Source organism: Vibrio sp. 10N.222.51.C5, from assembly GCF_041474575.1.
GTDB classification, from domain to species: domain Bacteria; phylum Pseudomonadota; class Gammaproteobacteria; order Enterobacterales; family Vibrionaceae; genus Vibrio; species Vibrio crassostreae_C.
On the sequence record NZ_JBFRUJ010000017.1, the window covers coordinates 1 to 57,671 of the forward strand.

Consider the following 57,671-nt stretch of genomic DNA (forward strand, 5'->3'; position numbering starts at 1 on the left):
ATTTTCCGGATTGGTATTAGCTAAAGTAATTTATACAACTAAAGAAAAAGCCCCGAAGATAATGTCTTTGGGGCTTTCTAGTCTCAATACGAGCCGACTAATATGTCGATAAGAGCATTGTTGGTGTGTTTTACAAAGGCATGACTCGGTTACGGCCAAGTGATTTCGCTTCATAAAGTAGCTTATCAGCACGTTCAATCAGCGATTGAGCTGATTCGCCGGGTTCAAGTTCAGCGACACCAAACGATGCAGTGATACTGCCGACTTGTTGACCACTGCGGCGATCTTTAATCGACAGCTTTTCTAGAGAGCGACGATTGGTATCAGCGAGTTGACGAGCAATACGCAAAGACTTGTTAGGCACAATCAGCGCGAACTCTTCACCACCAAATCGATAGGCAGAAATACCTTCACGGCAACTTAACTTCAGCTTGCGAGCGATCGCTTTAAGCACCATATCGCCAAACAAGTGGCCATAGGTGTCGTTGAAATTTTTAAAGTGGTCGATATCGAGAAGAATCAGACACAAAGATTGTTGTGCTTCACACAGGGTTTCTATGTCACGGTCGAAAGAGCGACGGTTATAGAGTGTGGTTGTACTATCGAAAAGCGCATCTTTCTGAACTTCTACTAACTGGGTTTTTAGCTTGGTGATCTCTGAGGTTGCAGAGTTTAGCTGAGAGTTTAAAAACTGAGTAGAGTGACGAATATGACGGGATTCAGACACCAGCTGTCGAACTAAGGACATGACTTCATCAATAGATAGGCTTTCATTATCAACACGAGCCAAGTCCTCGAAGCTTTTATCGATCATGTCAGAAAAAGCGGAGGTGTCGGTCAGGGTGTCATTCATTGAATTGGAAACTTCAGAAACTAACAGTTCCAAATTAGCGCGAAGGTCATTGATATTGGTTTCGGATTTGCTGGCAACATAATTGTTGTATAGCTGCTCACCAACGGCAGGAGGACAAATACCGTAGTGTTCTAAAACACCATCCATGTCTTGAGTTAGCTGGGGAATAGCGTTATCGACATAGGTGTACCAAAGTGCGTAATTTGCAGGTGTCGTTGACACCCTGTTCTTCATCATAAGAGGCACCGCTTTTTTTAGATTTGCGGTGGATTTCTGAAATTCGTCTTTGTTCATTATTTTTACTGCAGATACCAAAACAACTAAGCCACTTGCGAACAAGGTTAGCGGATTTCGAAGGTCTTTGCTTTAAAAATTATATAATTAGTGGATGAGGATTGGATAAATAACTCATTTTTATTATGAATATCGATTGCGTATTCATAAGTACAATCTAATGGATTGTTCTTTAACCATATTTGGGCTTATCAAACTTTCGGCGTAGCGTGAGTTAGTATCAAAAGATTGCTGAGAAATGAGTGTTGTTGTCTCTGGAAGTGCATACAAAAAGTGAAGTTATTTGGGCGTCGAGCTTTAACTGAGAGTGGTTAGATTGGGAGGCTTGGCTGGTGATTTGTATTTGTTCAGAGTTAACGGGTGAAGCTTGCATCAAGAGGGGAAATGTTTATGAGCAGGCATAAAAAAGCGCCGATAAAAATCAGCGCTTTAAAATTCTTTTTAGCTATAAGAGCTAATTATTGAGCAACAACGTTTGCTGCTTGTAGGCCTTTTTGACCGTTTTCAACTTCGAAAGAAACCTTTTGGCCTTCTTTCAGAGTTTTGAAGCCTTCAGAAACGATTGCACGGAAGTGTACGAATACGTCAGCGCCGCCGTTGTCTTGAGAAATGAAGCCGAAACCTTTCTCTTCGTTAAACCATTTTACAGTGCCAGTATTTGTGTTAGACATAATTTGTCCCTTATTCATAAATTTTCTAAGTTGTTGATTGCATTTAATGCAATGCGCTGATAATTGAATTATTTAATATTGCTAAGAAATAAGGAAAAACTACTTACAAAAACGGGTAACGATTTTACATGTCAATTTTTTACTATTCATCTAACTTAAATAACTCCGGCTAACAGAGCGAGAGCATGTTAACACAGTCTTTTGAGATGTACACGCATTGCTTAAGAAATTTGTGCTTTTTTTGTCATACCGTGCGAATGTACAAGATTTACACTGATTTAGTGATAGTTTTGTCGCTTCGTCCAACACAACAAAAGGAAGCATCTCAGCTTCCTTTTGATCATTAGTATAGACGATATTAACGCTTAAAGTTGATATCTTCAGTTTGATCTAAATTTATTTTTGTTTTCGCTGGTTGAGTCTCTGCAATCACCTTACCGTGTCGTATTGAGTACTGCACTGGTACTTGGCGGCGCACTGCATCAAAGCCATTGTCAGCAGGAAGAATCAGTAAGCTACCTGGCTTACCTTCTTCGATGCCGAAGTTGTCTTGTATGTTTAATGTGCGAGCAGAGTTCTTGCTGATCAAATCAAGTGAGTTGTTGATTTGATCGTAGCCCATAACCTGTGTCACATGCAGTCCCATGTGCAGAACTTGAAGCATGTTCGCTGTGCCCAGTGGGTACCATGGGTCAAACACATCATCGTGGCCAAAACAAACGTTGATGTTTGCTGCTAGCATCTCTTTAACGCGCGTTACACCGCGGCGTTTCGGGTAATCGTCGAAACGGCCCTGTAAGTGAATGTTCACTAACGGGTTTGCCACGAAGTTGATACCAGACATCTTCAATAGACGGAATAGGCGAGATGCGTAAGCACCGTTGTAAGAGCCCATTGCAGTCGTGTGGCTAGCGGTTACTTTCTCGCCCATTTCAAACTTATGAGCAAGAGCTGCTAATGTTTCCACAAAGCGAGACTGTTCGTCGTCGATTTCATCACAGTGAACGTCGATCAGACAGTCGTACTTACGTGCAAGCTCGAACACGTAATGCAGAGATTCAACACCGTATTCACGAGTGAATTCGAAGTGAGGGATAGCACCGATAACGTCAGCGCCGATCTTCACTGCTTCTTCAAGCAACTCTTTGCCGTTAGGGTATGAAAGGATGCCTTCTTGAGGGAATGCAACGATCTGGATGTCGACCCACTCTTTCATCTCTTCACGAACTTCAACCATCGCTCTTAACGCAACGAGTGTTGGGTCTGACACATCAACGTGCGTACGAACGTGTTGAACACCGTTAGCTATCTGCCATTTCAGTGTTTGCTTGGCACGAGACTTTACGTCTTCGATTGATAGCAGTTCTTTACGCTCAGCCCAACGCTCAATACCTTCAAACAAAGTGCCAGAGATGTTCCAGTTAGGCTCACCAGCAGTTTGAGTAGTATCTAGGTGGATGTGCGGTTCACAGAAAGGAGTAACTGCAATGCCACCTTCAGCATCAAGGATGTCGCCTTGATGATTGATTTGCGCGCCATTATCGAGAATGCGAGAAAATTGACCATTTTCAATCAGAATCTGTTTCAAGCCTTCTTGGTCTTGAAGTTTCGCGTTCTTGATTAATAAGGTTGTCATAGTGTGTCCTTAAGCGGCCTGAGATTTCAGAGCTTTTTTGTTCAATAGAGGATTAAGCACGAGGTAACTGATTGCACCACCTAACACTGCGTTCAAAGGAACAACGCCAGGTAGGAAGTGACCAGCGGCTACGCCTGTTGCTACCGCGATAATGCCAGCCCAGTTAACGGTTTGGAACTCTGCATTTGCAAAATCTTTGTAACGTTTACGGTTCGCGAAGAAGTCGGCGATGATTACGCCACCAATTGGTGGAATCGCCAGCGAAAGGAAGGTTAACCAACCAACGAAGTTGTTGTATAACCAAAGTGCGAAAATCGTACCGATAATGCCGTTAATGATTGACATTGTAGTACTTGAGCGACCAGTGATGTTAGATAAACCCAAACCGGATGCATAAAGTGCATTTTCATTGGTTGTCCAGATATTCAAGCCAAGCACGATGATGGCTGGAAGCAGCAGACCTTGCGCGATCATCACATCTGAAATATCAGCCTGACCGGTTGCTGCTGCTCCTGCTGCGCCGAAGATAAACATCAGCGAGTTACCGATGAAGAACGCAACCATAGTAATTAATACTGCGCTTGCTGGCTTTTTACCAAAGCGAACGAAATCGGCCGTTAACGTACCCGCACTTACGAACGAACCTACAACCATTGCAAGAGCCATTGAAAAGTCCATTGGCGTCTCTGGTTTAATAAGTTGCAATTGCTCTAGTCCACCAACACTGTCTACCGCAGTCAGTACTGAGTAACCACCCAGAATCGCAATCGCAGGCACTGCAATCGCTGAAAGCACCATTAGCGCTTGAATGCCGAAGTACACTGTACCCGTCATCAATAAGCCAGATACGATAATCAAGGTGTTGGTATCAATGCCCGTTGCTTTTTGTACTGGAATAGCAAACATCGCAACACCCACACCAAACCAACCGACTTGTGTACCACCAAGTAAAGCAGAAGGAAGCCATGAGCCTTTAGTACCGAAAGAGAAACGAGCAAGGAGGTGGGTAGAGAGGCCAGTAGATGAGCCGATGTAGCCAAGAAAAGAAGTGTAAATACCGAGGATTAGGTTACCGATGAGAACGGCGAGGAAGAAATCGTTGAATGAAAGACCTGTCCCGAGTGAACCACCTGTCCACATACTTGCAGAGAAGAAAGTGAGTCCAAGCATTACCATGGTGAGTGAAGCGACTCCTTTCCTAGCCGATGTAGGAACCGGCCCTAGACTGTAGTTATTATCAGCAGCCATTTTTTACCTCCGCAAATGATCAAAATTAAAATTAACGGTCGCCGTATTGCAGGCAAACTTGCGCATTATGGTGATATAAATCACATAGTCAATGCTAATTTTGTCAATAATTGCCCATAAAAACCAGTTATTGCAGTAATTATCTTGTAAAACATATGGTTATTTTCTGTCTTTATTTAAAAAAAACAAATAGAAAACGTTTTCTATAATGCGTTGGTTATCTGCTGTTCTTGGTTGGCTATGAATGCTTATTATTATACGTCTGAATGGGTGTCTGTATCGAAAAAGAGGGCGGTTGGCCAAACTGCAGGCAAAAAAATAGCCAATCGCAATAATCGCAATTGGCCTATATATTTTGTGAACAAGAATAGGTTCACTAACAACGTCAGTTGGCTAGGTGACCCTCGGCTTAAGAAGGGTCAATATATACATTGCAGTTAGTGTGCCAACTTTTAAAACCACGTAAAACGGCAGTTTTATAGCAATCTGGTGCGTATTTGAGCGTTTAATTTGCGTTTTTGAAATACCCAATTGCAAAATGCAATTGCGATTTGCAACTTTAGAGTGTTTATTCGTTTTTCGGGTTTGTGTTCTTTCTGGCGACGAATGGTGAAATAAACAAAAAGCCCGTGCGATCTAAGAGCGCACGGGCTTGGGTATTGTTTCACCAATAGGAAGTATTAGATGGAGTAGAAGAAGTACAGTTGAGACTTCATTCTAATGATGATCCCGCGTATTACGTCTAGGAACGCCATAAAGCTGATAGGCTTCTCACCGCTTACCCACGCTAATCCGACAGAGCCAACAGGAATATCGTAACCCTCTGCCTCATCAATTTTTAAACGAACAAAGTGGTGCTTGTTCTGAAGGTTTTTTCCTGTGGTAACACGAACCTGCTCATCGATACCCAGCAAACTTGCTTGCGCTTCACCAGTGGCTTCTACAATGCCTTCTACGGTTGCAGAGAACACTTTTCCTGGGTATACCGCTGTCGCAAATTCCGCAGGTTGACCGACCTTAATATTACGAATCGCTTGGTGGTTAACTCGCATCAGCACGTACTTCTCTTCGGTATACATCTGGATACGAGGCATCATTGAAACACGCTGACCTTCACGAAGAATAAAGTTCGTTACAAAGCCGTCAGTCGGTGCCGTGACTTTGGTGCTGTTCAAGTCCCATTGTGCTTGTGCCAGTGTTGCCTTTGCTGAATCGACCTCAGTTTGCTTCTTGCTCACATTGGTTTCAGCTTTGTGGATGTTCAACTTCGCATTCTCGGCATCGACTTCTTTCTTGCTAAGCTGAGATTCCAATGTCGTAACGTTATACGTCGCTAAGTCTACCTTTGCTGTTTGTTGGTCGATGTCAGTTTCAGTGATCGTATGTTCTACCACTTTGTTTTGCTTCTGGTAACGATCAAGCGTCTTTGACTGCAGTACTAAGTCTGTTTTAGCCGAATCTATTTGTGCGACTGAAGCTTTGATGTCTTCAAGCGCCGATTGATAGCTGACTTTTGCAATGCTCACTTCTTGACGAGCTGTGTCTAAAGCGACCTCTGCAGACTCAAGTTGAACGCTGGCTTTGTCTCTTGCGATGACATATTTAGTGTCATCAATTTCGTAAATTAGCTGTCCTTCAGTCACATCCTGGTTTGGGTCGATGTGGACTTTGGAAGTTTTTCCCGACACATTAGTTGAATCGGGACGCAGCTGAATATGTGGAGACTGAACCACTGAGCCTCCCGATAGATCCATCGGAGTAAAATTGAGTAGGCCAACCCATACAAACAGCAACCAAGATGTACCCCCTAGGTACGCAAACGCCTTGGTGCCTTTGTTCCAAGGCATACCAACAAGTCTGAGTAAGTAAATGAACAGTGCCCAAATTGCCAAGCCTTCTAACATGTTTGGCTCTCCTCATCTTGCTTGTCGGAAGTTGTTTGCTCCTTGGTTGTGGTCGGTGACTTCCATGTGTCTCTTAGATTGATGATGGCTTTTTCCATATCAACGAAGGCCAAAATTACTGCTAGTACCCATACCCAGTGCCATACAAAACCAATCCATGTTAATGCGGTGATCAAACCGAGTTGTTGATGCTCTTTACTGTGAGCCTTGTTGATTGGTAATTCATGCACACGCCAGAAGCCGTAACATGCAGCAGCGATGGTTGCGACTAACACTACGCCTGCAACTACGTGTAGTGCGGTATCTGCGCCTGTTCCGACAAATGGGACACTAACTAAACTCATTGATATACCCTAGGTTAAATTGAGCACCGAGTGTTATTGATATCAGATTTAGAAGTTGATAATTTACCAATTACTTTAATAATGATGTCATTATGATTTGATCTGTAATAGTGACTTCTAAGTATGGTGGCTAATGAACAATTGTAACTTCTTAAGAGCATTGGGTATTTTGGGTATTTACCAATACGCAACGACTAATAAGGCTGTGAATACTGAGCAATTAGGTATTCCTAAATCGGTGTTTAATAACCCGATGAACCTTATCCCCGTAAGTGAAGTGGACAAATGGTATGGCTTACTTGAACAACAAACCGGTGATTCCGATATTATCTTGAAGCTGGCTGATAGAGTGGATATTGAAAGGCTAGGTCCTCTCTCTAACTGGTTTTTCTCGGGGCACGATCTGGCGTCGTCTATACGCCGAGTTAACATCGGGTTGCACTGTTTGCAGTCCGGGGCTTTTCTATATGGCGCTCAAGTCGGTAATTTCATCAAATGGTGCTACGACAATCCTGCTTATACTGAGGTGGGTAAAGTTCATGACTCAATTCGAGTTGCCATCTTTATGATGAAGATATTAAGGCGTTACTTGGGAGACGACTTTACTCCCGCAGCCGTCTCTATCGCAGGTTATCGCGAGAACACTCAACTCTATCAAGAGTATTTTGGGTGCAATATTCAGTGGGGCCAGCCACGAACTGAAATCTGGATACCAAGCCAGTCGAGGTTATCGAGCAATCAAGCCCCTTCTAGCGGCAAGATGAGCTTGGCAATGAACTTTCATGACTTAGATAATTACCTCAACATGCCTGATGCCGCGGATGAGCATAAGGTGACCTATGAGATGATCAATTACAGTCGCCATTTCGGCCTGCCAACACTGCATAAAGTGTCGAGTTTGCTTGGGTTATCTGAACAGCAATTTCAACGTCGATTGCATAACTTAGGCATCAACTTTTCTACCATTATGGGCTATGCGTTAAGTAATGTGGCGGTGGAGTTGTTGATGTATTCAGTGCCAATAGATAAAGTCGCGACGAGGCTCGGCTATACCAATGTCGCGAGCTTTAATCGGATGTTTAAGAAACATCGAGGTTTGACACCCAAGCAATATGTTGAGCGCCTAAAAACTGGCCTGTAACTATTCAGAGCTAACTTATGGTTCGTTTATGGATCAGGCTGGACAAGTAAACCATCCCCCAAGTACTCAAAATGAAAGGGGTGGTGAGTGGTAACAGTGACAGTTCATGAAAACCAAGTGTGATGAGACAGCTTAACAGCATGCCTAATAGGATTAACGGCCAACGGATTCGCGGATAGGGCACAAGTGCTAAAGTGGCAAGAATGGCGTTGTACCCGTAAAGACCTTGGGCTACCAGTTCGTTAGAAGCGCCAATCAACCCGCTAAATACGGTGCTAATTATTACTGCGAGCATAACCCAAATGGCATGCTTGATATTGTTGAGTGCGATGGCGACTAAGATAACGAGCCCCGACAACGCATTTTCGATGAAGCTGACTTGGCTTATCCCTTTTAACAACGGGATCACCACTGTCGGCAGGTTGAACCACGAGTTAGCCTCAATACTGATGAGTGGCATCAGTGCGGAATCAGGTGCAGAAAACGCTGACAGCTCAAAGGTTGATTGGATAATATAAATCAGCCAAGTGGTGAGGATAAAGGCGCTAGTGTAACCGCGATATTTCTCAAAACTGAATACGATGTGGGCAATCGGCACCGTGAGTAATGCACCTAACGCAGTCACTAAAGCCAATAATGGTGTCACACCAAAAAAGTTACCGATAAATAAACCAATCAAAGCGCCATTTAGCGCGTACATTCCACTATCAATGTCGTCAACTGACTTGTTGGTGTTGGTGTTGGTGTTGGTGTTGGTGTACATATAACCATAGAAGGCCAATGCAAAGCTGCAACTGGCGCCAAGCAAAGTAAGAAAAGCCAGTGCAAGTGACTCAATAGAAATGGCAAGCAACAGCAAAGTCGACGTCATAACAGACGGTGTGAAATAGACTTGCCCAATGCCATTGAGCAAGCCTTGAAATGGCAAAATATCCTTGTTCGTTTTCATCGTCTGATTACATTATTGAGTCATGTTAAATTTTTGTAAGTCAGATTGTATACAATTTTATCAAGTTCACCATCTTCGAGTGTTAATTCTGATACCAGCGTTCACCATAAGCTTGTTGGTAATCTGGTGTTTCAATGATGCCTTCTTGTTCTGGAACGGTTTCTAATGGCCCAACAACCGTTCGATAAGGTAATACGCCAGCCCATACTGGAATGTCCATATCGGCTTTATCATCATTCACTCCATGTTTACCAATCTTCACGGAAGCTTCTGTTAAAGGTATAGCTAACAACTCGGTCGCGGTGAGTTCTTTTTCATTACTGAGCCTGACTTCATCGGTTCTGCCCGGCGCGATTTGCTCAATAAAGATATTCAACAAGCGATCCTTTTCTTGATTGTCATCGATGACTGAAAATGACCCCAATACCACAGCAGAACGATAATGCGCACTATGATGAAATGCCGAACGAGCCAACACCCAACCATCGAATAAGGTGAACGTTAAACAGGTTGGTTCTCCCTTTTTTAGCCCTTTTAGTAGGCGACTGTTTTTAGCCCCATGAATGTAGACCATATCATCCACTCGCCACGCGAGCATCGGGATAACCATTGGGCCTTGTTCGCCTTGCAATGCAATGTGTGCGATTAAGCTCTCATCAATAATTTGGTGCAGTTTCTCTTGTTCAAATACGGCTTTGTGAGCCCCTTTTTTAATCGTGGTTCTTTTCGTGTTAGATAACATAATCGCTCCTTAATCATTGCCTTTTGATTAATGTAGCGATTAACTGGTCTATTAAATAGAGCCACTTTTAAACACTATTTGGATCCAGTTATGCAGCCTATCGATGTCGGTGACCTACAGTTAGACGAACAACACGACACGCGTCAAACCGCCTTGTTCCACGCGATAAGAGAGAAAATCGTTCAAGATTTATGGAGCAAGGGCAGTAAGTTACCTTCAACACGTAAGTTGGCCGTCGAGTTATCAGTGAGTCGAAATACGGTGATTTACGCGTACGAACAACTGGTCACGGAAGGCTATATCGAGAGTAAGCAAGGCTCAGGGTTTTATGTCTCGGTTGAACAACCAGAACACTTTCTAAGTTTGTCTAAGCCAAACAGTATTCAGGATCCGAAGGTCAAACAAACAGTCAGTAAACCGAGTGCAAACATAGCGACACCGAACGACATTAACCGTAGCTTTGCCCCCGGAGTCCCTGACTTAGATGCGTTCCCTTTTGCAAAATGGCAGAGGCTGCTGCAACGCCACTCTACACGTCAGAACATTGCGGGCAATCAAGAGGTTCAGGGAAGCTCAGCCTTGAGGGAAGCGTTGAGTGGGTATCTTGCAAGCAGTCGTTCGGTTCATTGCAGTGCCGACAGAATCATCATCACCGCAGGTGCGCAGCAAGCCATCTCAATCGGATTAATGGCAACGTTAGCGATGGACGACAAAATCCTTGTAGAGGAACCCGGTTATCGACAAGTGCATAAAATTATCGATCTGTTGAGACTAGAGCTGGATGGTGTGAGTGTGCGTGAAAAGGTGGGGCTAGATATTGAAAAAGTGTTGTCCAGCAACGCTAAGGCTCTCTATGTCACACCGAGTAACCAATACCCAATGGGCACGACTTTAAATACTGAGCAGCGCCTTAAATTGATCGACTGGGCCAATCAACATCAGTCATGGATCATTGAAGATGACTATGACAGTGAGTTCCAGTTTGCTCATCGCCCTTACACCAGTATGCAAGGCTTAGCGGGTAAACTCGGGTTTGATAAACGAATCATTTATGTTGGTTCGCTGAGTAAAGTCATGTTCAACGGACTCCGCTTAGGTTACTTAGTGGTGCCAGAAAGTCTGGTGGCGAAGTGTCTTGAGATCAAAGACGCGCTCACTGGAGACACGGCGTCCCACACACAGGAAGCTTTGGCGGATTTTGTTCGAGAAGGCGACTTGCTGCGTCATATTAGAAAGATGCGTCGGTCATACAAACTCAAGTATGAAGCGATAATAGAAGCGATTGAAAGCGAGTTTAACGGTGATCTTGAAGTGATCAGTCAGGCGGCAGGGCTACATGTGACCGTGAAGTGGTATCAAGGTATATCTGAACATGAGTGGAGCCGACGAGCTGATCTTCAAAATATCATCATTCGTCCGTTTGATTTTTATGAGTACGGTTCGAGTGATGCTCGTGATTGGAGTGGGGCGGTGCTAGGGTTTGGAAATATCCGTCTGGCTGAGATAAAGCCGAAGATCAAACAGATCGCTCGGCTTTTTTATCAGTGATATTGGTAGGTATCGTTTACAGCTTGTCGATTCATCATTTATCGAGTTACAACTTGTCGATAGAGACGGTGGGTTTACCTTTACCTAGCCACTTCCGCCAAGGGAGTGACAATGTCACAAAAACAGTCACAGCATAGAGCATCGACCAACTTAAACAGATAAACACCAAGGTACAGATGACCAATGAAAGCATGGCAGTGTATCTAGATGCGCCTGTTAGTAATCGGCAAGCGGCTAACATTGCGAGCAGATAAACCAGAACAAAAATACCGTTGGCGAGCTTGAGAAAGAACTCAAGGTCTAAATTAGACAGCTCACCAATCACACACGAAATAAGCACGACAAAGCCAATTGCTAACGTTGGGTAGAGCGGTACGCCGCGGCTGTTCAGTTGAGCCATTCGACTTGCAGGGCTGTGTTGGCGGGCCTGAGCCCAGATCATCCGAGACAGGCTTTGTGTGTAAAGGTTTAGGCTGGCAAAGCAAGCAAAGAACCCCAGCACGCTGATGACGGTTTTGAAGCCATTACCAAACAGTTGTTCTGTTACCCAAGGGATGGATGCGGCATCGAATTCAGATGAACCGAAAGCACCCAGCTTAAGAATCACTACTGAACAAGCCCAATACACTAGCCCCGCAACAAAACAGCCTGCAATGATGGCGATTGGGAAGTCACGTTGTGGATTTTTGAATTCCTCTCCCATGTGAGCAAAAGCTTCTATTCCGACAAAGCACCAAAACATGACAGCTAAAGCAGCGCCGATAGACCACATTGAATTGGATGAGATGGCAGGAAGAGCAACATCGGTTGCCGTGATGTCGGCTTTCCAAACAAAAGCGCTGACTAAGGCAAAAATCGACAATGCGATCACGGTTTGCAGTCGGCCAGAAGATTTACTGCCCATCAAATTGACGGCAATAAGCAGGGCGACGGTAAAGGATTGAGCACCAAGTGGTGTATCGAGAGGTGCGGGTAACAATTGTTGAGCAAAACCACCAGCCAGTGCAATGGCCGCTGGAATACCGACAGGAATAACACTCACAAACAACCACGCCACGCTTGTTTCTAATCGCTCGCTAAACGCCTGGCGCACAAAATAGGCAGTGCCACCTGCATTCGGGTAGCGTTTTCCTAGTGCTGCGAAGGTCAGTGCAATCGGGCAAATAGCGATAAACAGGATTAACCAAGCGAGAAGAGACAACTGTCCTGCAATGCCTGCTGCGATCGCAGGGATCATAAATAATCCAGTGCCTAGCAAGGTCGTCGAGAGTTGTCCGATTCCTGAAATAAGCGTGATTTCTTGTTTGAGTTGTGTCATTCGCTCTCCTAGCTATTTGATTCTGGTTACGGTCTTCCAGTAACTTTCTTCTGGTGTGTGAGAAGTTATGATTGAGAGCATACATTGTTGACATCAATAATACAGCTAGCGAAACGTCGTAAGACACCGTCATTTTAACGGTATTAATCCGATTCAGTGTGAAAGTGTCGGCTGTCAGAATGGCTGTTATAAGTAGGAAAGTTGTGTCAAATTAGGCGTTATAAATAGAACAATAAATGAAAAGAATCAGAAGCATGGATAAATTTGATCGCCAGATTTTGGATATTCTCAAAACCAATGCACGATGCTCAGTGAGCGATATCGCCCGAGATGTCAGCCTCTCGCGCTCAGCGGTGAACGCCAGAATCAAGAAACTGGAAAGCGACAAAGTGATTACGGGCTACTGCGCTCAAGTGGCAGAACCCAACCAAACGAAGAATGTGTGCGCTTATATCTTGTTGAAGTTCGACATGTCGAGTAGTGACCATAGTTGTGAGTCTTACGCGAAACAAATCCAGAGTATTGATGAGGTGCAATGGTGCCACTCTATTAGCGGTGAGACAGATATGATGTTGTACGTGGAAGTGGAAAGCATGGAGAGCTTGAACCGAGTTCGCGATCAGCTGCAAAGTTACCCGGATCTTCGCCACTTAATGACTCATACGGTTTTGACCGAGTTTTTCAACAAACAGAATGCGACGGTGCATTCATGTTAGGCAATATCAACTTAAACCTACTGCGTTCACTGCATGTACTTCTTGAAGAGTGTCATGTGAGCCGTGCCGCCCAACGTTTGCATATCACACAATCCGCGGTGAGCCGTCAGCTCAGCCAGTTACGTGATTTGTGTGGCGACCCTTTGCTGGTCCGTGACGGCAACAAACTGGTGCCGACCAACCGTGCATTGCTACTCAAAGGTAAACTCGACGACCTGCTTGGCGAGTTTGACCACCTGTTAGATGATAAACCCTTCGAGCCGCAAGACTGGCAGGGTGAATTGGTGTTGTCTTCGAGTGATTATGTCGCTCAGCATATTCTTCCTGTGATTGTGGCAGAGGTGTCTGCTGAAGCGCCGAACATTAATTTGGCTTATCGATTGTGGCAGCCAAACTACCTTGAAGCACTGAACGAGTCGGGGATTCACTTGGCTTCCAGTATGTTTCCCACAAAGCCTGAACATGTCTCAAGTATCAAACTTGGTGAAGATAAGTCGGTGTGTTTGATGCGCAAGTCGCACCCAATAGCTCAACAAGCGGTTTTGAGTGCAGAAGATATTGTTCACTACTCTCACATCAAAGTGACGGGTGGTGGAGATAAAGACAGTTACGCGGACATAGCATTGAAGAAGCAAGGGCTGAAGCGAAGAGTGGCTTTACAGGTTCCGTTCTTTTCATCTGCTGGTACTGTGTTATTGCAAGACGACTATCTGATGATCGTGCCAGAACATATTGCCTATAACCTAGGTCGACACCTCGATACTACCTACTTTTCGTTGCCATTTGATACGGAAATGCATACCTATTGGTTAATGTGGCATCCTAAATATGACAACGACTCTGCCCACAAATGGGCGCGAGAAAAAGCATTCCAAGCCATGCAAAAGTCGAGTTACAATATCAGTATGACTTGAAATCATAGGTGTGATGATAATCTTTGATTTCAAATAATACCTCCTGCGAATTATGGTAAGTGCCAAGTATTGAGTATTAAGCGTAGAGCGTTCAGCTGGAACGCTTTATTTTATTAGGAATGGAATGATGACAGTAACAATTTGGTTTTCTTTATTAGCGATTTGCTTGTTGGGTGCAATGTCTCCGGGCCCAAGCTTGGCGATGATCGCTAAACACAGTTTGGCTGGTGGCCGTATGAACGGGCTTATCGCAGCTTGGTCACACGCTGCTGGTATCGGTATTTATGCGTTCGCAACCATTGTTGGTTTAGCCGTTGTGCTTGAGCAATCCCCAATGTTATTTAAAGGTATTAGCTTAGCGGGGGCTGCTTATCTGCTTTATCTTGGCGTTAATGCGTTACGTTCGAAAGGTGGTGTTGCCGCGAAATTAGAAGCGGGTGAAAAGATGAGTTACATGCAGTCTGCTCGTGAGGCTTTCTTGATCTCTATCTTGAGCCCAAAGATCGCATTGTTCTTCATCGCTCTGTTTAGCCAATTTGTAGCGCTAGGTAATGAACTGACCAATCAAGTGATTATTGTCTCAACGCCGCTGATTGTCGACGGCCTTTGGTACACCTTTATCACCTTGGTACTGTCTAGCCCGTTGATTGTTGAACGTATTCGCTCGAAAGCTCAGTTGATTGATCGACTATCTGGCGTGGTGCTGATCCTGCTTGCTGTTCGCGTGGTGTGGACGATATAGCAGTAAACGATAAGAATAAGTAACTAGGGTCTGTTAACTTTTAGTGGTTAAATTTTGTTCGAGATAGAATCGTTTTAGGCGCGGCAAGGAGTATGTAGCCTAGTCATTCTAAGTTAATACTTCTTAACAAAGCATAAAACGATTCTAGCCGAACCCTTCGGGCAGCCTTTGTGGTTCATTTCTACTGCGTTATCGGCTTCTCATGTAGGCTAGCTACACTTCAAAGCCTCTGCCTTGTAGAAATTTCCCACAAAGTGCTGTAAAAATCAGCTCTAAAGGTCAACAGACCCTAGACGTTCACCAGAAACGACACTCATTAAAAAAGGCTCACTAGACGTTATCTAGTGAGCCTTTTTGATTTCTCTGGATTAGCTTTTGGAAGACTTGAGCTTATTAGCCTTCAGAGTTCAGTACGGCATCTAGCTTCGCCATCGAGTCTGAGAAGTAGGGGTTGTAGGTCAAACGCGCATGGTTCTTCCCTTCTTCACGATAGCCCCAAGCTGAGTACCAAACCTCACTGGTTGCATTGCATTGTTCTTCAAACCCTTCTGCCTGACCATTGGAGCAAATCTTCTCGCTACCATTGATTCCGTAATAAGGGTTGTTTGGTGAGAACAGTAAGCCCATGTGAGAGCCGTTCGAGATGCGTTGCTCTGGGATCTTCATGCTGTACTGAACAGCGCGAGGATCCTCGAGAGTCGTCTCTCCTTGCCAAACCAACACATTGTTTGGATTCGGCATAGATTCAGTAAAGGCTTGCTGAACGTAGTTGGTGTCAATCACGCTGTCGCCTTCACTCATCATAATAAAAACTGGTTTATCGAAGTGTTTATCTTGTAAGTCACCACGTACGACTTCTGATGTCTCGTAGTAAACCGATGCACCATTCATTGGCAACGAGTTGTAACGCAACACATTGTCTTCAGGATCTTGATCCGCCCAAGTGACAAAGTAGCTTGCTAGTCCCGCGTATTGAACGGCAGACGAGCTCGGTTGAAACGCAGGTGAGAACAGCAGTAACCCAGAGATCTTTGGATCGTTCATCGCCTGTGAAGTCACGAGGTTCGCGCCGGTTGAATAGCCGCCTAGCCAAACAGAATCATACTCTTGCTCAAGTAACTTCGTATGATGAGCCACCACACCTTGCCAATCTTCTAGGCTCGGCTGCATTAAATCACCCACGCGACTGCCGTGACCCGGAAGTAATACGGTTCTCACTAAGTAACCTTGCTCTGCCAAATGGGTAGCGATGTCTTTAAATGAGTAAGGTGAGTCGCCTAATCCATGAACCAATAATACCGCCTTGCCGTTTGGCGAGGTTGGTTGATACTCGGTTGGTGAATTGAGTTGGATCTCGAGTTGCTTGTCTTCCGTCATGAACACGCGGTTTTTCAATAACCAATCTTGTGTGTCATTGACGTAGGCATCAAAGCTGTCTTGCTGATAGCTAGGCAAGTCTGGAGATGTTTCGTAAGCGGGTATCGGTGTCTCGTTGGAACAACCAACGAGACTTAAAGTCGTTAAGGCCAGCAGTGCTAGGAGGGGCTTTCTTTGCATTATGTAATCTTGTCTCTGTTGTGCTTTCACTATGTCTGAAACTAAAGTTTAGGTTACTTTTTGCTTGAAAGGTCTTCGTATTCACCTTCAATAACACCGGCATCATTGGTTGATGACTGACGAGTGTTCATATGAGCTGCGAAACCTTGTTTCTTCATTTGATTCTGAATGCGCTTGCCAGTAATTAAAGCTGCAATAGCTAAAGGAATAGCAAGGATCAAGCTTGTGAATAACGCCAAAAGGCCAGTAAACAATGCAACAATCGTAACTAATATATTTTTCATATTCATTCCTCTTTTTCTATGTTGTTACTTTATCGCTTCTATTCTGAACGAAACATGAACGCCGTTAATAAATCTCTGAGAGTCACTATGACACGGATGTGTGCTGTTAGGGAGTTTATATGTAGTCATAATCACGCACTAAAAACATGGAATAAAACTAAGTTTAATAAAATCAATATGTTAAAAGTTGGCACGCTTGATGCTCTATAGGGGTTGGAATAAGTCACTGTAAGCAAAGTACTTACAGTTAATAAAAATTACTGGAGCCCTTATATGTTCTGTATTCAATGTGAACAAACAATTCAAACCCCAACCGTAAAAGGCTGTTCTTTCGCACAAGGTATGTGTGGTAAAACTTCGGAAGTATCCGACCTTCAAGACGTGTTGGTGCATTCTCTTCAAGGTGTTTCTTTTTGGGCCAATTTGGGCCGTGCGTGTGATGTTATTGATACTGAAATCGACGAGTGGGCGCCAAAAGCGTTTTTCGCAACATTAACCAACGTTAACTTCGACCCTGCTCGTATCATTGAATTTGCACAGCAATCTCATGAATTTAAGCAGCGCTTAGAACAACAGGTTCGTGCGGCAGCGACATTGATTGGTTTTGAGATCCCAGCGCTTTCTGCTGCTGCTCAATTCGACCTTTCAACGGACTCTTCAGAGCTATTGGCGCTTGCCCCTCAAGCGGCGGTAAACCGTGGTCACGACTCTCAACACGAAGATGTGATTGGTCTTCGCCTTCTTTGTCTTTACGGGCTAAAAGGTGCAGCAGCTTACATGGAGCACGCACGTGTTCTTGGTCAAACTGATAATGCTATTTTCGCTGAATACCATGAAATCATGGCGTTCCTAGGTACAGATCCATCAGACCTAAAACAACTGTTAGATACGTCTATGCAGATCGGCTTAATGAACTACAAGGTCATGGAAATGTTGGATAAAGGCGAGACAGATACCTTCGGTCACCCTCAACCAACAACCGTGAATGTGAAGACGAAGCGAGGTCACTGTATCCTTGTTTCTGGTCACGACCTGCATGATCTAGAAAAGATCCTTCAACAAACGGAAGGCAAGGGCATTAACGTTTACACCAACGGTGAGATGCTACCTGCACACGGCTACCCTGAACTAAACAAGTACCCACACCTTGCGGGTAACTACGGCAGCGCTTGGCAGAACCAGCAAAAAGAATTTGCGAACTTCCCAGGTGCGATCGTAATGACATCTAACTGTCTGCTTAACCCAGATGTGGGCTCGTACGCTGACCGCCTATTTACGCGTAGCATCGTAGGCTGGCCGGGTGTTGCTCACCTTGAAGGTGACGATTTCAGTGCAGTGATCGATTGTGCTCTTGCGCAAGAAGGCTTTAAGCATGACGAGATCGAGCAAATGATCACTGTCGGTTTTGGTCGTAACGCCTTGATGGAAGCAGCGCCTGCGGTTGTTGAACAAGTGAAAGAAGGCAACATCAAACACTTCTTCCTAGTGGGTGGTTGTGACGGCGACAAATCTGAACGTAGCTACTACACAGATTTCACAGCTCAAGCGCCAGAAGATTCAGTAATCCTGACATTGGCATGTGGTAAATTCCGTTTCAACAAAAACCAATTCGGCGACATTAACGGTATTCCACGTCTGCTCGATGTTGGCCAATGTAACGATGCATACTCAGCGATTCAGCTTGCTCTTGCGCTGTCTCAAGAGTTTGATTGTGGCATCAACGAACTACCACTAACACTTGTTCTTTCTTGGTTCGAGCAAAAAGCGATCGTTATCCTGCTTACTCTGTTCGCACTGGGTGTGAAAGGTATCTACACAGGCCCAACAGCGCCTGCATTCCTAACTGAAAACCTACTAAAGATTATTCAAGACGAGTTCGATATGCGTTCTATCTCAACGCCAGAGCAAGATCTTAAAACAATCTTAGCGGCTTAATCTAAGCCCACTCCCAAGCCCCGTTGTTGCTGTTCTCTAGGAACGTGCAGCGGCGGGGCTTTTTAGATTTAATTCTTTAGTATCAGTGAGGTGTGTGAACTATGTATGCATGGTCGGATAGCGATTCAATCAATTTAGTGTGTTTAAAGAAATGGCACGAGACGCCAGATACGGTCAGCTTTGAGCTTGGCAGTATTCCACAAGATTTACATTTTAATTTTAAGCCCGGTCAGTTCATCACCTTGGGTTTAGATATGCCGACGAAAACGGATTACCGTGCTTATTCCGTGGCTTCTTGCCCCGAAGATAACAGCCTGAAGTTGACGGTCAAGCGTGTGGAAGGTGGCTTGGTTTCGAACTTTATTGTTGATGAGCTTGATGAAGGTGACGAGGTTTCTGTGTTGAAGCCGGCAGGCTCGTTTAACTGTATTGATTGCATGCCAACGGCAACAAAGAAAGTAACGCTAGTGAGTGCGGGCTGTGGCATTACACCCGTAATGGCGATGGTAAAATATTGGCTGTCTCAAGACAGTGACAGTGACATTGAGATTGATTTCGTCCACATGGCACGCAACAAGCTTGAGACTATCTACTTTCAAGAACTTCATCAGCTCGATGAATCACATGCGAATTTCAACTTAAAACTGCTGTTAAAAGACAACGAAGGAACAACCGCCCCTCAAGGTCGTTTAGATAAAAACTGGTTGGTGAAACTGAGCCCAGATATCTTAGATAGAACGGTTTACCTGTGTGGGCCTGTCGGCTTCATGCAAGATATTGAGAGTTATCTGAAAGAGCTTGAGTTCAACATGGATAACTTCTATCAAGAAAGCTTTACTCCTGCTACTCAGGATGCTCAATCAGAAGCGTCAAACGCCGAAATTGCTGACGATACGAATAGTGCTGTTAAGGTATTTGTACCTGCGTTTGGCGCAGAAGTTGAAGCGGAAGCGGGCACACCATTGGCGGATTCATTAGAAAAAGCAGGCGTTCCAATTATTATCGCTTGTCGTAGTGGGATCTGTGGTTCTTGCAAATGCAAAGTGACCAAAGGGTCTGTTGAATCAAGCAGTCAAGAAACATTGACGCCAGAACAGATTGAACAGGGGTACGTGCTTGCATGTTCAAGCTCGATTCAGTCAGATGTTGAGGTTGAGTTATAACAGAAGTGAAGCTGTGCAAGAGTGATGAAGACAAGGTCTTGCAATAGCGATAAAAGCTAGGGCGCTAGATGTAAAAAGGCCACCTAGATCCGTTAGAGAGAGCAGATCTAAGTGGCAACCCTCTTGTTTATACGGGGGAGTAAAACAAAAGGGGTTGCGAAGCCCATACAGACTTCGCAGATATAGTTATTATGTTGTGGAGCTTTTTGCGATGGACGTATCTACAAGAGCGAAGTTGATTAAACTTCAGGGTATGTCTTGTAGCGTACACCCATCATCTGTTCCATACAGTGAACAACCTGACAGCTGTAGCCAAACTCGTTGTCGTACCAAATGTACAGCACGGCACGGTTGTCTTGTGCGATAGTCGCCACACCGTCAACCACACCTGGGTGACGAGAGCCAACCAAGTCCGTAGATACAATCTCAGTCGAGTCTGTGTAATCGATTTGTGCAGACAAAGCAGAAGACAGCGCCATTTCACGTAGGTACTCGTTCAACTCTTCTTTGTTTGTGCCTTTCTCAAGGTTTAGGTTAGCTACAGCCATTGAAACGTTTGGCGTAGGTACGCGAATCGCATTACCTGTTAGCTTACCTTCCATTTCTGGCATCGCTTTTGATACCGCTTTAGCTGCGCCAGTCGATGTCAGAACCATATTTAATGAAGCAGCACGACCACGACGATCACCTGAGTGGAAGTTGTCGATTAGGTTTTGATCATTGGTAAATGAGTGAACCGTTTCGATGTGACCAGACAGTACGCCAAACTTGTCGTGAACCGCTTTCAATACAGGTGTAATAGCGTTGGTTGTACAGCTTGCTGCAGAGATGATGGTGTCTTCTGGCTGAATAACATTTTCATTCACACCAAATACCACGTTCTTGATGTCGCCTTTGCCTGGCGCAGTCAGTAAAACTTTCTTCGCACCGTTACACGCAACGTGTTGGCTCAGGCCTTCCGCGTCACGCCATACGCCTGTGTTATCAACCACAAGTGCGTTTTCAATACCGTAAGTCGTGTAATCCACTTCTTCTGGTTTGTTTGCGTAGATAACTTGGATGAAGTTACCGTTAACGATGATCGCTTTGCGTTCTTGGTCTACCACGATGCTGCCGTTGAATTGGCCGTGTACAGAGTCACGACGAAGCAGGCTTGCTCGTTTTTCTAGGTCGCCATCTTTGCCGCCACGTACAACGATGGCACGCAAACGCAGTGGGTAACCCGGACCACTTTTCTCGATCAACAGGCGAGTTAGCAGTCGGCCAATACGACCAAAACCGTACAATACAACGTCACGAGGTTCTGTCATCGCATCGCCTTCAAGCGATTCGATAAGTGCAGTTTTTAGGAAATCATCCAACCCGTGTGTGTCTTCGCGATCTTGCCAGAATGAATGAGCAAGTCGGCCAACATCGATACGACATGGAGACAAGTCCATAGAAAGAAGGTGTTGAATGATGGGTTGAGTCTGTTCTGCTGTAAGAGGAGAACCAGTGTAACGTTTTGCGATGCGGTGAGCTTTGATGATGTCGATAGTTGTCGCGTTAACTAGGGTCTTACCAAAGAGGATAACTTCTACGCCTTTTTGACGGTATAACTGACCTAAAGTTGGAGCGATGGATTCAGCAATGGTTTGACTAGTTTGCCAATCTAGGAGGTGCTTTTCGGGACTCATCTTTACTCGGGACCTTTTCACGTTAAGTTTCTGCATTCATGGCGGTTGTAGGGAAGCCAATCAGCATAGGGGATTTGAGGTATCAGGCTGTGGTCTTTATTGCCACTTGAATGTGCTGATATACCTTGTGTGTAACTTGTAATTTTTATGTGGCAGGATTGTAAGGTATGACGGGTTATTCTGCTAGGAAAAATAAATGCAGACAAAATATCTGTAAATTGTCCTTATGTTAGCCATAAATCAAGATTTGAACGTCGATAAAGACTATTGACTTTAACAATCTGTAGCACTTATTTTTCGTAAAAAAATACTCAATTCAAAAGATAATATGTAATGCAGGTCATAATGAACATTAAAGGTGTGAACGATAACTCAAGTTACACGTAAACAGTAAACGATAAATAAGGGAATTAACGAGTATTGATGTTTGACCTTTGAATAAGCCTAGCTTGAGTGTGAAAAGTGCATCACGCAAACGATTGGATGTCACAATTTTAACCTAACTATCCACTTTGTTAGCACGCAGAGTCATTATTCACAGTCTAGTTGAGCCGCAGAATGTGGATGTGTACTTGTTATGCCGGTGATAATAACTGGAGAAAACGTCTTTTGTTTACATTTTGCTCACTAAAACCTCGCTTGCTTACATCTCATTTGTAGAAACCTCCTCGAGTAGACCTCTCTCACGTAACGTTCACTTGTCTAAAATCGGCTTGTCTCAATCTCACTTAGTAAAGCAGACTCCTCCGCTTTAAAGCCCTGTTTTGGATGCCTGTTGATTCTAATTTTTCGTTCTGGGCTCAGAGTATCATTTGTTCATATCCAATTTGATCAATAACCCCCTGTTAATGTCCTATTCTTAATTTGGGCTAGGTAAATTACTTTCGGGAAGGGAGTCGTTATAAAAATGATAAATATGTCAATTAGATGGCGTCTTATTTTTCTTTCCACGGTTTCTGTACTCATTATGTTCGGGTTTACAGTGAATGAAGTGCTTAAGAACGATGAGAAGATGAATCACCTTGAAACAACGCGTATTAAGGTCGAAGCGCTTCAATTTTTTAATACGGTTTCAAGTGATGCTTATCGATGGTTGGTGCTGTCTAATGATTCCCCTGAGAAAGGTCAGTTGCTTTTAACACTGCAATCAGAACTGGATAGACTGACTCAGTATGGAATGCGACTTCAACGGTTCGACAGCAATTGGAGTATTGACCCTCAGTTAGCTGAATTGAAAAAGTTGTTGATGATCCTAGCTAGTACACCTGAAACGACAGACAGCAGAAAATTGACAGAGCGCGCTTTCGACTTGTTAAAAGACGTGCTGATGGAGCTGTCCGAATATCGCATGGCTTTAGTCGATGGCAATATTGGTCAAGCGGAAGCGATGTTTATCAATCTTACGCATTATGTGTTTTGGACTCAGAGAGAAGCGTGGTTAAGCTTCAGTTTGTATCGCTCGCCCGAGCTAAGAAATCAATATTTATTGAGCTATGTAGGTGCGCTAGAGAGGCAGCAACAGTTGCTTGATACATTTTTCCGCTCTGATACTCGTTCACCTGAAATTAGGCAACTGCTAAACGCGGTCGCCAAAGATGATTTTCAAGACAAATTTATATCTCGAATCCTCAAAGGGGACTTTTCATCACCCGAAATATATCAACACTTGAAAAGCTTAGAGGTTAAAAAACGGGCTATTTCAAACGCGATTGGCGCTTACACCAATCAAATACAGTTTGAACTGACCAAGAATATCGCGTTGCAGAAAAGGCAAACTTTGGTCATGACGTTGCTTATACTCATCGCTTCTGGTGTTTTGATGTGGCTTGGGGTTGCGACATCTCTGCGCTTAAACAGAAACCTGTCGATTATCTTGAAAGGTGTGTCTGAATGCGCTGATAGCTACGGCCAGCCAAAGGTGATTTGTATCCAAGGGAACGATGAGCTTGCCGAGTTCACTGAAACCCTAAATCGAGTGATGGAACGCAACTATCTGCACAACAAAGAGTTGATAACAGCAAAAGAAGACGCGATTTCGGCTAACAAAGCCAAAAGCGCATTCTTAGCAAATATGTCACATGAAATACGCACGCCACTTAACGGGATCATTGGCATGGCTGAGATCTTATCTCAAAGCCAACTGAGCCCAAATCAACAAGAAGTACTGGGGGATATCGAATCGTCCTCTCACTCTTTACTGGTGCTGCTGAATGACATACTCGACCTGTCTAAAATCGAGTCGGGTAACTTGATGTTGTCACCACACAATGCTGATTTGCGAGAAGCGGTTTATGACTCTGTGAGTGTGATTCAGTCGAAAGCGATAAGTAAGGATATTGAGCTCGACATCAATATCGATTATCAAACGCCGTCACAACTGTTTTTCGATGAGTACCGCGTGAGACAGGTGCTGACCAATCTGCTTTCTAATGCCATCAAATTTACGTCTAAGGGCACAATTACAACTGACATTGCTTATACACCTATGTCTATGGGCAGGGGCAAGCTTGAATGCAGCGTGTCTGATACCGGGATTGGGATTGAGCCCGAGAAGTTAGAGTCCATATTTGAACCTTTCACTCAAGAAGATGGCAGCATTACCCGTCAATTTGGTGGTACGGGGTTAGGGCTTGCGATTTGTCGACAGCTTGTTGATTTGATGGGTGGTTACATTACCGCGCGTTCAGTGAAAGGAGAGGGCTCTACATTCACTTTTTGTTTGTATGTCGATGTTGTAGAAGCGCCTGTTCAAACTTTCGATAACCTGAGCCGAGCGACCATCATCTCGAACTCTTTCAATTACCTCGATCAGCTCGTTAAAGAGTGTGAGCGTTTGAATGTTCGAGCCAATGTGGTGTCATCCATTGCTGCCCTTAGTGAAAGTGTAAAAGAAAGTGACTTCATACTTTATTGTCATACCTTGCACCACTCTATGGAAAAAGATCTTGCGACGTTGAAGGTGATATATCCTCTTGCTCGCGTCATCGTTTGTCAGCATCACCTATTTAAAACCAACCTAATCAGAGAAACGGTCCACTCGACTCATACCTTGCCATTCTTGGGCCGACGTTTCTTAACCAGCTTACAATCTCTCGATGTGGGCGAAGAGCAAACGCCTCAAGTGGAAGCAAAAGATGAAGAAGTTCGCTCTCTGAATCGACGCATTTTGATCGTTGAAGACAATCTGATGAATCAAAAAATAGCGAGCTTCTTCCTTGAGCAAGCGGGTTATGAATATTTGATTGCCAGTAATGGCCAAGAAGCGGTGGATGTCATCACCCAAGGAGCTCAGTTTGATGCGGTCTTAATGGACTGCATGATGCCTGTTATGGATGGTATAACGGCGACTCGTGCGATTCGTCAGTGGGAAGCCGATCAACAAGTCACACCATTACCCATCATAGCTTTAACCGCCAGTGTTCTAGAAGAAGACATCAAAGATTGTTTTGAAGCCGGTATGAACGCCTACTTACCTAAACCCTATAAATCTCACCAGCTGTACGATCTTTTCAGTAGCCTTGATATTGTCTAGGGCTCCCGTATCAAGGCTAGCGCGGCGCTACTTAACGAACTTCCAATCCAAGGTTGTATTGTGCAAGGCAACGACCGACATAGCTGATGTTCAGCAAGGCTGCGACTAAGATGGTGCTGATATGGGCGACGATTTGAATTGGCAGTGAGAAGTGATCGGCCATTGGATAAGCAACAATAATACTGAGAAGCATAAGCAAGGTTGTGATAGCTAGACTGAAGTTTGAAACAGAAAGCAGAGTTTGAAAGCGTTGAGTCATCGTCTTCATATTGAATTCCTAATTGCTATTAATAATTATGATACTTGTTATTAATATCAATTAGCGTTCCAGTTTTAATTTACATTTAAAATCATAATCTTATGTAATTTCGCTTGTTTTTAGAGTCTAAGTGACACGTACGAATTGCAGGTCTTTATGACTTGATCGTGTTTCTTTACCATTGTCTAAACCCACAAGTATCGATGTGGAATCGAACACCTGAATATAAACCAAGCCCAACATTATTTTTTTGCCCGAATTCCGAATGAATATTTTTAAGTTTCACGTGTAGATCTTCGCGAGTAATGTCATTTGCAGGCACTAGGTCTAAGGCACAAAACTCTAAGTGCTTACTTCGCAGTGCACCACCAGCTTGTTGATTGTAGATATCGGTTCGCTCTCCAGATACTGGTATAACAACACCGATTTCAGGCTCAATATATTGTTGTATGTACTTCAGGGTATTGATCATGTTTGGCACATGTTTCTTATTTGGGAGGGTAAACAAGGTTGTATTACTCATTGCCCAATCCGTCCCTTGCAATAGAACGAGATGCAGAGGCATGCTCTGAGTAACGCCATTGTCCTTGAGTTGTTGTCCGATTGCTCTCACTTGGTCTTGAGCGTGATTGAGGAGCATCCAACCTCGAAATGCTGATCGGGTCGGAACCTTGTAGCCATGAACATCGACCACGAGATCGTCATAAGTGATTTCGGTTTGTTCGGTATAAAGTTTCTCAAATTTTTCAGGGTAAGGTTGTGTCGTTGATAACGCCAAGGTAATCAGAATACTTCCGTACATAAAGTCTCTCCATCGCTAGTGTACACTGGTTATTTAGTTTGATACTGCTGTTGAGTTTCATTCATTTTGCTTAGGTACGCTTAAGCCTAGACGGTTAGGTTTAGATGCTTAAGTATAGACGCTGGAGTTTAGGTAAAAAAAACCCACTACTAAGAGTGGGTTACTAACATTGTTACAAGTAAATTAGCGAGGTTAGATTACTTCTTACCTTGGATTTGCTTGTCTTCTTCTGTCAGTTCACGAATGCGACGGCTGATGTCACGGCGAGCTTTAGAAATCTCAGCGCTCTTGATGATGTGGTCATCAACACGGTCTTCGTAGTCAGCTTTCATATTTTTGATAATGCCTAGGATCTCGTCGTGAGTCATCTCTGGCTTGATGTAATCAAGTAGGTTATCAAGAAGGTCGACACGCTTACGGTTGTCACGAACTTTCTTTTCGTTGTCTAAAAGTTCACGCTTAAGTTTGTTCTTACGTCGTGCTTGGTTAACAATTTCAAATACGCTGCTCATAGATTCCTTTTCCTATTCGTCAAATACGTTGTCTGCTTCTGATTAAAGCACATCAATTGATGATGTAACAGTCTTTAGATCAAAGCAAAAGTAAGGTTGTTTAATTATTCGTCACTCTCGCTGATGTGTGATTGTTTTTATCTTACCGTTCAAGTTAGTATCCCATGTAGATACTGCATTGATACGAAATGTGAAATGAATCAACAACAATTGGAAAACGAAGAATTGGACGAGAATGTCACTGAATCTTCAGCAGAACAAAACAAGCTTCGTGATGCGTATGTACAAGAGCGTACTTATTTGGAAGTCGTGGAAATAGAGCTAAACCGTTCTAAGATCATAATGATTGATGAACAGGGCAGAAAGAAACGAGTACCAATTTTGTCTGAACACTAGTTACTGCATTGTTAGGTGTTGAGATGGAATTATCAAAATAATAAAAAGGAAAAACGATGAACACAGTACTTTCCCCAATTGAAGCGAGAATTATCGGTTGTTTGATCGAGAAAGAAGTCACTACTCCCGATCATTACCCACTGACACTGAACAGTTTAACCACGGCATGCAATCAAAAGAGTAACCGTGAACCTGTTCTCTCTCTTTCTGAGTCAGATGTTTTAGATGCAGTTGATGGTTTAATCGGACGTCGCATGGTGAGTGATGAGAGCAGCTTCAATAGCCGTGTTAATAAGTATCAGCATCGTTTCTGCAACACTGAGTTCGGCGATCTGCAATTTACAGAGCAAGAGCGTGCAATCATCTGCTGTATGTTACTGCGCGGTGCGCAAACACCCGGTGAACTTCGTACTCGAACGGGTCGCCTTGCAAACTTTAGTGATGTGAAAGAAGTAGAAGCAACATTAGACAAACTCGCTGCAAGAGAAGCAGGTGCCTTGGTTGTGAAGCTGCCACGCGAAGCGGGTAAACGTGAATCACGCTACCAGCATTTGTTGAGCGGTGAAGTGGACGTTGAAGCGTTTGCGATGGCATCAGTAAGCGCGGCTGCCCCCTCTGCAACGAGTGAAAAGTTTGAAGAGCTTGAGTCTGAAGTTGCAAGCCTACGAGCAGAAGTGGCAGAGCTTAAGGCTCTGGTTGAATCACTGCTTTAAATGTCAGATGCTGATAAAAATGCGGATTGGGTCGTGTACTTGATCCGCAATCGTCACAATGCCCTTTATTGTGGCGTGACGAACAATCTAGAACGTCGATTTGAACAACATCAAACCGGTAAAGGCGCCAAAGCTTTAAAAGGTAAAGGCCCACTTAAGCTGGTTTGGAGCTTTGGTGTTGGCTCAAAAAGTGAGGCGTTGAAAACCGAATACGCGATCAAGCAGTTGCCCAAATCCCGCAAAGAAAAACTGGTATCACTCAAACTGATCATTGAGTGGCAAAAAGACAAAATTCAATATATCGAAGTCTCATAATTCATAGCTAAAATGTTTGTTATTGATTAAATCTTAATAGTGTAAGGAGCTATATCGGCTCTAGCTAAGCTTATGAATTTAAATGGTAATTACTCTTACCGTGAATGGGCTGAAATCATAATTTAACTCGTTGTTCTTAATCTCCATTCCAAATTAACATATTGCTCATTTAGAATGTCGTTCTAATTAGTGTTAGACGCTATCATTTATCATCGTTGTCCTACATAATATCCATTAGCCATACAAAGAGATGGTGTCATGCTAGGTTAAAAAATGAGCCAAAGTAGCTCATATAAAACGAGAAAAATATGAAACGTTTACTGATGTTGTTTGGACTTGCCGTATTTTCTGCGTCCGCTCTTTCCCATGGTACTCATGTCCTCAATAGGTACTGGGAATACCAAGATTATCTTTCCACTTTTCCAGAACAAAGAGCATTGACCGATAAAATGGTCGAGGCTGTACAAAATCACCCTGTGCCACTGAGAAGAATCCAAGACGAACCAATTACGATTTCCGTGGTGTATCCGGGCCAACAGATCTCGGATTACTGGGTTCGTAATATTCAAGCTTTTGAGAAGCGTCTCGATAGGCTGAAGATCCGCTACCAAATAAATCAAGTATTTACCCGTATTAATGCCGATCTCGCGCAGCAGAGTATTTCGTTGCAAGAAGCGATTGAAAACAAGACGGATTATTTGATTTTCACGCTAGATACCACGCGCCACCGCAAGTTTATCGAGCACGTGTTGACCTCTACAGACACCAAACTGATTCTTCAAAATATCACGACGCCAGTGCGAGCTTGGGCAGATAGACAGCCATTTATGTATGTGGGTTTTGACCATGCGACAGGCAGCTTAAAACTGGCGGACTATTTTAAACAAGTAAGTCCGCCAGACAGTAAGTATTCTGTTTTGTATTACTCACAAGGCTATATCAGTGATGCGCGTGGAGATACTTTTATCCATGAAGTGAATACGGTTACCAACTTTACCCTTAAGTCTTCGTTTTACACAAAATCAAACAAAGACAGTGGCTACCAAGCGGCTAAAATCAGCATAGAGAACGATAAGGATCTAGACTTTATCTATGCATGTTCAACGGATGTCGCTCTCGGTGCAATGGAAGCGATTCGTGAATCGGGCCAAGACATCTTAGTGAATGGTTGGGGAGGCGGCTCTGCTGAACTTGAAGCCATTGCAAGGGGCGACCTAGATGTTACTGTCATGCGTATGAACGATGATACAGGCATTGCAATGGCAGAGGCGATCAAGTGGGATCTAGCCGGTTTGGAAGTGCCTACCGTTTACTCTGGTGAATTTGAAATTGTCACCAAGGAAGATTCCCCAGAACGTATTTCAGAACTTAAACAGCGAGCATTTAGGTACTCAGGTCACTAATGAAGAAAAGTTACGCCAGTACACCTAGAAACACTTTAGCTAGACTCATTACGCGTATCGTTATTTTGGTGATAGGCGTGATGGCACTTGGCGTGCTTATTCATAATTATGAAACCAGCAGTAATATCGTACAGCAAGAGACGAATCGAACGGTACAGCAAACCTCAAGCCTGATCCAAAACATGTTTGATTATCGTTTGTCGGTGCTGCAAATCCATCAAGACAGTAGCTCACACAGTGAAACTCTCAGAGAGTACTTTGATACGGGTAATGACGAGACTCTGAGCTACTTTTTCTTTGGTGTTGACCAACGTGAACCGGATCATGCACCAGATTTACGCTTTGTCTCAACCCACGATGGTTTGGCTTGGGAAGACGGCAACAGTCAATTTTATGGTTTGGATGAGTCCAACTTAAAGCATATTTCTGATGAGGTTTCGTTCAGCAGTAATTGGCATTTTATTAAACTGAGGACAGATATAGGTAAGCGTCACTTGTTGGCTCGCCGTACCCCTATTGTTGATAACGCTACTGGGGAAGTCCTTGGTCAACTCTATATCGCCATTGTGCTTGACAACAACTTCTCTTTGGCTGAATCAATCCAACAGGGCAGTAATAGCGAAAATATCGTGATTGAAGCGCACGGTACACCGGTGACATCGACATTCAGTGGTGATGAAAGCTACACCATTACTGACATCCTCAATTACCAAATGTACGAACAGTTGCCGCGTCATTTCGTTACCATCGCAACCATTAAGATTAATGCTGTTGAAACTCCTTTAATCATTCGAGCTGTTCAAAAAAATAATAATTTCATTGCGTTAGAAGAGAATTATCAGCGTGCGATCATCGTGGTGATTGTGGTGATCATATTGATGTCTTTTTTTGCTCGAACTTGGATTCAAAAGAGAGTCTCAGCCGAGCTTGATAAGCTAATGGACTTTACTCGTTCGGCAAGTGCTAGCGAAAAGTACAACAAGTTCGATGGCTCTAACATTTTCGAATTTCATCATATTGGTTGTACTCTTGAAGACACCTTTGAGCGCTTATCTGAACAGAATCAAAAATTCCAAGATCTCTTTAACTTTGCTCATTCGCCTATCTTAGTTTGGTCTGAAAAAGGCGATTTGATTCAGATGAACCCCGCCGCTCGCATGGCGTTGTTCGATGCTGATGACAATTATGGTCCAATTGCCCAAGAGTTTGAGCAGCGAATGCTGCCTAATATTCAAATGGTGGTTCAGGGTTCTAAACTGACGGGTATTAACGTACCCATTGGTGAAAAGGTGTTTCGTTGGAACATGTCTGCTATTCGCGTGGAACACGGCATCACAGGAGTGGTGGTACAAGGGCAAGATATTACTAAGCTAATCGAGGCGGAAAGACAGGCTGATCGAGCAAGAGAAGAAGCTGAGCATCTTGCGAATGTGCGAGCAGACTTCTTAGCTAAGATGAGTCATGAGATTCGCACGCCGCTCAACGGTATTCTCGGTGTGTCTCAGCTGCTCAAGCGCTCTATGCACAATGAAGATAATCGCGAGCAGGTGGATGTACTGTGTAATAGTGCGGAACATTTACTGGCGGTACTTAACGATATCTTGGACTTCTCAAAGATTGAGCAAGGGCAGTTTAATATTCAAAAGAAAGACTTCCGTTTAGGGGAGTTAGTTAATACCTTAGACAGCATCTATCGACCGCTGTGTGAAGATAAATCCGTCGAATTTACCATTGTGAATCACTTGGTTGATGACATTGAAATCAATACCGACCAAGTACGCCTCAATCAGATCATGTTTAATCTGTTGAGTAATGCTTTTAAATTCACTCATCAAGGCGGTATCTCCGTCAGCTTTGAGCTCGAGAGTATCTTTAACTCCGATCACGCCAGCTTGATCGTTCGAGTGAAAGATTCTGGCATTGGTATTGATGAAAGCAAAATTGATGCTGTTTTTGAACCCTTTGTTCAAGCCGAAGAGACCACCACTCGTGAATATGGTGGCACTGGTTTAGGACTTACAATTGTAAAAAATCTGGTCGATATGCTGGAAGGGGACATTCAAGTCCGCAGCGTGATAGGTCAAGGCTCAGAGTTCACGATAGAAATTCCTGTAGTCGTACACGCCAAGCCGCTATTAGTCGATGCTAAGCAACAAGCTGAGGTTGAGCCAGAGGCGTTGTTTAGTCGACCTTTGAATGTGTTGCTGGTGGAAGACAATCACACCAACGCCTTTATTGCTCAGGCTTTCTGTAAGAAATATGGCATGGTCGTCACCTGGGTAAAAGATGGCTTAGAAGCGATTGAGATGGCTAAGACGATTACCTATGACTTGATCTTGATGGATAACCAACTCCCTAATCTCGGTGGTGTTGAAACCACTCAGCAGCTAAGAGGTGAGATTGGTGTGTCAGCCCCTATTTATGCGTGTACCGCTGATGCTCAAGAGTCAACTAGAGACAGCTTTATGGCCGCAGGGGCGAATTACGTGATTGTAAAGCCGATTAAAGAAGAGTCGCTCCACCAAGCGTTTGTTCATTTCAAAAACTCATACTGGAATGACACAGAGCACTAGGCTTTAACTTAGTGCTCTTTAATGGAGTCTGTTGAAGAGAAGTAACTAATTTTCTGCCTTTATATCGAGCCAGCGACAAAGGCTTGTTCCAATAGCAGCGTTTTCAACTCATCACTCATATCTAGGTGTTCAGGGAATTGGATACCTAGCAGCCAGCCTTGTCTTTGCCTTTTCTTACTTACCACCTTGTAGACAAGATCGTCATCTAAGTACTCATTTAAGTCAGAATTAACTTTTATCTTCCAGCCGACATCAATATCTGATTGCTGGGTAAGATAGATACCGCACCCTGACGCTGAAAAGTCGACTAGTGTGGCATCCAGCGACAAGGTATCAAAAGTGACTTCACAGCTGAGACGTACTTTATACCTTTCGTGTTCACGAATAGGCTTGCTTGCAAAGTTTGAGGGTGGGCGAAGGAAGATTAGATGTGCTGGAGAGGTGATATGAGCCAGTACATTGGTTTTGAACGCGACAATGTGCCCAAGTTCGGTGTCGGTAATCGCACGAACAATAATATCAACGTTTGTGAGCTTTCTCAGCGTCAGTGCTTCTGTCGCTTTTTGCGTAAGCTCTAGGATGAGGTACTGATCTTCTTTGTGTCCGATATAAAGTGTACTGATCTGGATTGAGTCGTCTGGGCCAAATTCCAATACACCTGCTGTTTTTGTACCTGGCTTTAGGTATCTGAACAGTTCTAAGTTTTTATCTTTATGCATATTCGTTACTGAACAATGTTAATCGTTTGATAAAATAATATAACGCCCTGATAAAACTATGTCATTAGTTTCATTGAAGTAATTAGCAGCGTACAACAAAAAAGTGAATCGCTATCTCAAGTAAACAACGGCTTACTCTTGTCGTAAAACAAGATACACTGCTGACAGATATATACTTGATGGAGAAATAGTAAATGGAACTGGAAACCTTATTGAATACTCTGGCTGAAACCCCAGAGGCCGTGCAATTTGAAGATACAATGCAAGTGATCGAAGCTCACTATGATTTTTCTGAGCGCGAATTTCGCAATGGTGAGGTAGTGAACGCTGCAGGGCAGAATAATGGTTCGTGTAAGATTTTTGCTTTTGGTTTAGAGCAAGGCCTATCAGCAGAGCAAACACTTGCTTGTTTTGGTCAATTTTATCGTAACGACGTGCTAGGTTTTCCTGAGAACAGCGACCATCAAAATATTCGTAACTTTATGGTTCATGGCTGGAATGGTATCCAGTTTTCTCAGCCTGCGCTGGTTGCAAAAGCGAAGTAGACACTAACCAGGTAACGATTAGGTCGAAATTTGATCTCAGTATTTTGAAGCGAGAAAACAACCTCTCGCTTTTTTTGTCTATGTTGAACTGGCTAGTAACTTGCTATCCAGTAACTTACTAAATGGGCTCTAAACTACTGAACGGGCAGGGCAGACAAGCACTTACGACACATACAAACTCCAGCCTTTGGAATATCGCTAGTATCTCGTTTTTCTAACTCAAAACACCAACACGTCTCTTTGCCCGCACTGATATCGCATTGAGCTGGCTCATTACACTGTGGACATTGGTGAGTCGAACTCGCGCCACTAAGATTATCCATAACCGACGTTTGCTCTTCTTCAGATAAGCCTTTCCAACCTATAATTTCATCCATTGTTCGAAAGCAGCCACTACACATTCCGCCATTATTTTTACAAGCCGCTCGGCAAGGTGTTTTCATTTCTCTAACCTGTGATTCATTTGGGCTGAAATGTAGCATATTTGTTTCTTCTTGAAGAGCCGTTAAGCTAAGAAATTACTCAGTTAAATTTAGAAATGACCTCGTAATTTTTAGGCTTTTCATGTAGCATCTCGCCCCTTTTGTTGAGTGGGGGGATATTATGTTTATTGGATTTGATTATGGAACAGCGAACTGTTCTGTCGCGGCGATGGTTAATGGAGAGCCAAGCCTGTTACCGCTAGAAGGTAACAACCACTATATTCCCTCAACCGTGTTTGCGCCTACTCGTGAGAGTGTTTCTGAACATCTATTCCGCCACTTGAATATCAAGCCGAGTGATGCGATCGGTGAGCAAGTACTACGACGTGCGATTGCGCTGAACAGAGAAGAGAGTATCGACTTAGTGCCAGAAGACATGGCATTTGGTCAGGCTGCGTTGGACTTATATTTAGAAGACCCTCGCGATGTTTATTATGTTAAGTCCCCTAAATCTTTCCTTGGCGCGAGTGGACTGCATGATGTGCAGGTGAGCTTTTTCGAAGATTTAGTGTGCGCCATGATGGCAAATATCAAGAATCAAGCCGAACTCACGACTCAAGAGCAGATCAAGCAAGCTGTTATCGGCCGACCAATTAACTTCCACGGTCGAGGTGGTGAAGAGGCGAACAGACAAGCTGAAGACATACTGTCTCGCGCAGCTAAGCGTGCCGGTTTCCTTGATATCGCTTTTCAATTTGAGCCCGTAGCCGCAGGCCTTGATTACGAAAGCACATTAACTGAAAACCAAACAGTATTGGTTGTTGATATTGGCGGTGGTACCACCGATTGCTCATTATTAGAAATGGGACCAACGTGGTCTGGTAAAGCGGATCGTACCCAGAGCTTGTTGGCACACAGTGGGCAAAGGGTAGGGGGGAATGACCTCGATATCTATCTTGCATTCAAACAACTGATGTCACCTTTTGGTATGGGCAGCAAAGGCATTTCGGGTATTGATATGCCACTGACTCAATTCTGGAACCCAATTGCGATTAATAATGTTGAAGCTCAAAAGAACTTCTATTCAAGAGAAAATCTAGCGGCATTAAAATTACTTCGTAAAGAAGCGTCAGAGCCTCAAAAGCTAGAACGTTTGATGAAGGTTTATCACGACACTTTGGGTTACGGTATTGTGCGTAGAGCGGAAGAGGCCAAGATTGCGCTGGCAGAATCCCCTCAATATCGTGCTGCGATTAATGTTGCCTCTGAACTAGTCGAGGTAGATATCTCAGTCGAACAGATGGTTGAAGCGATTGAAACACCAAAGTCTAAGATGATTGAGTTGGTTAAAGAAGCGATTCAACAAGGCCAGAAAAAGCCAGACGTAATCTACATGACGGGTGGTTCCGCTCGTTCACCGATACTTCGTGAAGCCGTACAACAAGCTGTGCCGAATGTACCGATTGTGAGTGGTAATTACTTCGGTTCAGTAACTGCAGGTTTAGCTCGTTGGGCTGAGGTTTGCTTCAAATAAGAGTTCAATGATGAGTTATGAAGGGCAACCAGTCGCTGATTGGTTGCCCTTTTTTTGTTTTTCTCTAATGAACTTTCTATTGAACGATTTTTCCTAGCTCATATTGGGATTTGTTTCACAAAGCTAAATATTTCAGCTGAGCTCTACGTGTTACAAAATGTTTCAAAGGCAAAGGCGAGCCTCTCGATGGTCTGATGAGTTACCTTGGGTTTAGATTTTTAATGCTTTTTTAGTGATTATAAAATCAAAAATAATCAAAGTATTTATCTCAAAGAATGAAAGGAGGTCCCAGCAATTGTCGTGTTAATCAACTGTTTTAAAGGGTATTTTTGTTTTTTATAGTGCGATTTTTTTTATTTTATATATTTTAATGCAACTTTCTTGTCATTCGTATATTAGGGTTTGCCTACTTGTTAAATGCAGGTAACAACTTCTCCGTAAGCACGAGGTTGTTAGTGAATAACTCACCCAGTTACATAATGGACATGACAAATGAATAAGAAACTTTTAGCGCTAGCAATTTCTGGTGCAGTATTTGGTACACAGGCAGTTGCAGTAGAACTTTACAACGAAGACGGCACAACATTCTCTGTTGGCGGCCACGTTTCAGTTGCAGTTGGTGATGTAAACAGCGATGACCGCCTTAACAGCGACGACATCGGTGTAGAAACTGTTTCTCCACGTATCAACTTCGGTGCAACTCATGAACTTGGTAACGGCTTTACTGCTGATGCTAAAGGTGAATGGGCGCTAAACATGCTAGACGGTGGTGATCAGTCATTCACAACTCGTCTTGGTTACGTTGGCCTTTCTCACGACGATTATGGCCGTGCAGCAGTAGGTACTCAATGGGCACCTTACTACAACGTTGCTGGTGTTGCAGATATGCCAATCGCATTCGCGAATGACTTCATCTACGACGATCACGGTAACCTAGGTACTGGTCGTGGCGAAGAGATGGTGAGTTACGGCAATGCTATCGATTTTGGTAACGCTGGTTCTCTAAACGTAGGTGTTGCATGGCAAGGCCGCAAGACTGATAAAGTTTCAGATACAAACACAAACAAATACGGTAACCGTGCTCAAATTGCATTGAACTACGCAATTGCTGATTTCACAGCAAACTACGCATACAACACTGGTGATGTTACATTTGGTAACATTGGCGGTGGTTCTAAAACCGCTGATTCTAACGTAGTGAGTGCTACTTACGGTTCTTACGGTTCTGAAGGTCTATTCTTAGCTGGTGTTTATGCTATGAATAACTACATGAACTCAAGCGCTGGTGTTGCTTTAGAAGAGACAGTTGCAGTTGAATTACTTGCTTCTTACGCACTTTCTAACAGCCTGAACTTAAGCGTTAACTACGAAGCGGTAGAAGACGACAAGAAGAGCGAAACAGTATTCTCTACAACAGCTCTACAAGCTGAATACAACTTCACATCTCAGTTCGTAGGCTTTGCTGGTTACCAGTTCGACCTACAAGGTTCTGGCGTGTACAAAGAAAAAGCTGACGACCAGTGGCTACTTGGTGCTCGTTACTACCTATAAGTCGCAGACTAATTTAGCATAGTGTTTACTCCTTAAACTTACCTTTTAGGATACTGTCCTAGACACCATGCTAAGCCCTCTCAAGCCTTTTGGTTTGAGAGGGCTTCTTTCGTTCTATACGTATCTGTTTTAGCTTTTCCTTCATGCTCCCCAACTATTCATTTTATCTACGTAGCTATGGCTCTTGTCATCAGTTCTTATATGTCGCGATCTTCGGATAAAAGTATTTAAATCATTTAATTGAGCTAAAGATCAGAATTTAGAGATCGGTAATCATCTTGTCGAAGACTCTCATTTTATGATGCGCTAAACTCTGTTCTCTAAAAATAGTTCAGGGATAAACTATGAGCAGTGTTGTCGATCAGGAACAGCTGATGAATTCGAGACGAACAGCAACCCCAACAAAAGTACTGTGTGTTGGGCGTAACTATGTCGATCACATTGAAGAACTTAACAACGCGATCCCTGACTCTATGGTGGTGTTTAATAAACCAAGCACCAGCGTGACTTCCTCTCTTTCTTCGTTTCATCAAGAAGCGCTGCACTACGAAGCAGAGATCTGTTTTATTGTTGAAAACGGTGAATACTCTGCTGTGGGATTCGGCTTAGACCTTACCAAGCGTGAGTTGCAAAGCAGTTTAAAAGCCAAAGGTTTACCTTGGGAGCGTGCCAAAGCCTTTGATGGTTCCGCTGTCTTTAGTCGCTTTGTTCCCGTTGATAATTTTGATCTCTCTGACTTAAACCTAGAATTATTTATTAACTGTGTTCGTGTTCAGAAAGGACATGTTGAGCAGATGCTTTACTCTCCAAAAACTATCCTAGAAGAGCTGTCTTCTTATACCACCTTACTAGACGGCGATGTTGTGATGACAGGTACGCCAAAAGGTGTTGGGGCCGTACATCGAGGCGATATCTTCCTTGGTCGCCTAAAGTGTGGCGATACGACATTGATTGAGATCGAATGGTTAGCAAGTTAATTAGTCTTTTCTATTTAGTTAATAAATTGGCTTTGTCGCTTAATGTTGGTTTTTAATTCGATTAAATAAACGTCGAACAACTGATTGCATCTGGAAGGGTGTTAATAATTGATATAAAATCCGCCTCCGTTTTTATCAATGCTGACCCTCATGATCGACTTAACCATTTTACCTGTCTACCTGACTGCCGTTGTTGCACTTCTTCTTTTACCTGGCCCTGATATGTTACTGATTGCGAGTTCAAGCATGAGCTATGGCCGTAAGGTCGGCGTGTTTGCAAGCCTAGGTAATGCGACTTCTGGAATCATTCTGACAGTATTAGCGGCCATGGGTGTATCAGCGTTGATCGCAATGAGCCCAATAGCGCTTAAAGCTCTCCATTTGTTAGGCGGCGCGTACTTGTTGAAGATGGGTTGGGATTGCCTGCGAACAGAGCAGGGTAATGCGCCGGAGTTAAACGATAATTTTGCTGCAAAAGCCTATTATCAACGAGCGCTGATCAGCAACCTGCTTAACCCTAAAGCCTTGGTATTTTTCGTGATGTTTTTACCTCAGTTTGTATCAACGAATATTGAAGCGACTTCGGGCGAGCAAATGTTAGTGCTTGGTTTGCTACTGAATGTCTTAGGTTTAACGTTCAATTTCTTACTAGTAGCGTTGGTCGGTACGATTGGTAAGTCTCTAGTCGAAAATGCTAAGTTTCGCACTTATCAGCAGAAAGTCATGGGCGGAGTTTTCATCGTGTTAGCTATCTGGATGTTGTCTTCTTTCTTTACTTCGTAGACGAATCAAATCAGACATCTTCTCGTGGTTAGCCGCTGAGACAAAAATGGACGCTACGAGCGTCCATTTTTTATATTTAACCGTTACATGTTGAACGCGCTAAATCGCTATGAATTCAACTCTTGTTGGTGTTGTTCAATCAGTTTCTCCATGTACTTCTCACCGCGCAGGCGAGTGTCTTCGTAGGTTTCTGTCCCTTCAAATTTTGTCACCGTCTCATAGTAGACCTTAACTTTTGGCTCAGTACCGGAAGGTCTTACGATAATGCGTGAACCATCTTCGAGATGATAGATGAGTACGTCACTTGCAGGCAGGTTAATGGCTTCAGTATTGCCTCCAATGACGAAGCGTAAAGAAGGCTGCAAATCTTCAATTACAGAGATAGCGACACCGTTGATTGCTTTAGGCTGTGCCGAGCGGAGCTTAGAACCAATCGATGGTGAATCTGGGTCAAGCGCGATACTGCGTTGTGCGTTGGTGTGTACACCATGTTCCAACGATACCTGAGCAAGAAGATCCCAGACCGTTCGACCTTGAGATTTGAGCTCTTCAATCAGTTGAGCGAAAACAACGATGGCAGACAGCCCATCCTTGTCCCGTACTTGAGTACCAATTGTGTAGCCTAGCGCTTCTTCATAGGCAAACAAGAACTCGTTCTGATCATCTTCTAATTGCATGCCAATATTCGCCAACCATTTAAAACCTGTCAGCGTTTGGAAATAAGTCGCACCATGAGATTGAGCCACTTTTTCAAGTAAGGTTGAAGATACGATACTGTTACCAACTAATTGGTTTTTGGTATGCGGCTTTGAGAGTAGATAATGAGCGAATAGCACGCCGACTTGGTCACCTGTTAGCATTTTGTAAGAGCCATCATCTGTTCTCACTGCAACCGCAAATCGGTCTGCATCTGGATCGTTGGCACAAGCAATGTCGGCATCGACACTTTTGGCTAGGTTAACCACCAGATCCATCGCGCCTTTTTCTTCCGGATTCGGGAAGTTGACGGTCGGGAAGTTACCATCGGGCTCTCTTTGTTCTGCAACGCTGAATACCTTATGGAAACCAGAATCATGAAGTAGATCCTCAGCCATTTGTGCGCCGACACCATGCATTGCGGTATAGGTGATGGTGGTGTTCGCCGATTCGATCTCTTTACTCACGTATGGGCTCTGATTGATCGCAGCGCGGTACGTTTGATAATAGCCTTCAGTCAACCACACCAACTTACCTTGTGTTTCAGCATCACTTAAGCTCATTAAAGGGAGCGGCTTAGTTGATGCGATATCGATTTCAGCGGCAATGCCTGCATCGTGAGGAGGAATGATTTGAGCGCCATTCTCCCAGTACACTTTGAAACCATTGTATTCCGGCGGGTTGTGACTGGCCGTCACCACAACAGCAGCGGCGGCGTTGAAGTGTTCAATGCCAAAGGCAACGATAGGGGTAGCCGCGACGTTAGAGGTTAGGTAAACCTTAATGCCTAAAGCCGTGAGTACGGAAGCGGTATCAATCGCGAACTGCTTTGAATCTAAACGGCCGTCATAACCGACGATCACACCGCGAATGGTCGCATTAGCGACATGTTCGATTAAGTAGTGGCCGAGTCCAGTTGCTGTTTCCTGTATGACTAAACGGTTCATTCGATTTGGCCCGCATCCAACTTTGCCTCTAAGTCCTGCTGTTCCGAACTCTAATCGTTGGGTAAAACGATCTTCAAGTTCGTCGTGCATTCCCTCATCGATGAGGTGTTGAAGTTCTTCACGAGTTCTTGGGTCTGGGTCTCTCGCTAACCAATTCATTGCATCTTGCATAATCACTAAACCTATTAATGTCTGTATGACTTACCGTTGATTTAATTTAAGTGATATTAATTCTCATTTCCATGGAGGCAATCGTAAAACTCGATATAAAATAAATTCCAACGGCAAGAGGGCACGTAGATTAAGCCACTTCAAATAATTGACTGTTTAGTAAGTAAACTTACCTTGAATAATTGGATATCACTAACTAGCCTTTTACATAAATATAACAAAATTTAACAAATTCGCCGTTTTTGAATCTTTCATGGAAACCTCCAACGCTTTTGAACCGTATTAGTTCTTGGGTTTATATGAGGTCAGTAGTCTGCTCACAGGCTAGTTCCATGTGAGTTGTAGATTGAGATTCAGCCTTTTCATGTGTAGCCGGAATAACAATGAATGTTGTCCAGTTCGCAACGACATTTAGGTCGCAAGTATCCAATTAGGAAGGACAAGGAGAGATCTTTTGAAAAGATTACTGGTTAGGCTAGCGTGGCTTTTGAAGAGTTTTGTTGTGCTTTTAGTATCGCCTTTAGTGCACGCTAGCAGTGATTACAACATGACTCAAGGCGTCACTGAGATCAGTGGTAAGGTGTATGAACTTCATATGCTGATCTTCTACATCTGTTGTGCGATTGCCTTTGTTGTTTTTGGTGTGATGTTTTATTCGATTTTGAGGCACAGGAAATCGAAGGGCGCAGTTGCTGCCCATTTTCACGAAAGCACGAAAGTCGAAATTCTTTGGACCATCATCCCTATCATCATTCTCATCGCTATGGCGATACCCGCCACCAAAACCTTAATAGCGATGGAAGATACCTCCCAATCAGATCTGACCGTTAAAATCACCGGGTCACAATGGAAATGGCATTACAGCTATTTTGGTGAAGACGTCGAATTTTTCAGCCTTCTAGCGACCAGTGACAAAGAGATTGAAGGCCTCGAAGTGAAAGGCGCGCATTACCTGCTAGAAGTTGATAAGCCGCTGGTACTGCCTGTTGACCGTAAAGTCCGTTTCTTGATGACTTCCGATGATGTGATTCACTCATGGTGGGTGCCAGCATTCGCCGTTAAGAAAGATACCATTCCGGGCTTTATTAATGAGGCTTGGACTAAGATAGATGAGCCTGGTGTTTACCGAGGGCAGTGTGCAGAGTTGTGTGGTCGTGCCCATGGTTTCATGCCGATCGTGGTGCATGCCATGGAAGAAGATGAGTTTGACGCATGGCTAGCGGAGCAGAAAGAGTTAGCGATAGCCGAACAACAAGCCGCAAAAGATGCATTAGATGCGTCACTTTCCTTGGCGGAGTTGAATACCATCGGTGAAGAGGTTTACAAAACTCGATGTGCGGTTTGTCACCAAGCAAACGGTGAGGGCATTCCTGGAGCATTCCCTGCCATCAAAGGAAGTCCTATTGCCCTTGGTGATGTGGATGTTCATATCGACACAATTGTTTATGGTCGTGGCGGTACGGCGATGCAAGCATTCGATAATCAGTTAACCGAGAAAGAGATCGCAGCGGTAGTAACTTATCAACGAAACGCTTGGGGTAATGATACCGGCGATATTGTTCAGGCCTCAGATATCAACGCTTATAAGGCGAAGCAAGAAGGCAGTTCTGAAAGCTCAACGGATGATGCACAAAATGATGCTAAGGATCAGTTATGAGTTCACCAATCAATAAGCCGGTGAAATCGGCTCCAGCAGAAGATCAAGTACTGAGCCATTCTGTGGAAGGCACCTTGGGCAATAATGATTTGCCTGTTGATGATCACGATTCTCATGCGGCACCTAAAGGCTGGGCTCGTTGGCTGTATTCAACCAATCATAAAGACATTGGTACACTTTATTTGTGGTTCAGCTTTGCAATGTTCTTAACGGGCGGCGCCATGGCGATGGTGATCCGTGCGGAGCTGTTCCAACCGGGTTTACAACTTGTTGAGCCAGATTTCTTCAATCAGATGACTACAGTCCATGGTTTAATCATGGTATTTGGTGCCGTAATGCCTGCATTTACGGGTTTGGCTAACTGGATGATTCCGATGATGATCGGTGCACCAGATATGGCACTGCCGAGAATGAACAACCTCAGTTTCTGGATCTTGCCTTTTGCGTTTCTAATCTTAATCGGATCTTTGTTTACAGAAGGGGGCGGCCCGAGCTTTGGTTGGACCTTTTATGCGCCACTCTCGACAACTTATGGGCCAGACAGTACCGCGCTATTCGTATTCTCAGTTCATATTATGGGGATCAGTTCGATCATGGGGGCGATTAACGTGATCGTAACCATAGTGAACATGCGCGCACCGGGCATGACTTGGTTCAAGCTACCGATGTTCGTATGGACTTGGTTAATTACCGCTTTCTTGCTGATAGCCGTGATGCCCGTGCTCGCGGGTGCGGTGACCATGGTACTGACTGACAAATATTTTGGGACTAGTTTCTTTGATGCCGCTGGTGGTGGTGATCCCGTCATGTTCCAGCACATATTCTGGTTCTTTGGGCACCCCGAAGTATACATCATGATCTTGCCGTCTTTTGGTATTGTCTCAGCCATCATCCCTGCATTCAGTGGTAAGCGCCTGTTTGGTTATCACTCGATGGTTTATGCGACCTGTAGTATCGCACTGTTGTCATTTTTGGTTTGGGCACACCACATGTTCACCACGGGTATGCCAGTATTTGCCGAACTGTTCTTCATGTATTGCACCATGTTGATAGCGGTGCCGACCGGTGTGAAAGTCTTCAACTGGGTAGCGACCATGTGGCGGGGTGCTTTGACCTTTGAAACACCAATGCTGTTTGCGATTGCCTTCATTGTTTTGTTTACGATTGGCGGGTTATCTGGATTGATGCTCGCTATCGTGCCAGCTGATTTCCAATACCACGATACTTATTTTGTTGTGGCTCACTTCCATTATGTTCTGGTAACCGGTGCCGTGTTCTCGATTATGGCTGCTGCCTATTATTGGCTGCCTAAGTGGACCGGACATATGTACGACCACAAGCTCAGCCTGTGGCATTTCTGGACGTCGGTGATTTCAGTTAATGTACTGTTTTTCCCGATGCACTTTTTAGGGTTAGCGGGTATGCCGCGTCGTATTCCTGATTATGCGATTCAGTTTGCTGACGTTAACCAAGTCGTGTCGATTGGTGGTTTTGCGTTTGGGTTGTCTCAGCTAATTTTCTTATGGCTAGCGATTAAGTGCGTAAGAGGGGGAGAGCCTGCGCCAAGTAAGCCTTGGGATAGAGCTGAAGGTCTTGAATGGACAGTACCAAGCCCTGCGCCTCACCACACCTTTACCCATCCGCCGAAAGTGGATTAGAGGGCAGAACCATGAGTGATAAGCAAAGCGATCCCAATCAAGATAAAAAACAACCTAAGCGCCTGTCTAATAAGCGATCGACCAAAAAGCTGACGGGCTACTTGGTGTTGAGCGTGGTTGCGATGTTTTGCTTCGGTTTCGCTTTGGTGCCGCTCTACGATGTCATGTGTGAGGCCTTAGGCATCAATGGCAAAACTAATACTGTTTCAGCGGTGCAACCTCAGGGAATGCAGCCAGACTACTCTCGTACGGTTCGAGTCGAATTCATGTCCCACATCAAGCCAGATATGCCATGGCAGTTTTCGCCTGAAGTTCGAGTGTTAGAGGTTCATCCTGGTGAGGTGGTTCAAACTAACTACATTGCCAAAAACCTTTCTGGAGCCTCATTGGTTGGCCAAGCCGTACCGTCGGTTTCTCCAGGTATGGGGGCAACCTACTTCAATAAGATGGAATGCTTTTGCTTTAATCAGCAGCCATTGGACGGGCACAAGAGCGCAGAAATGGGTTTGATATTTTACATTGAGCCAGATATTCCAGAATCGATACATACGCTGACGCTCTCTTACACATTATTCAATATCACGAATGAGGTGGGTGCTGCGGCCAATAAATCTGAGCCTAACGTACTCGCAAGTAACTAGGAATTTACAGAACCAGTATCAACATAAGGAGTTGAGCGATGAGTTCTAAAAAGGAAGTGTATTTCGTTCCACATCAAAGTCACTGGCCATTGGTGGGTGCTGTAGCACTGTTTTTGGTCGCGGTTGGCGCTGGCTTGACGGTGCAAAACATGGGTACCGACGCCGCAGGTGGTGTGTTTGGCAAAGCGGTGTTGTTAGTCGGGTTTGCTGTGCTGCTTTACATGCTCGCAGGTTGGTTTAGCAATGTGATCACAGAATCATTGAGTGGTCTCTATTCTGAGCAGATTTCTCGTTCTTTTAGACAAGGAATGAGTTGGTTCATCTTTTCCGAAATCATGTTCTTTGGCGCTTTCTTTGGCGCGCTTTTCTATGCTCGAATGATTTCTGTGCCTTGGATTGGTGGTGCGGGCAATAATGAAATGACCCATGAAGTATTGTGGCCGATGTTCCAATCAATTTGGCCACTAACGACGACCCCTGATGGCGTAACGACACAAGCCATGCCTTGGCAAGGTATCCCGCTTAAGAACACCATTATTCTGCTGCTTTCCTCTGTGACGCTGCACATGGCACATATCAGTCTTGAACAAAATAAGCGTATGGCTTTGATCGTGTGGTTGGAGATAACCATTGTTCTGGCTGGCTTCTTCCTGTTCTTCCAAGTTGAAGAGTATCTTCACGCTTATCAAGAGATGGGGCTGACACTTCAGTCTGGCATCTACGGTAATACCTTCTTTTTGCTTACTGGGTTTCATGGCTTACATGTCTGTTTAGGGACGATCTTTTTGATTGTGTTGCTGGCAAGGGTTGCGAAAGACCACTTCACTCCGAAAGACCACTTTGCGTTCCAAGCGGGCAGTTGGTATTGGCACTTTGTTGATGTGGTTTGGTTAGGCCTGTTTGTATTTGTCTATGTGCTTTAACTGCTTAGCCTATCGGGGATTAATAGGGGCGAGGGTTAGGAGTTATCACTCCTGATCCCAAAGCAAGTAATAAAAGTAGCACGACAACGGCTGACCACATGACACGACGCCCCAAGAAGTGACTGAGCCTTTTTCCATTGTGTTTGCCCGAGGTGATTTGGATTAGGCCTTTCATCAAATTGAAAGCGATAAAAAACAGCAAAGCGACCAAGACGACTTTAAATAACAGAACAAAGGTAGATGACGCCATAGTGATAACTCCAAACCGATTGATTGATGATGAACACAAGTTCCGCAGTAAAGGTTTTTGGATAGCGGTTGTTTTAACTGTGGTTTCAGTCGGCGCTTTAATCAAGTTAGGTTTGTGGCAACTCGATCGTGGTAACGAGAAATTACGTTATGAACAGCAATTAGCTGAGAGAGCACATCTCTCGTCACAACCTTTAGGTGTCGTTATTTCTGAGTTGCGAGAGCTGGATTTATCTGGTCAAGAGTCATTAAATCCTCAAACCCTAAACGGGTTAAAGGCTGATGTTGAATTAGTCAATACGAGCGGCTTGATGCTCTTGTTAGACAACCAGATAAGCCAAGGAACGGTAGGGTATGTGATTTACATGTTGGGTGAGGTTCGCTTTGAAGATGGAAACCAGTCCTTAGTGGCTGAAAAACAGTTGTTGATCGATCTTGGGTTTGTTCCGGCAAGTAATGACAGAAGAGAACTACCGCAATTAGGAAGTATCACTGTACCAACCAAAATGTCAGGGCGCTTGTATACACGCTCAATTAATCCTTTAAGTCATGAGTTGGGTTTAGAAAATACGACACCGAATAGAATCCAAAACCTAAACATAGCAGCGTTATCACAGTATACAGGAAAAGAAGTGCTGCCCTTTGTCTTCCAACCTCAGAGTTTAGATTCATGGCCCTATGAAATGTTATGGCGTCCAACGGCGATGAGGTCTGAGAAGCATTTTGGTTACTCATTTCAATGGTTTGTTATGGCTGCGGTACTTTTGTTTTTGATGTTGTTGATTGGCTATCAGTACCTAAAAGCAACACCTATCACGAGGAATAAGGATGGATAAATCTCAAGCACAAGTGAACAGGGAAATTACCGAGGCAAACATGGCTGAGCTCAGAAGCCGTCGTACTAAAGGACGCTTGGTATTAATCGGACTCGTTTTAATTTTCGCTTTGCCAGCCATTATCGCCAAAACTGTGTTGGATCAGAATTGGTATACGTCAGGTGTCACTAACTCAGGCGAATTGGTAGAACCAAGAATTACACTAGCGGATTTTGGCGTAACGGTACCCATGGCAGGAGAGGGTTGGGTTGTGGGGTATATCGCACCGATGGAGTGCGAAAGCTTGTGTGAACAACAGCTTCATTATTTGAATCAAAGCTACTTAGCGTTAGGGAAAAACAAAGAGCGAGTGACCGCCGTTGTTTTCGTCTCAGAAGGTAACTCGTTGTCGGGTTCGCTCAACAAGCCTGATTTATCTTTGTTAGCTGGTGGTGATCAGTTAAGCACCGAGTTTTCGCCGGCTTCCATTGTCATTATTGACCCGCTAGGACAGTTGGTTATGGAGTACAAAAGCGTGTCGGAACCGTCGCAGTTAGTCGGGCAATCCAAAGGTATGATTCATGATTTAAGAAAGCTACTTAAGCTGTCACGAGTTGGGTAGTTGATGGCGCAAATGCTTGAGCTTAAGCAGCGAAAGGGAATAAGTATAGGGAGATAAGTGATGCAGAATAAAGCCCCTGATTTACTGATGCTTGTGATGAGATTAACTATCTTGTTAACCCTTACCGTGATTGTTCTCGGAGCTTATACACGCCTGTCTGATGCTGGCCTTGGCTGTCCTGACTGGCCGGGTTGTTACGGTAAGATCACCGTTCCGTCTGATGCCCAAGCGGTGAGTCAAGCCAATCTGCAATTTCCAGAGCGAGCTCTTGAAGCAGACAAAGCGTGGATAGAGATGATCCATCGCTACTTTGCAGGAACATTAGGGTTGCTTATCTTTGTCGTTGTAGCTTGGTGTATTAAAAAGAACATCACACCAGTTGGTCTTCCATTACTTATCTCTGCCACTGTGATTTTTCAGGCTTTGCTTGGAATGTGGACGGTGACTCTTAAGTTGATGCCCGTTGTGGTTATGGCGCATTTGATGGGGGGGTTCACGTTGCTGTCACTGTTGTGTCTGCTCTACTGCCGTTTGTCTCAATTCCAAAGCCGTTTTGGCGAGGCTTCTTATTCTCCAACACTTAAATTTTGGGCGTTGTTTGGGTTACTCATTGTGGTTGGGCAGATACTGCTTGGTGGCTGGACATCGTCAAACTATGCCGCTTTGGTGTGTACCCAATTGCCTATTTGTGAAGGTAACTGGATGAGCTACCTCGACTTCAAAAATGCGTTCGATTTTGCTCAACATGGACACGATAACTATGAGTTTGGTGTGTTGGGATATCCCGCAAGGCTCACCATCCATGTCATGCACAGGTTCGGGGCTATTGTGGCTACGTTAACGGTGCTGATGATCGTGTACCAGTTATGGAAGTTTGGCCAAGCGCCTCACCAAAAGCTGAGCGTGATTGTCGCAATAGTCTTGTTTACTCAAATCAGTCTTGGGATCAGTAATGTATGGTTTCATCTGCCAATTTCAGTCGCGGTTTTGCATAACCTAGTCGCAGCGATGTTGCTCATCAGCATGGTTGTAACCAATTTTGTCGTGTGGCAACGCAAACCAAGTCAGAGCTTGGTGAAAAACAGTGTATTACAAGGAGGTAATCATGGTCAGTAGAACGTCAACACAGTATGAAGTGGTGGCTCAAGACGCAGCCTTAACTCATAAGATAGCAGCCAACAATGACATAGCTTTAAGTAGCGAAATTGCTGCAAGAAACAAAGCCACTTGGAAAGTTTATTTAACGCTGACCAAGCCTAAAGTGGTGGCTTTGATGTTGCTGACGGCATTGGTTGGGATGTGCTTGGCCGTGCCGAATGGATTACCTTTGCAACAAACTGTGTTCGGAATGATTGGGATAGGGTTAATGGCAGGTTCAGCGGCTGCGTTTAACCATTTGATCGATAAAAAGATCGACGGCCAGATGACTCGAACAAATCGACGCCCTTTACCATCCGGTGAGCTGAGTAGTGTGCGTGTGTTTAGCTTTGCAGCAGGTATCGGCTTATTTGGGTTCGCTACGTTAGTGGTGTGGGTCAATCAACTCACGGCTTGGCTAACCTTTGCAAGTTTATTGGGCTATGCGGTCATCTATACCATGTACTTGAAGCGAGCGACGCCACAGAACATCGTAATTGCAGGGATAGCTGGCGCAATGCCACCGTTATTGGGCTGGACGGCAGTCACCAACGAGCTGCATTCAAATGCTTGGTTGTTGGTGATGATCATCTTTATTTGGACGCCTCCTCATTTCTGGGCGTTGGCAATTCATCGTCGTGATGAGTATGCCAAAGTGAACATCCCCATGTTGCCTGTGACTCACGGAATCGAATACACCAAGACGTCTATTCTTCTGTATACCTTTTTGCTTAGCATCGTGTGTATATTGCCTGTATTGGTTGGCATGAGCAGCTGGATATATCTGAGCGCTTCATTGGTGCTCAACGGCGGGTTTGTTTATCACGCTTGGCTACTTAAATATCGTGATGAGCCCAATATGGCGATGAAGACCTTTAAGTTCTCCATCTATCATCTCATGATCTTGTTTGTTGCTTTGTTGGCGGATCATTATTTGCTCTGATAGCTCTGTACAGATTAAACAAGGTTATCCCCATATCAAAACCAAACCTTTGGTTTCCACTAACCGAACCCTGACAAGCCATGTATGAAAAACTGGAAAATTGATTGGTATGAATTATATAAAGGAGTCGGTATGGAATTCACAGAACTAGACAGAGACGCGTTGTATCAAACGTGGATGTCACAAAAATCGAGAATGCGAATTACGCAGATGGAGTTTTCAAAAAAGCTAGGCATGAACCAGCTTGATTTCTCAAGAGTGCTAAGAGGGGAGACTCCATTAACCATGTCTTTCATTAGTCACTTTTGTCGTTTACTTCATTTGGAACCAAGGAATGTATTCCCCTCGCTAAAAGAGGTCAATGAATCGGGGCCTAAAGTGGTCTACCTGAAAAGTAGAATGAGTGTTGATGGTGAGATCCAAAATGCTTATATTGAAGGAAATCAGGTAATTGTAGAGTACGCACACACTGTTCAACATGATTAATTTTAGAGTTAGCTCTGATTTTTAACCCCCTTTTTCTACAACCTTTTCACATAGGGTATGTCATACTTAATTAGATTCCTTAATTTTGACTAAGTGCGTTATGAACCCTTTAAAAGTCCTTTTGCTTGTTGCAACCAGCATTTTCTTGCTTGGTTGTGCAGGCGGCCCAATTAGAACCGCTACTAAATTTACCAGCTACGAAGATTTTCAGGCTGGGCCTGACGGAGGCGTCGACTTGGTTTGGGCAAGGGTTGGGCTACGTGACGCGCAGCGTTTGAAATCCAAGTTAGATGACTACGATTCTGTAGTGATCGACCAAATTTTTGTTTTAGCAGAAGAAGGTTCGTTGGATCAGGAAGAGATTCAGGAACTCACTGAGCACATGGTTGCGCGCTTGGAAGATAAAATATCGCCTCATAAAACGATTGTCGATGAACCGACAGGAAAAACGCTCCGCTTGAGTATCGCTCTGAGTAACGTTGAAACGCCCAATCCGATCTTAGCTGTAACGAGCAGCGTCCTGCCGTTTGGCCTTGCGATGTCAACCATATCTAAGGTCACGACTGGTGAGCACACCAATGTTGGGAGTGCGAGTGTAGAGTTATTGGTCAGTGATGCTCAAGAGGGCACACCACTGTTTGCTGCCATCGACCGTGAAGCGGGTAACAAAGATTTTTCAACCATGATTGATTCGCTGGATGATGCCAAAGACGCGATCAACTATTGGGTTGAACGTTTAGGTGATACTCTACACAACATAGATGACGCATAGTAAAGACCGAATAATGCTAGAGAAAGAGAACCTGATTAAGTTGGCTCGAATGCAGATGCCATTTGGAAAGTACGCGGGTCGTACACTGATTGACTTACCTGAAGAATATTTGCTGTGGTTTGATAAAAAGGGATTCCCGTCTGGTGAACTCGGCGATTTATTGAAACTGTGCCTTGCTCTGAAAATTGAAGGGCTTGATAGTGTCGTCAAGCCATTGAAAAGAATGTAATTAAATAAAAGCTCACGCTGATCACGTGAGCTTTTTTGTTTTTGAGTTCGACACAATTTTACATGCATGATGTAGCTTGAAGAATGGCTCTTCTTACCTTGCTATAAAATACGCAATCGATAGCGTGTAAATAATGGTATACAGGGTGTTTTAAATATAAAACACAAAAAAAATTGCGTTTATTTTTAATTAGTGATTGAAACTAGAGTTTTTACTAGTTAAGTTACAGGGAACAAGAAGATTAGTGCTGATAGAAAGTGACGTGAGACAACGTACATTCAGCTCAAGGATAGAAAAAAGGAAGAAGTAAGCAATGTTCCAGACTGATGATGTAAGAATTAACAAAGTAAAAGAGTTATTACCCCCTGTTGCTGTTTTAGAAAAGTTTCCAGCGACAGAAGTTGCTTCTTCTACAACCTTTGAAAGCCGCAAAGCGATCCACAATATTTTAGAAGAGAGCGATGATCGCTTGCTTGTTATTGTCGGCCCATGTTCTATTCATGACACAGAAGCTGCTCTTGAGTACGGTAAACGTTTGAAAGTGTTGCGCGACGAACTTGGTGATAACCTTGAAATCGTAATGCGTGTTTACTTTGAAAAACCACGTACAACTGTTGGTTGGAAAGGCCTAATAAATGACCCGTACATGAACGATACGTTCAAGCTAAATGATGGCCTTCGTCTAGGACGTAAGCTACTGCTGGACCTAACTGACATGGGCATGCCAACGGCAAGCGAATTCCTAGACATGATCACGCCTCAATACGTTGCTGACCTAATCAGCTGGGGTGCAATCGGCGCACGTACTACAGAATCTCAAGTTCACCGCGAACTGGCTTCTGGCCTATCTTGCCCAGTTGGATTTAAGAATGGTACTGATGGCAACATCAAGATTGCAACAGATGCTATTCGCTCTGCTAGCGCTTCTCACCACTTCTTATCAGTAACTAAGTACGGTCACTCAGCTATCGTTGAAACAGCAGGTAACCCTGATTGTCATATCATCCTACGTGGTGGCAAAGAGCCAAATTACAGCGCAGAACACGTTGGTAAGATTAAAGAAGAGCTAGCAGCTTCTGGTCTTCCACAAAAAGTGATGATCGATTTCAGCCACGCAAACAGCTCTAAGCAGTTTAAGCGTCAAATGAACGTATCTGATGACGTAAGCGCACAAATTTCTGGTGGCGACAAAGCTATCTTTGGTGTGATGATTGAATCTCATCTTGTTGAAGGTCGCCAAGACCTGGTTGAGGGCAAAGCTGCAACGTACGGCCAATCTGTTACTGATGCGTGTATTGGTTGGGAAGACACTGAAACAGTACTTCGCCAGCTGGCAGACGCTGTTGAAGCTCGTCGTAACAAATAGACTAATTACAGTCAGCGATTAAGCTACTGAAAATTCAAAGCCCTTAGTTAGCAACAGCTAATAAGGGCTTTTTTGTGGATCTTAGTTGAAAACTGGAAGTGTCTGTATTCTTAAATGAGAAAAGACAGTAACTCGTCGACTTTAAGTGACAGTAAAGCTTTATCTTGTTTGGTTTCAACGTTAAGGCGTATTAATGGCTCGGTATTGGACTTTCTTAAGTTGAAGCGCCATGAGCCCATATTCATGCTGATTCCGTCTGTGTGATCGATCTCAACGGCATTATCTTGGTAGTGCGATAACACGCAAGCCATGACCTGCTCTGGGTCTGAGACTCTTCGATTGATCTCCCCGGAAGAGGGGAATCTATCTATACTAGTACTCGTTAATTGGTGAAGAGATTGTTGAGTTTTCGACATCAGCTCGATAACCAATAGCCAAGGAATCATGCCTGAATCGCAATATCCAAAATCACGAAAATAATGGTGTGCGCTCATTTCGCCCCCATAGACGGCATTCGTTTCACGCATCTTCTCTTTGATCAGTGCGTGTCCTGCTTTAATTCCAATCGCTTTTCCACCATGCGTTTTTGCGATTTCAATTGTGTTCCAGGTCATGCGCATATCGTGCAATACAGTCGTGTTAGGCTGTTTGACCAAGAATGCTTCAGCAAGCAACCCTACAATGTAATAACCCTCGATGTAATCGCCTTGCTCATCAAAGAAAAAGCATCGGTCGAAGTCTCCATCCCAAGCAATTCCAAGGTTGGCAGAATGCTCTAAAACGGTATCTCGAGTGGCTGCTTGGTTCTCTCTAATCAAAGGGTTTGGAATACCATTTGGGAAGTTTCCATCAGGGTTATGATGAACTTTGATGAAGGTGATAGGGACACCGAGTTCGTTAAATTTATTATCTAAAGCATCAATGATATGTCCTGCAACACCGTTCCCAGCATTAACCACAATCTTCATCGGTGACAGCTTTGATGGGGTTATGTACGAGAGTAGGTGCTCGACGTACGGAGCAAGAATACTGTTCGATCTACTAGAGTTACTTGGTTGTGCATGAACGAACGGTAAATTGCAGTTCAGCTCTTGATTAAGTTCTTCAATGCGTCGTTTGATTTCATCTAAACCACTGTTTTTACTGATAGGGCTAGCGTCTACACCGACCATTTTCATGCCGTTGTAATTGATTGGGTTGTGGCTGGCTGTGATTTGTATTCCGCCAATCGCTTTTAGGTAACGAGTCGCAAAGTAGACCTCTTCAGTGCCAGTCATACCTAGATCAATGACGGTAATCCCTGACTCGATTAAGCCTTTGGTCATGGCTTCTTGTAATGACAGGGAGGTTTTGCGGTTATCACGACCAATCACTACCTGCGCCAAACCATCGAGTGAGGTTTCAGGCTTAGCGGATAGGACGTATTCGCCAAATGCCTTACCGAGCAGGTAGGCGAGTGGCTCATTGATTTGTTTACCAATGACGCCGCGGATATCGTTGTTCTTAAAGCAGTTTAGGTCTAATGTTGGTTTCATCGATTTGTCGCTGCTTTATTTCGTTTGGTTGTGCTTTGATGAGTGGACTTGTTGCTTGCGCACGTCTCGCCCATAACTGTCTTGATATCGAATGATGTCGCCTTCACTTAAATGACTGCCTGTTTGTACTTCAATCATCTCGAGTGGGAGATCCCCTGGGTTCTCTAGGCAGTGGATGTGACCTAAAGGGATGTAAGTCGATTGATCTTCTTCGACGAGATAGGTTTTCTCATCGTTGGTCACTTTCGCAGTGCCAGCTACTACTACCCAATGTTCCGCTCTATGATGATGCATCTGAAGTGAAAGCTGATGACCCGCTTTTACGGTGATACGCTTAACTTTGTCTCGCTTGCCTAGGTCGATAACATCGTATTTACCCCAAGGTCTAAACACCTCACGATGATGCACATGTTCTGTGCGACCCGCTTGATTTAGTTGACTGACAATCGATTTAACACCCTGAACCTTGTCTTTATTTGCAACCAATATAGCGTCTTTGGTTTCGACAATAATCAGGTTGTCGACACCTACCGTCGCAACCAGCTTATTTTCAGCATGGATGTAGTTGTGTTGAGAGTCGACGGTTAACACATCACCTTCAATGACGTTATTGTGCTGATCTTTTTCGCTTACATCCCAGATCGCGGACCATGAGCCAATATCGTTCCAACCGACATCCATCGGGATCACCGCGGCGTGCGAGGTCTTTTCCATCACGGCGTAATCGATTGAATCACTTGGACTGCTTTTGAATGCTTCAGCGTCTATACGGATAAAGTCGAGGTCGGTATTTTGCGTTGCAAGAGCGAGTTTACAAGCCGCTACTATCTCAGGGTGGTGTTCGGCGAGTTCTTCAACATAGCGTGATGCCTTAAACATGAACATGCCACTGTTCCATAAGTATTGTTCTGAGCGGATGTACTCTTCTGCTGTTGCTGTGTCTGGCTTTTCTACAAAGCATTCTATGGCGAAGGCGTGATTGATTGGCTGCTCTGTTCCATTAGTATCAGTTTGAGCACTGGAGGAAAGAGGCTCTCCCTGCTTGATATAGCCATAGCCAGTCTCTGGGGAGCTAGGTGTTATACCGAATGTCACCAGCTTGCCTTGTTTTGCATAATCAACACCACGACTAATCGCTTGTTGGAATTCAGAGGTTTTCGCGATGTGATGATCAGCAGCCAGCACTAACAAGATAGGGTCGGATGCGCTTTGTTCATTAAGCGGTGGTTTACTTAAAGCCTTTAGGGCGGCAAGCGCAATGGCTGGGGCTGTATTTCTACCGACTGGCTCTAGCAGAATACCACTATGTTGAATGTTAGCTGATCGAGCTTGTTCAGCGGCAATAAAGCGATGCTCTTCATTACAGATAATGAATGGGGCATCGCATTTACTATCCATCAAGTGCTCTTCAAGGCCTTGCAGGCGTTGAAGTGTGTGCTGAAGCATTGACTGGTCGCCGGCAATATTGAGAAATTGCTTAGGGTAAAGCTCGCGAGACAGTGGCCAGAGACGACTTCCGGAGCCGCCGGCTAGAATGACAGGTAAAATCATAGCGTGGTAATTAGGTGCATTAGAATACTGCCATCATATTACCACGCTTCACGCTTATTACTTATCGATAACCAAGAAGGATATGACTATCGATGACCTTCCTTAGGGGAGTTCAACATGTCTTTGGGATCGCTAATATTCTGATTATCACCTAGGCTTTGAACGCTGTTATGATCTTGAACATTAGAAAAGTCTTGAGGGTCAATCTTGAGTGTCTGTGTTGGGAACGCGATGTCTGCATTGTGTTTATGAATAATCGCCAGAACCTGTAACAGAACGTCTTGCTTCACTTTGTGGTACCTGATCCAGTTGACTGTTTTTGTGAAGGTATAGATAAAGAAGTTGAGCGTTGATGGCCCAAATTTGTCAAAGTTAACGATCAACGTCTGTTTGGCATCAATATCTGGGTGGGTCTCGAGCATGGTTCTTACATCATCAACAATGAGCGCCAATTTGTCTGCATCTTGATAACGAAGACCAAAGGTTTCATTGATTCTACGATTCAACATTCTCGATGGATTCTCTACCACAATACTACTGAACACCGAATTTGGCACGTACAAAGGACGCTTATCAAAAGTGCGGATGATCGTCATGCGCCAACCAATGCGTTCGACAGTGCCTTCGATTTGACGATCGGGAGAACGTATCCAATCACCGACTTTAAAAGGGCGGTCGAAGTAAATCATCATGCCACCGAAGAAATTCGACAGTAAGTCCTTAGCCGCTAAACCGACGATCAAGCCACCAACACCACCAAAGGTGAGTAAGCCGGAAAGACTGAGCCCAAATGCCTGCATAATGGTTAGGCCGCCCATCACCATAAAGAACAAGCGAGCGACTTTCGCTATCGCTTGTACAGTGGTTTCGTCTCTGGTTTTTTGCTCTAAGACATAGGCTTCAGTGTTAGTGATCATTCGTAAGGTAAACCAAACGAATGTACAGATAATCAATATGTGTTTAAGCGTTTTTAACCAATTGATTTCATTGCCAAACTGGTCTTGAAGTATTAGCCCGATAGAGACTGTAGCAGGCCAACACCAAAGTAATGTGCTGACAGGGGTTTTTAGTGCTTCTAGCAGTAGATCGTCCCAGTGGAATGGGGTTTTCTGAACCAGAATTTCTAAGCGATTATGGATAATTCGCCAAGCTACCCAAGCGAGAAAACTCGCAATAGTGATGAATAGGACGCTGTTTGCCCAATCACTATGGCTCTGGTTGATGTAGGTTTGTACTTGGGTTATGAATTCATTCATTGTGTGTGCTGCCGCAGAAATTATGAATTGGAAATTAGCAGAAACTCGAGTTGTTCTCTACCTTTATAAATCAAGCGATTATGACAATAGTATAACCTTATTCTTGCAGAACTAACTTTTTTTGAGATAGAAACTAATGTAGGTTTGGCTATCCCGTGTAATTAAAATTTCTAAACAGGATTTCAAATGAGCGACAAACAATATGCAGTTATCGGTTTAGGGCGATTTGGTCTGTCTGTTTGCAAAGAGCTACAAAGTTCAGGGGCACAGGTACTGGCCGTCGATATTGATGAAGAGCGAGTGAAAGAAGCGGCGGCTTTTGTTTCACAAGCGATTGTTGCGAACTGCACAAGCGAGGAGACAGTTAAAGAGTTAAGACTCGACGATTACGACATGGTGATGGTGTCGATTGGCTCTGATGTTAATTCCAGTATTCTGACTACTCTGGTGGTAAAAGAGTCAGGCGCAAAAGCTGTTTGGGTAAAGGCGAACGATAAGTTCCACGGCAAGATCCTCTCTAAGATTGGTGCTGACCATATCATCATGCCCGAGCGCGATATGGGTATTCGTGTTGCTCGTAAGATGCTGGACAGACGCGTTCTCGAATTTATCGACCTTGGCAGTGGCTTAGCGATGACGGAGATTGTTATTGGTTCTAAACTGTTGGGTAAGAAACTTGGCGATCTTAAGCTGTGTAAAGAAAATGGTGTTGAGGTACTTGGCTTCAAGCGAGGGCCGAACCTCACTAAAGCTCCAGAACTGGATATGAGTTTAGAAATTGGGGATGTGGTGATCATCGCTGGGCCGAAAGAGACCTTATCTAGAAAGCTACGCAATTGGTAATTGGCAATAAGGTAACAGTATGAATTCGTTAAAACGAAAAGGTACTTTCTACACGCTTAAGAGTGATAAAAAGCCACGTAAAGGCTCTGAACCTAAGATTATCCTTACGAGCTTCTTAGGCGTACTTATCCCCTCTGCAATATTGTTGACGATGCCTGTATTTTCTGTGACAGGCCTAAGTTTTACGGATGCACTGTTTACAGCAACCTCGGCGATCAGTGTGACAGGATTAGGTGTTGTCGATACCGGTGAGCATTTCACCTTGGCGGGTAAAATCTTACTGATGTTCTTGATGCAAGTCGGCGGGTTAGGGCAGATGACTCTATCTGCGGTACTGCTTTACATGTTCGGTGTTAGGTTAAGCCTTAAACAACAAGCACTAGCGAAAGAAGCGCTTGGCCAAGATCGTAAGATTAACCTTCGTAAATTGGTTAAGAAGATCATCATCTTTGCATTAGTGGCTGAATTTATCGGTTTTGTATTGCTCTGCTTCCGCTGGGTAC

Annotated in this window: 54 protein-coding genes (1 of these 54 running past the window's edge); 32 read left to right on the top strand and 22 right to left on the bottom strand. The window is 44.1% G+C overall.

From position 1 onward, the window contains the following. Positions 1 to 130: 130 nt before the first annotated feature. The 6 genes from AB4558_RS06275 to AB4558_RS06300 form a co-directional block, all read right to left on the bottom strand. A complete protein-coding gene (locus AB4558_RS06275) occupies positions 131 to 1,147 on the bottom strand; it encodes a GGDEF domain-containing protein (protein WP_017060611.1) in 1,017 nt (338 codons plus the stop codon). Positions 1,148 to 1,605: 458 nt separating this feature from the next. Then, positions 1,606 to 1,818, bottom strand: coding sequence for a cold-shock protein (locus AB4558_RS06280; RefSeq protein ID WP_004740083.1), 213 nt, complete (start codon positions 1,816 to 1,818; stop codon positions 1,606 to 1,608). A 358-nt stretch (positions 1,819 to 2,176) separates the two neighbouring features. Continuing rightward, positions 2,177 to 3,454 (bottom strand): cytosine deaminase, encoded by a 1,278-nt coding sequence (locus AB4558_RS06285; protein ID WP_136982714.1) that lies wholly within the window; start codon positions 3,452 to 3,454, stop codon positions 2,177 to 2,179. 9 nt (positions 3,455 to 3,463) lie between these two features. Continuing rightward, the gene (codB, locus tag AB4558_RS06290) at positions 3,464 to 4,702 is read right to left on the bottom strand and encodes a cytosine permease (RefSeq protein ID WP_032545811.1); all 1,239 of its coding nucleotides are present in this window, start codon (positions 4,700 to 4,702) and stop codon (positions 3,464 to 3,466) included. Between the two features lie 680 nt (positions 4,703 to 5,382). After that, positions 5,383 to 6,606, bottom strand: a complete 1,224-nt coding sequence (locus tag AB4558_RS06295; RefSeq protein WP_017066494.1) for an HlyD family secretion protein — start codon at positions 6,604 to 6,606, stop codon at positions 5,383 to 5,385. Continuing rightward, a complete protein-coding gene (locus AB4558_RS06300) occupies positions 6,600 to 6,950 on the bottom strand; it encodes an MFS transporter (RefSeq protein WP_017066493.1) in 351 nt (116 codons plus the stop codon). Before AB4558_RS06300 ends, AB4558_RS06295 begins: the two co-directional genes overlap by 7 nt. Before the next feature lie 133 nt (positions 6,951 to 7,083). Here AB4558_RS06300 and AB4558_RS06305 point away from each other — a divergent pair, with 133 nt between their 5' ends. After that, on the top strand, positions 7,084 to 8,091 hold the full coding sequence (locus AB4558_RS06305; RefSeq protein ID WP_017061786.1) for an AraC family transcriptional regulator: 1,008 nt from the start codon (positions 7,084 to 7,086) through the stop codon (positions 8,089 to 8,091). Positions 8,092 to 8,101: 10 nt separating this feature from the next. On the opposite strand, the gene AB4558_RS06310 is transcribed toward AB4558_RS06305, so the two are convergent. Then, positions 8,102 to 9,040, bottom strand: coding sequence for an urea transporter (locus tag AB4558_RS06310; protein ID WP_372158375.1), 939 nt, complete (start codon positions 9,038 to 9,040; stop codon positions 8,102 to 8,104). 82 nt (positions 9,041 to 9,122) lie between these two features. Continuing rightward, entirely contained in the window at positions 9,123 to 9,782 is a 660-nt protein-coding gene (locus AB4558_RS06315; RefSeq protein ID WP_102394154.1) for a pyridoxamine 5'-phosphate oxidase family protein, read from the bottom strand. A 90-nt stretch (positions 9,783 to 9,872) separates the two neighbouring features. Between AB4558_RS06315 and AB4558_RS06320 the strand changes: the two genes are divergently transcribed. Continuing rightward, entirely contained in the window at positions 9,873 to 11,330 is a 1,458-nt protein-coding gene (locus AB4558_RS06320; protein WP_372073545.1) for a PLP-dependent aminotransferase family protein, read from the top strand. 46 nt (positions 11,331 to 11,376) lie between these two features. Here the strand turns inward: AB4558_RS06320 and yjeH are convergent, their stop codons facing one another. After that, positions 11,377 to 12,648 (bottom strand): L-methionine/branched-chain amino acid transporter, encoded by a 1,272-nt coding sequence (yjeH, locus tag AB4558_RS06325; RefSeq protein WP_017061782.1) that lies wholly within the window; start codon positions 12,646 to 12,648, stop codon positions 11,377 to 11,379. 254 nt (positions 12,649 to 12,902) lie between these two features. Between yjeH and AB4558_RS06330 the strand changes: the two genes are divergently transcribed. The 3 genes from AB4558_RS06330 (at position 12,903) to AB4558_RS06340 (ending at position 15,020) form a co-directional block, all read left to right on the top strand. Next, positions 12,903 to 13,364, top strand: coding sequence for an Lrp/AsnC family transcriptional regulator (locus AB4558_RS06330; RefSeq protein ID WP_017061781.1), 462 nt, complete (start codon positions 12,903 to 12,905; stop codon positions 13,362 to 13,364). Next, positions 13,358 to 14,278 (top strand): LysR family transcriptional regulator, encoded by a 921-nt coding sequence (locus AB4558_RS06335; RefSeq protein WP_372073547.1) that lies wholly within the window; start codon positions 13,358 to 13,360, stop codon positions 14,276 to 14,278. The genes AB4558_RS06330 and AB4558_RS06335 overlap by 7 nt, the downstream gene beginning before the upstream one ends. A gap of 127 nt (positions 14,279 to 14,405) precedes the next feature. Next, the gene (locus tag AB4558_RS06340) at positions 14,406 to 15,020 is read left to right on the top strand and encodes a LysE family translocator (protein ID WP_017061779.1); all 615 of its coding nucleotides are present in this window, start codon (positions 14,406 to 14,408) and stop codon (positions 15,018 to 15,020) included. A 393-nt stretch (positions 15,021 to 15,413) separates the two neighbouring features. On the opposite strand, the gene AB4558_RS06345 is transcribed toward AB4558_RS06340, so the two are convergent. Beyond that, complete coding sequence (locus tag AB4558_RS06345; RefSeq protein WP_017061778.1) at positions 15,414 to 16,577, bottom strand: carboxylesterase; 1,164 nt, start codon at positions 16,575 to 16,577, stop codon at positions 15,414 to 15,416. A 53-nt stretch (positions 16,578 to 16,630) separates the two neighbouring features. Then, positions 16,631 to 16,861 (bottom strand): hypothetical protein, encoded by a 231-nt coding sequence (locus AB4558_RS06350; RefSeq protein ID WP_017061777.1) that lies wholly within the window; start codon positions 16,859 to 16,861, stop codon positions 16,631 to 16,633. A gap of 273 nt (positions 16,862 to 17,134) precedes the next feature. Between AB4558_RS06350 and hcp the strand changes: the two genes are divergently transcribed. Beyond that, positions 17,135 to 18,796 (top strand): hydroxylamine reductase, encoded by a 1,662-nt coding sequence (hcp, locus tag AB4558_RS06355; protein WP_372073549.1) that lies wholly within the window; start codon positions 17,135 to 17,137, stop codon positions 18,794 to 18,796. Positions 18,797 to 18,897: 101 nt separating this feature from the next. Next, positions 18,898 to 19,959: a 2Fe-2S iron-sulfur cluster-binding protein gene (locus AB4558_RS06360; protein WP_372073551.1), complete on the top strand. Its 1,062-nt coding sequence runs from the start codon at positions 18,898 to 18,900 to the stop codon at positions 19,957 to 19,959. A gap of 239 nt (positions 19,960 to 20,198) precedes the next feature. Here the strand turns inward: AB4558_RS06360 and AB4558_RS06365 are convergent, their stop codons facing one another. Next, a complete protein-coding gene (locus tag AB4558_RS06365) occupies positions 20,199 to 21,635 on the bottom strand; it encodes a glyceraldehyde-3-phosphate dehydrogenase (RefSeq protein WP_372073553.1) in 1,437 nt (478 codons plus the stop codon). A gap of 967 nt (positions 21,636 to 22,602) precedes the next feature. Between AB4558_RS06365 and AB4558_RS06370 the strand changes: the two genes are divergently transcribed. After that, on the top strand, positions 22,603 to 25,167 hold the full coding sequence (locus AB4558_RS06370; protein ID WP_372073584.1) for an ATP-binding protein: 2,565 nt from the start codon (positions 22,603 to 22,605) through the stop codon (positions 25,165 to 25,167). Positions 25,168 to 25,198: 31 nt separating this feature from the next. Here AB4558_RS06370 and AB4558_RS06375 read toward each other — a convergent pair whose 3' ends face one another. The 3 genes from AB4558_RS06375 to AB4558_RS06385 all read right to left on the bottom strand — a co-directional run bounded on the left by AB4558_RS06375 (position 25,199) and on the right by AB4558_RS06385 (position 26,740). Beyond that, a complete protein-coding gene (locus AB4558_RS06375; protein ID WP_017061772.1) occupies positions 25,199 to 25,435 on the bottom strand; it encodes a hypothetical protein in 237 nt (78 codons plus the stop codon). Positions 25,436 to 25,601: 166 nt separating this feature from the next. Then, the gene (locus AB4558_RS06380) at positions 25,602 to 26,228 is read right to left on the bottom strand and encodes a D-Ala-D-Ala carboxypeptidase family metallohydrolase (protein WP_372073555.1); all 627 of its coding nucleotides are present in this window, start codon (positions 26,226 to 26,228) and stop codon (positions 25,602 to 25,604) included. A 197-nt stretch (positions 26,229 to 26,425) separates the two neighbouring features. Further along, complete coding sequence (locus AB4558_RS06385; protein WP_004742367.1) at positions 26,426 to 26,740, bottom strand: DUF496 family protein; 315 nt, start codon at positions 26,738 to 26,740, stop codon at positions 26,426 to 26,428. A gap of 195 nt (positions 26,741 to 26,935) precedes the next feature. Between AB4558_RS06385 and AB4558_RS06390 the strand changes: the two genes are divergently transcribed. The 5 genes from AB4558_RS06390 (at position 26,936) to luxQ (ending at position 32,140) form a co-directional block, all read left to right on the top strand. Continuing rightward, positions 26,936 to 27,136, top strand: a complete 201-nt coding sequence (locus AB4558_RS06390) for a hypothetical protein (RefSeq protein WP_017061770.1) — start codon at positions 26,936 to 26,938, stop codon at positions 27,134 to 27,136. Positions 27,137 to 27,192: 56 nt separating this feature from the next. Continuing rightward, positions 27,193 to 27,849 (top strand): YceH family protein, encoded by a 657-nt coding sequence (locus tag AB4558_RS06395; protein WP_017061769.1) that lies wholly within the window; start codon positions 27,193 to 27,195, stop codon positions 27,847 to 27,849. Then, complete coding sequence (locus AB4558_RS06400; protein ID WP_017061768.1) at positions 27,850 to 28,164, top strand: GIY-YIG nuclease family protein; 315 nt, start codon at positions 27,850 to 27,852, stop codon at positions 28,162 to 28,164. 308 nt (positions 28,165 to 28,472) lie between these two features. Next, positions 28,473 to 29,567, top strand: coding sequence for an autoinducer 2-binding periplasmic protein LuxP (locus AB4558_RS06405; protein ID WP_029235787.1), 1,095 nt, complete (start codon positions 28,473 to 28,475; stop codon positions 29,565 to 29,567). Beyond that, positions 29,567 to 32,140: a quorum-sensing autoinducer 2 sensor kinase/phosphatase LuxQ gene (gene luxQ, locus AB4558_RS06410; protein ID WP_137001353.1), complete on the top strand. Its 2,574-nt coding sequence runs from the start codon at positions 29,567 to 29,569 to the stop codon at positions 32,138 to 32,140. Before AB4558_RS06405 ends, luxQ begins: the two co-directional genes overlap by 1 nt. Before the next feature lie 59 nt (positions 32,141 to 32,199). Here luxQ and AB4558_RS06415 read toward each other — a convergent pair whose 3' ends face one another. Further along, positions 32,200 to 32,859, bottom strand: coding sequence for a PilZ domain-containing protein (locus AB4558_RS06415; RefSeq protein ID WP_017064847.1), 660 nt, complete (start codon positions 32,857 to 32,859; stop codon positions 32,200 to 32,202). Between the two features lie 194 nt (positions 32,860 to 33,053). Between AB4558_RS06415 and AB4558_RS06420 the strand changes: the two genes are divergently transcribed. Continuing rightward, positions 33,054 to 33,404 carry a HopJ type III effector protein gene (locus tag AB4558_RS06420; protein WP_102397945.1) on the top strand — a complete coding sequence of 117 codons (351 nt, stop codon included), beginning with the start codon at positions 33,054 to 33,056 and terminating at the stop codon, positions 33,402 to 33,404. 134 nt (positions 33,405 to 33,538) lie between these two features. Here the strand turns inward: AB4558_RS06420 and AB4558_RS06425 are convergent, their stop codons facing one another. Then, on the bottom strand, positions 33,539 to 33,847 hold the full coding sequence (locus AB4558_RS06425) for a DUF1289 domain-containing protein (protein ID WP_080582242.1): 309 nt from the start codon (positions 33,845 to 33,847) through the stop codon (positions 33,539 to 33,541). A gap of 160 nt (positions 33,848 to 34,007) precedes the next feature. Between AB4558_RS06425 and yegD the strand changes: the two genes are divergently transcribed. The 4 genes from yegD to AB4558_RS06445 all read left to right on the top strand — a co-directional run bounded on the left by yegD (position 34,008) and on the right by AB4558_RS06445 (position 38,671). After that, on the top strand, positions 34,008 to 35,360 hold the full coding sequence (gene yegD / locus AB4558_RS06430; RefSeq protein ID WP_017064846.1) for a molecular chaperone: 1,353 nt from the start codon (positions 34,008 to 34,010) through the stop codon (positions 35,358 to 35,360). 492 nt (positions 35,361 to 35,852) lie between these two features. Continuing rightward, positions 35,853 to 36,911: a porin gene (locus tag AB4558_RS06435; RefSeq protein ID WP_372073557.1), complete on the top strand. Its 1,059-nt coding sequence runs from the start codon at positions 35,853 to 35,855 to the stop codon at positions 36,909 to 36,911. A 344-nt stretch (positions 36,912 to 37,255) separates the two neighbouring features. Then, positions 37,256 to 37,888 (top strand): fumarylacetoacetate hydrolase family protein, encoded by a 633-nt coding sequence (locus tag AB4558_RS06440; protein WP_372073559.1) that lies wholly within the window; start codon positions 37,256 to 37,258, stop codon positions 37,886 to 37,888. 150 nt (positions 37,889 to 38,038) lie between these two features. Further along, entirely contained in the window at positions 38,039 to 38,671 is a 633-nt protein-coding gene (locus tag AB4558_RS06445) for a LysE family translocator (RefSeq protein WP_017061759.1), read from the top strand. A 107-nt stretch (positions 38,672 to 38,778) separates the two neighbouring features. On the opposite strand, the gene AB4558_RS06450 is transcribed toward AB4558_RS06445, so the two are convergent. Continuing rightward, positions 38,779 to 40,485, bottom strand: coding sequence for a phospho-sugar mutase (locus tag AB4558_RS06450; RefSeq protein WP_372073560.1), 1,707 nt, complete (start codon positions 40,483 to 40,485; stop codon positions 38,779 to 38,781). A 454-nt stretch (positions 40,486 to 40,939) separates the two neighbouring features. On the opposite strand from AB4558_RS06450, the gene coxB reads away from it, so the two are divergent. From coxB to AB4558_RS06470, 4 genes are read left to right on the top strand one after another with little or no spacing between them, the layout of a single operon-like run. Next, entirely contained in the window at positions 40,940 to 42,142 is a 1,203-nt protein-coding gene (gene coxB, locus AB4558_RS06455) for a cytochrome c oxidase subunit II (protein WP_017061757.1), read from the top strand. Then, positions 42,139 to 43,800 (top strand): cytochrome c oxidase subunit I, encoded by a 1,662-nt coding sequence (gene ctaD, locus AB4558_RS06460; protein WP_048612910.1) that lies wholly within the window; start codon positions 42,139 to 42,141, stop codon positions 43,798 to 43,800. Before coxB ends, ctaD begins: the two co-directional genes overlap by 4 nt. 11 nt (positions 43,801 to 43,811) lie before the next feature. Continuing rightward, entirely contained in the window at positions 43,812 to 44,441 is a 630-nt protein-coding gene (locus AB4558_RS06465) for a cytochrome c oxidase assembly protein (RefSeq protein ID WP_017064839.1), read from the top strand. A 38-nt stretch (positions 44,442 to 44,479) separates the two neighbouring features. Next, positions 44,480 to 45,364, top strand: a complete 885-nt coding sequence (locus AB4558_RS06470) for a cytochrome c oxidase subunit 3 (protein WP_009845661.1) — start codon at positions 44,480 to 44,482, stop codon at positions 45,362 to 45,364. A 19-nt stretch (positions 45,365 to 45,383) separates the two neighbouring features. Here the strand turns inward: AB4558_RS06470 and AB4558_RS06475 are convergent, their stop codons facing one another. Further along, positions 45,384 to 45,614: a DUF2909 family protein gene (locus AB4558_RS06475; protein ID WP_371725192.1), complete on the bottom strand. Its 231-nt coding sequence runs from the start codon at positions 45,612 to 45,614 to the stop codon at positions 45,384 to 45,386. Here AB4558_RS06475 and AB4558_RS06480 point away from each other — a divergent pair. From AB4558_RS06480 to aroG, 8 genes are all read left to right on the top strand, one after another. Beyond that, positions 45,502 to 46,449 (top strand): SURF1 family protein, encoded by a 948-nt coding sequence (locus AB4558_RS06480; protein WP_372073563.1) that lies wholly within the window; start codon positions 45,502 to 45,504, stop codon positions 46,447 to 46,449. The two genes, AB4558_RS06475 and AB4558_RS06480, sit on opposite strands and share 113 nt — an antisense overlap. Further along, positions 46,442 to 47,050 carry a hypothetical protein gene (locus AB4558_RS06485; RefSeq protein ID WP_017061753.1) on the top strand — a complete coding sequence of 203 codons (609 nt, stop codon included), beginning with the start codon at positions 46,442 to 46,444 and terminating at the stop codon, positions 47,048 to 47,050. The genes AB4558_RS06480 and AB4558_RS06485 overlap by 8 nt, the downstream gene beginning before the upstream one ends. Before the next feature lie 60 nt (positions 47,051 to 47,110). Then, on the top strand, positions 47,111 to 48,166 hold the full coding sequence (locus AB4558_RS06490; RefSeq protein ID WP_372073565.1) for a heme A synthase: 1,056 nt from the start codon (positions 47,111 to 47,113) through the stop codon (positions 48,164 to 48,166). Continuing rightward, the gene (gene cyoE / locus AB4558_RS06495) at positions 48,156 to 49,130 is read left to right on the top strand and encodes a heme o synthase (RefSeq protein ID WP_372073567.1); all 975 of its coding nucleotides are present in this window, start codon (positions 48,156 to 48,158) and stop codon (positions 49,128 to 49,130) included. The genes AB4558_RS06490 and cyoE overlap by 11 nt, the downstream gene beginning before the upstream one ends. A gap of 132 nt (positions 49,131 to 49,262) precedes the next feature. After that, positions 49,263 to 49,616: a hypothetical protein gene (locus AB4558_RS06500; RefSeq protein WP_017068634.1), complete on the top strand. Its 354-nt coding sequence runs from the start codon at positions 49,263 to 49,265 to the stop codon at positions 49,614 to 49,616. 100 nt (positions 49,617 to 49,716) lie between these two features. Next, on the top strand, positions 49,717 to 50,388 hold the full coding sequence (locus AB4558_RS06505) for a DUF3313 domain-containing protein (RefSeq protein WP_102332021.1): 672 nt from the start codon (positions 49,717 to 49,719) through the stop codon (positions 50,386 to 50,388). 13 nt (positions 50,389 to 50,401) lie between these two features. Further along, positions 50,402 to 50,617 (top strand): DUF3820 family protein, encoded by a 216-nt coding sequence (locus AB4558_RS06510; protein ID WP_004730103.1) that lies wholly within the window; start codon positions 50,402 to 50,404, stop codon positions 50,615 to 50,617. Between the two features lie 313 nt (positions 50,618 to 50,930). Continuing rightward, positions 50,931 to 51,983 (top strand): 3-deoxy-7-phosphoheptulonate synthase AroG, encoded by a 1,053-nt coding sequence (aroG, locus tag AB4558_RS06515; RefSeq protein WP_017061746.1) that lies wholly within the window; start codon positions 50,931 to 50,933, stop codon positions 51,981 to 51,983. A 110-nt stretch (positions 51,984 to 52,093) separates the two neighbouring features. Here the strand turns inward: aroG and AB4558_RS06520 are convergent, their stop codons facing one another. From AB4558_RS06520 to AB4558_RS06530, 3 genes are all read right to left on the bottom strand, one after another. Beyond that, complete coding sequence (locus AB4558_RS06520; protein ID WP_372073569.1) at positions 52,094 to 53,518, bottom strand: phosphomannomutase CpsG; 1,425 nt, start codon at positions 53,516 to 53,518, stop codon at positions 52,094 to 52,096. A gap of 15 nt (positions 53,519 to 53,533) precedes the next feature. Then, a complete protein-coding gene (locus tag AB4558_RS06525; protein ID WP_372073571.1) occupies positions 53,534 to 55,069 on the bottom strand; it encodes a mannose-1-phosphate guanylyltransferase/mannose-6-phosphate isomerase in 1,536 nt (511 codons plus the stop codon). A gap of 86 nt (positions 55,070 to 55,155) precedes the next feature. Next, positions 55,156 to 56,325: a mechanosensitive ion channel family protein gene (locus AB4558_RS06530; protein WP_102393591.1), complete on the bottom strand. Its 1,170-nt coding sequence runs from the start codon at positions 56,323 to 56,325 to the stop codon at positions 55,156 to 55,158. Positions 56,326 to 56,511: 186 nt separating this feature from the next. Between AB4558_RS06530 and AB4558_RS06535 the strand changes: the two genes are divergently transcribed. Together AB4558_RS06535 and AB4558_RS06540 are read left to right on the top strand one after the other, a co-directional pair. After that, positions 56,512 to 57,168, top strand: a complete 657-nt coding sequence (locus AB4558_RS06535; RefSeq protein WP_372073575.1) for a TrkA family potassium uptake protein — start codon at positions 56,512 to 56,514, stop codon at positions 57,166 to 57,168. Positions 57,169 to 57,187: 19 nt separating this feature from the next. Further along, positions 57,188 to 57,671 carry the start of a TrkH family potassium uptake protein gene (locus AB4558_RS06540; RefSeq protein WP_017065604.1) on the top strand. The gene runs 884 nt beyond the window's last position, so only the first 484 of its 1,368 coding nucleotides appear in the window; it begins with the start codon at positions 57,188 to 57,190; its stop codon lies off the right edge, out of view.

What these genes read in the sequence shown, in the direction of transcription:
- AB4558_RS06475 (WP_371725192.1), bottom strand. Translation starts at nt 45,614, where the DNA reads ATGGCGTCATCTACCTTTGTTCTGTTATTTAAAGTCGTCTTGGTCGCT.
- AB4558_RS06520 (WP_372073569.1), bottom strand. Translation starts at nt 53,518, where the DNA reads ATGAAACCAACATTAGACCTAAACTGCTTTAAGAACAACGATATCCGC.
- AB4558_RS06415 (WP_017064847.1), bottom strand. Translation starts at nt 32,859, where the DNA reads ATGCATAAAGATAAAAACTTAGAACTGTTCAGATACCTAAAGCCAGGT.
- AB4558_RS06360 (WP_372073551.1), top strand. Translation starts at nt 18,898, where the DNA reads ATGTATGCATGGTCGGATAGCGATTCAATCAATTTAGTGTGTTTAAAG.
- AB4558_RS06385 (WP_004742367.1), bottom strand. Translation starts at nt 26,740, where the DNA reads ATGAGCAGCGTATTTGAAATTGTTAACCAAGCACGACGTAAGAACAAA.
- AB4558_RS06435 (WP_372073557.1), top strand. Translation starts at nt 35,853, where the DNA reads ATGAATAAGAAACTTTTAGCGCTAGCAATTTCTGGTGCAGTATTTGGT.
- AB4558_RS06525 (WP_372073571.1), bottom strand. Translation starts at nt 55,069, where the DNA reads ATGATTTTACCTGTCATTCTAGCCGGCGGCTCCGGAAGTCGTCTCTGG.
- AB4558_RS06335 (WP_372073547.1), top strand. Translation starts at nt 13,358, where the DNA reads ATGTTAGGCAATATCAACTTAAACCTACTGCGTTCACTGCATGTACTT.
- AB4558_RS06400 (WP_017061768.1), top strand. Translation starts at nt 27,850, where the DNA reads ATGTCAGATGCTGATAAAAATGCGGATTGGGTCGTGTACTTGATCCGC.
- AB4558_RS06505 (WP_102332021.1), top strand. Translation starts at nt 49,717, where the DNA reads ATGAACCCTTTAAAAGTCCTTTTGCTTGTTGCAACCAGCATTTTCTTG.
- AB4558_RS06530 (WP_102393591.1), bottom strand. Translation starts at nt 56,325, where the DNA reads ATGAATGAATTCATAACCCAAGTACAAACCTACATCAACCAGAGCCAT.
- AB4558_RS06365 (WP_372073553.1), bottom strand. Translation starts at nt 21,635, where the DNA reads ATGAGTCCCGAAAAGCACCTCCTAGATTGGCAAACTAGTCAAACCATT.
- codB (WP_032545811.1), bottom strand. Translation starts at nt 4,702, where the DNA reads ATGGCTGCTGATAATAACTACAGTCTAGGGCCGGTTCCTACATCGGCT.
- luxQ (WP_137001353.1), top strand. Translation starts at nt 29,567, where the DNA reads ATGAAGAAAAGTTACGCCAGTACACCTAGAAACACTTTAGCTAGACTC.
- AB4558_RS06490 (WP_372073565.1), top strand. Translation starts at nt 47,111, where the DNA reads ATGCAGAATAAAGCCCCTGATTTACTGATGCTTGTGATGAGATTAACT.
- AB4558_RS06395 (WP_017061769.1), top strand. Translation starts at nt 27,193, where the DNA reads ATGAACACAGTACTTTCCCCAATTGAAGCGAGAATTATCGGTTGTTTG.
- AB4558_RS06425 (WP_080582242.1), bottom strand. Translation starts at nt 33,847, where the DNA reads ATGAAAACACCTTGCCGAGCGGCTTGTAAAAATAATGGCGGAATGTGT.
- AB4558_RS06450 (WP_372073560.1), bottom strand. Translation starts at nt 40,485, where the DNA reads ATGCAAGATGCAATGAATTGGTTAGCGAGAGACCCAGACCCAAGAACT.
- AB4558_RS06285 (WP_136982714.1), bottom strand. Translation starts at nt 3,454, where the DNA reads ATGACAACCTTATTAATCAAGAACGCGAAACTTCAAGACCAAGAAGGC.
- ctaD (WP_048612910.1), top strand. Translation starts at nt 42,139, where the DNA reads ATGAGTTCACCAATCAATAAGCCGGTGAAATCGGCTCCAGCAGAAGAT.
- aroG (WP_017061746.1), top strand. Translation starts at nt 50,931, where the DNA reads ATGTTCCAGACTGATGATGTAAGAATTAACAAAGTAAAAGAGTTATTA.
- AB4558_RS06340 (WP_017061779.1), top strand. Translation starts at nt 14,406, where the DNA reads ATGACAGTAACAATTTGGTTTTCTTTATTAGCGATTTGCTTGTTGGGT.
- yegD (WP_017064846.1), top strand. Translation starts at nt 34,008, where the DNA reads ATGTTTATTGGATTTGATTATGGAACAGCGAACTGTTCTGTCGCGGCG.
- AB4558_RS06535 (WP_372073575.1), top strand. Translation starts at nt 56,512, where the DNA reads ATGAGCGACAAACAATATGCAGTTATCGGTTTAGGGCGATTTGGTCTG.
- AB4558_RS06315 (WP_102394154.1), bottom strand. Translation starts at nt 9,782, where the DNA reads ATGTTATCTAACACGAAAAGAACCACGATTAAAAAAGGGGCTCACAAA.
- AB4558_RS06345 (WP_017061778.1), bottom strand. Translation starts at nt 16,577, where the DNA reads ATGCAAAGAAAGCCCCTCCTAGCACTGCTGGCCTTAACGACTTTAAGT.
- cyoE (WP_372073567.1), top strand. Translation starts at nt 48,156, where the DNA reads ATGGTCAGTAGAACGTCAACACAGTATGAAGTGGTGGCTCAAGACGCA.
- AB4558_RS06320 (WP_372073545.1), top strand. Translation starts at nt 9,873, where the DNA reads ATGCAGCCTATCGATGTCGGTGACCTACAGTTAGACGAACAACACGAC.
- AB4558_RS06445 (WP_017061759.1), top strand. Translation starts at nt 38,039, where the DNA reads ATGATCGACTTAACCATTTTACCTGTCTACCTGACTGCCGTTGTTGCA.
- AB4558_RS06275 (WP_017060611.1), bottom strand. Translation starts at nt 1,147, where the DNA reads ATGAACAAAGACGAATTTCAGAAATCCACCGCAAATCTAAAAAAAGCG.
- AB4558_RS06300 (WP_017066493.1), bottom strand. Translation starts at nt 6,950, where the DNA reads ATGAGTTTAGTTAGTGTCCCATTTGTCGGAACAGGCGCAGATACCGCA.
- AB4558_RS06375 (WP_017061772.1), bottom strand. Translation starts at nt 25,435, where the DNA reads ATGAAGACGATGACTCAACGCTTTCAAACTCTGCTTTCTGTTTCAAAC.
- hcp (WP_372073549.1), top strand. Translation starts at nt 17,135, where the DNA reads ATGTTCTGTATTCAATGTGAACAAACAATTCAAACCCCAACCGTAAAA.
- AB4558_RS06370 (WP_372073584.1), top strand. Translation starts at nt 22,603, where the DNA reads ATGTTCGGGTTTACAGTGAATGAAGTGCTTAAGAACGATGAGAAGATG.
- AB4558_RS06405 (WP_029235787.1), top strand. Translation starts at nt 28,473, where the DNA reads ATGAAACGTTTACTGATGTTGTTTGGACTTGCCGTATTTTCTGCGTCC.
- AB4558_RS06350 (WP_017061777.1), bottom strand. Translation starts at nt 16,861, where the DNA reads ATGAAAAATATATTAGTTACGATTGTTGCATTGTTTACTGGCCTTTTG.
- AB4558_RS06305 (WP_017061786.1), top strand. Translation starts at nt 7,084, where the DNA reads ATGAACAATTGTAACTTCTTAAGAGCATTGGGTATTTTGGGTATTTAC.
- yjeH (WP_017061782.1), bottom strand. Translation starts at nt 12,648, where the DNA reads ATGACACAACTCAAACAAGAAATCACGCTTATTTCAGGAATCGGACAA.
- AB4558_RS06470 (WP_009845661.1), top strand. Translation starts at nt 44,480, where the DNA reads ATGAGTTCTAAAAAGGAAGTGTATTTCGTTCCACATCAAAGTCACTGG.
- AB4558_RS06485 (WP_017061753.1), top strand. Translation starts at nt 46,442, where the DNA reads ATGGATAAATCTCAAGCACAAGTGAACAGGGAAATTACCGAGGCAAAC.
- AB4558_RS06390 (WP_017061770.1), top strand. Translation starts at nt 26,936, where the DNA reads ATGAATCAACAACAATTGGAAAACGAAGAATTGGACGAGAATGTCACT.
- AB4558_RS06295 (WP_017066494.1), bottom strand. Translation starts at nt 6,606, where the DNA reads ATGTTAGAAGGCTTGGCAATTTGGGCACTGTTCATTTACTTACTCAGA.
- AB4558_RS06310 (WP_372158375.1), bottom strand. Translation starts at nt 9,040, where the DNA reads ATGAAAACGAACAAGGATATTTTGCCATTTCAAGGCTTGCTCAATGGC.
- AB4558_RS06440 (WP_372073559.1), top strand. Translation starts at nt 37,256, where the DNA reads ATGAGCAGTGTTGTCGATCAGGAACAGCTGATGAATTCGAGACGAACA.
- AB4558_RS06420 (WP_102397945.1), top strand. Translation starts at nt 33,054, where the DNA reads ATGGAACTGGAAACCTTATTGAATACTCTGGCTGAAACCCCAGAGGCC.
- AB4558_RS06465 (WP_017064839.1), top strand. Translation starts at nt 43,812, where the DNA reads ATGAGTGATAAGCAAAGCGATCCCAATCAAGATAAAAAACAACCTAAG.
- AB4558_RS06510 (WP_004730103.1), top strand. Translation starts at nt 50,402, where the DNA reads ATGCTAGAGAAAGAGAACCTGATTAAGTTGGCTCGAATGCAGATGCCA.
- AB4558_RS06500 (WP_017068634.1), top strand. Translation starts at nt 49,263, where the DNA reads ATGGAATTCACAGAACTAGACAGAGACGCGTTGTATCAAACGTGGATG.
- AB4558_RS06330 (WP_017061781.1), top strand. Translation starts at nt 12,903, where the DNA reads ATGGATAAATTTGATCGCCAGATTTTGGATATTCTCAAAACCAATGCA.
- AB4558_RS06280 (WP_004740083.1), bottom strand. Translation starts at nt 1,818, where the DNA reads ATGTCTAACACAAATACTGGCACTGTAAAATGGTTTAACGAAGAGAAA.
- AB4558_RS06380 (WP_372073555.1), bottom strand. Translation starts at nt 26,228, where the DNA reads ATGTACGGAAGTATTCTGATTACCTTGGCGTTATCAACGACACAACCT.